The organism is Qipengyuania seohaensis, from assembly GCF_002795865.1.
In the GTDB taxonomy this organism is placed as follows: Bacteria; Pseudomonadota; Alphaproteobacteria; order Sphingomonadales; family Sphingomonadaceae; genus Qipengyuania; species Qipengyuania seohaensis.
This window is the reverse complement of record NZ_CP024920.1, coordinates 226,957-280,513: the sequence shown is the minus strand read 5'-3', so window position 1 is coordinate 280,513 and position 53,557 is coordinate 226,957. Positions and strand designations below refer to the sequence as shown.

The 53,557-nt window shown below is 62.2% G+C and carries 66 protein-coding genes and 1 tRNA gene (2 of these 67 running past the window's edge); 54 read left to right on the top strand and 13 right to left on the bottom strand.

What is annotated here, in order from left to right:
* The 5 genes from CVE41_RS01410 to CVE41_RS01390 form a co-directional block, all read left to right on the top strand.
* Window positions 1-63, top strand: the end of a protein-coding gene (locus CVE41_RS01410; protein ID WP_100259068.1) for a hypothetical protein. The gene continues 540 nt to the left of window position 1, outside the view; the window shows 63 of its 603 coding nt (coding positions 541-603); its start codon lies beyond the left edge, outside the window; its stop codon occupies window positions 61-63.
* A 21-nt stretch (window positions 64-84) separates the two neighbouring features.
* Window positions 85-864: a heme-dependent oxidative N-demethylase family protein gene (locus CVE41_RS01405; RefSeq protein ID WP_100259067.1), complete on the top strand. Its 780-nt coding sequence runs from the start codon at window positions 85-87 to the stop codon at window positions 862-864.
* 147 nt (window positions 865-1,011) lie between these two features.
* Window positions 1,012-1,443, top strand: coding sequence for a hypothetical protein (locus tag CVE41_RS01400; RefSeq protein ID WP_100259066.1), 432 nt, complete (start codon window positions 1,012-1,014; stop codon window positions 1,441-1,443).
* A 74-nt stretch (window positions 1,444-1,517) separates the two neighbouring features.
* Entirely contained in the window at window positions 1,518-3,584 is a 2,067-nt protein-coding gene (locus CVE41_RS01395; protein WP_100259065.1) for an acetyl-CoA carboxylase biotin carboxylase subunit, read from the top strand.
* Window positions 3,585-3,767: 183 nt separating this feature from the next.
* Window positions 3,768-4,028, top strand: a complete 261-nt coding sequence (locus tag CVE41_RS01390) for a hypothetical protein (RefSeq protein WP_100259064.1) — start codon at window positions 3,768-3,770, stop codon at window positions 4,026-4,028.
* 6 nt (window positions 4,029-4,034) lie between these two features.
* Here CVE41_RS01390 and CVE41_RS01385 read toward each other — a convergent pair whose 3' ends face one another.
* The 4 genes from CVE41_RS01385 to CVE41_RS01370 are packed head-to-tail and all read right to left on the bottom strand — an operon-like array spanning window position 4,035 to window position 6,948.
* Window positions 4,035-4,496 carry a GNAT family N-acetyltransferase gene (locus tag CVE41_RS01385; RefSeq protein WP_100259063.1) on the bottom strand — a complete coding sequence of 154 codons (462 nt, stop codon included), beginning with the start codon at window positions 4,494-4,496 and terminating at the stop codon, window positions 4,035-4,037.
* Window position 4,497: 1 nt separating this feature from the next.
* Window positions 4,498-5,268 carry a cyclase family protein gene (locus CVE41_RS01380; RefSeq protein WP_100261311.1) on the bottom strand — a complete coding sequence of 257 codons (771 nt, stop codon included), beginning with the start codon at window positions 5,266-5,268 and terminating at the stop codon, window positions 4,498-4,500.
* 10 nt (window positions 5,269-5,278) lie between these two features.
* Complete coding sequence (aroB, locus tag CVE41_RS01375; protein WP_100259062.1) at window positions 5,279-6,388, bottom strand: 3-dehydroquinate synthase; 1,110 nt, start codon at window positions 6,386-6,388, stop codon at window positions 5,279-5,281.
* On the bottom strand, window positions 6,379-6,948 hold the full coding sequence (locus tag CVE41_RS01370) for a shikimate kinase (protein WP_100259061.1): 570 nt from the start codon (window positions 6,946-6,948) through the stop codon (window positions 6,379-6,381). Before CVE41_RS01370 ends, aroB begins: the two co-directional genes overlap by 10 nt.
* Window positions 6,949-7,024: 76 nt before the next feature.
* Here CVE41_RS01370 and CVE41_RS14920 point away from each other — a divergent pair, with 76 nt between their 5' ends.
* The 5 genes from CVE41_RS14920 to CVE41_RS01350 all read left to right on the top strand — a co-directional run bounded on the left by CVE41_RS14920 (window position 7,025) and on the right by CVE41_RS01350 (window position 12,397).
* On the top strand, window positions 7,025-7,159 hold the full coding sequence (locus tag CVE41_RS14920; protein WP_269800159.1) for a hypothetical protein: 135 nt from the start codon (window positions 7,025-7,027) through the stop codon (window positions 7,157-7,159).
* A complete protein-coding gene (locus tag CVE41_RS01365) occupies window positions 7,156-8,976 on the top strand; it encodes a hypothetical protein (RefSeq protein WP_100259060.1) in 1,821 nt (606 codons plus the stop codon). The genes CVE41_RS14920 and CVE41_RS01365 overlap by 4 nt, the downstream gene beginning before the upstream one ends.
* 7 nt (window positions 8,977-8,983) lie before the next feature.
* Window positions 8,984-9,862 (top strand): tyrosine recombinase, encoded by an 879-nt coding sequence (locus CVE41_RS01360; RefSeq protein WP_100259059.1) that lies wholly within the window; start codon window positions 8,984-8,986, stop codon window positions 9,860-9,862.
* A 10-nt stretch (window positions 9,863-9,872) separates the two neighbouring features.
* Entirely contained in the window at window positions 9,873-10,817 is a 945-nt protein-coding gene (locus CVE41_RS01355; protein ID WP_100259058.1) for an acetyl-CoA carboxylase carboxyltransferase subunit alpha, read from the top strand.
* A 113-nt stretch (window positions 10,818-10,930) separates the two neighbouring features.
* On the top strand, window positions 10,931-12,397 hold the full coding sequence (locus tag CVE41_RS01350; RefSeq protein WP_100259057.1) for a M48 family metalloprotease: 1,467 nt from the start codon (window positions 10,931-10,933) through the stop codon (window positions 12,395-12,397).
* 84 nt (window positions 12,398-12,481) lie between these two features.
* Here the strand turns inward: CVE41_RS01350 and CVE41_RS01345 are convergent, their stop codons facing one another.
* Window positions 12,482-12,673, bottom strand: a complete 192-nt coding sequence (locus CVE41_RS01345) for a Flp family type IVb pilin (RefSeq protein WP_100259056.1) — start codon at window positions 12,671-12,673, stop codon at window positions 12,482-12,484.
* A gap of 124 nt (window positions 12,674-12,797) precedes the next feature.
* Window positions 12,798-12,977 (bottom strand): Flp family type IVb pilin, encoded by a 180-nt coding sequence (locus tag CVE41_RS01340; RefSeq protein ID WP_100259055.1) that lies wholly within the window; start codon window positions 12,975-12,977, stop codon window positions 12,798-12,800.
* 86 nt (window positions 12,978-13,063) lie between these two features.
* On the opposite strand from CVE41_RS01340, the gene CVE41_RS01335 reads away from it, so the two are divergent.
* A complete protein-coding gene (locus tag CVE41_RS01335; protein ID WP_269800158.1) occupies window positions 13,064-13,486 on the top strand; it encodes a (deoxy)nucleoside triphosphate pyrophosphohydrolase in 423 nt (140 codons plus the stop codon).
* A gap of 44 nt (window positions 13,487-13,530) precedes the next feature.
* Window positions 13,531-13,607, top strand: a tRNA-Arg gene (locus CVE41_RS01330).
* Between the two features lie 53 nt (window positions 13,608-13,660).
* On the opposite strand, the gene CVE41_RS01325 is transcribed toward CVE41_RS01330, so the two are convergent.
* On the bottom strand, window positions 13,661-14,059 hold the full coding sequence (locus CVE41_RS01325) for a metallopeptidase family protein (RefSeq protein ID WP_100259054.1): 399 nt from the start codon (window positions 14,057-14,059) through the stop codon (window positions 13,661-13,663).
* 88 nt (window positions 14,060-14,147) lie between these two features.
* Here CVE41_RS01325 and CVE41_RS01320 point away from each other — a divergent pair, with 88 nt between their 5' ends.
* The 4 genes from CVE41_RS01320 to CVE41_RS01305 all read left to right on the top strand — a co-directional run bounded on the left by CVE41_RS01320 (window position 14,148) and on the right by CVE41_RS01305 (window position 18,186).
* Complete coding sequence (locus CVE41_RS01320) at window positions 14,148-14,639, top strand: hemerythrin domain-containing protein (RefSeq protein WP_100259053.1); 492 nt, start codon at window positions 14,148-14,150, stop codon at window positions 14,637-14,639.
* Window position 14,640: 1 nt separating this feature from the next.
* Complete coding sequence (locus tag CVE41_RS01315; RefSeq protein ID WP_100259052.1) at window positions 14,641-16,191, top strand: phospholipase D-like domain-containing protein; 1,551 nt, start codon at window positions 14,641-14,643, stop codon at window positions 16,189-16,191.
* Window positions 16,188-16,799 (top strand): GTP cyclohydrolase I FolE, encoded by a 612-nt coding sequence (folE, locus tag CVE41_RS01310; protein ID WP_100259051.1) that lies wholly within the window; start codon window positions 16,188-16,190, stop codon window positions 16,797-16,799. Before CVE41_RS01315 ends, folE begins: the two co-directional genes overlap by 4 nt.
* 79 nt (window positions 16,800-16,878) lie before the next feature.
* Window positions 16,879-18,186 (top strand): alpha/beta hydrolase family protein, encoded by a 1,308-nt coding sequence (locus CVE41_RS01305; protein WP_100259050.1) that lies wholly within the window; start codon window positions 16,879-16,881, stop codon window positions 18,184-18,186.
* Window positions 18,187-18,274: 88 nt separating this feature from the next.
* On the opposite strand, the gene CVE41_RS01300 is transcribed toward CVE41_RS01305, so the two are convergent.
* On the bottom strand, window positions 18,275-18,535 hold the full coding sequence (locus CVE41_RS01300; protein WP_100259049.1) for a hypothetical protein: 261 nt from the start codon (window positions 18,533-18,535) through the stop codon (window positions 18,275-18,277).
* A 79-nt stretch (window positions 18,536-18,614) separates the two neighbouring features.
* Entirely contained in the window at window positions 18,615-19,094 is a 480-nt protein-coding gene (locus CVE41_RS01295; protein ID WP_100259048.1) for a peroxiredoxin, read from the bottom strand.
* 177 nt (window positions 19,095-19,271) lie between these two features.
* On the opposite strand from CVE41_RS01295, the gene CVE41_RS01290 reads away from it, so the two are divergent.
* The 11 genes from CVE41_RS01290 (at window position 19,272) to CVE41_RS01240 (ending at window position 34,115) form a co-directional block, all read left to right on the top strand.
* A complete protein-coding gene (locus tag CVE41_RS01290) occupies window positions 19,272-19,730 on the top strand; it encodes an S-adenosyl-L-homocysteine hydrolase (RefSeq protein ID WP_100259047.1) in 459 nt (152 codons plus the stop codon).
* Window positions 19,731-19,872: 142 nt separating this feature from the next.
* A complete protein-coding gene (gene ahcY / locus CVE41_RS01285) occupies window positions 19,873-21,282 on the top strand; it encodes an adenosylhomocysteinase (RefSeq protein WP_100259046.1) in 1,410 nt (469 codons plus the stop codon).
* A gap of 89 nt (window positions 21,283-21,371) precedes the next feature.
* A complete protein-coding gene (locus tag CVE41_RS01280; protein ID WP_100261309.1) occupies window positions 21,372-23,714 on the top strand; it encodes a PAS domain-containing sensor histidine kinase in 2,343 nt (780 codons plus the stop codon).
* Window positions 23,711-24,160: a tRNA (adenosine(37)-N6)-threonylcarbamoyltransferase complex ATPase subunit type 1 TsaE gene (tsaE, locus tag CVE41_RS01275; RefSeq protein ID WP_100259045.1), complete on the top strand. Its 450-nt coding sequence runs from the start codon at window positions 23,711-23,713 to the stop codon at window positions 24,158-24,160. The genes CVE41_RS01280 and tsaE overlap by 4 nt, the downstream gene beginning before the upstream one ends.
* Complete coding sequence (locus CVE41_RS01270; protein ID WP_100259044.1) at window positions 24,157-25,146, top strand: aminoglycoside phosphotransferase family protein; 990 nt, start codon at window positions 24,157-24,159, stop codon at window positions 25,144-25,146. Before tsaE ends, CVE41_RS01270 begins: the two co-directional genes overlap by 4 nt.
* Entirely contained in the window at window positions 25,143-25,865 is a 723-nt protein-coding gene (locus CVE41_RS01265; protein ID WP_100259043.1) for a nucleotidyltransferase family protein, read from the top strand. The genes CVE41_RS01270 and CVE41_RS01265 overlap by 4 nt, the downstream gene beginning before the upstream one ends.
* Window positions 25,858-28,890 (top strand): double-strand break repair protein AddB, encoded by a 3,033-nt coding sequence (gene addB / locus CVE41_RS01260; protein ID WP_100259042.1) that lies wholly within the window; start codon window positions 25,858-25,860, stop codon window positions 28,888-28,890. The genes CVE41_RS01265 and addB overlap by 8 nt, the downstream gene beginning before the upstream one ends.
* Entirely contained in the window at window positions 28,887-32,351 is a 3,465-nt protein-coding gene (gene addA / locus CVE41_RS01255; protein WP_100259041.1) for a double-strand break repair helicase AddA, read from the top strand. Before addB ends, addA begins: the two co-directional genes overlap by 4 nt.
* A 51-nt stretch (window positions 32,352-32,402) precedes the next feature.
* A complete protein-coding gene (trxA, locus tag CVE41_RS01250; RefSeq protein ID WP_090478853.1) occupies window positions 32,403-32,723 on the top strand; it encodes a thioredoxin in 321 nt (106 codons plus the stop codon).
* A 67-nt stretch (window positions 32,724-32,790) separates the two neighbouring features.
* Window positions 32,791-33,576, top strand: a complete 786-nt coding sequence (locus CVE41_RS01245; protein ID WP_090478850.1) for a LysR substrate-binding domain-containing protein — start codon at window positions 32,791-32,793, stop codon at window positions 33,574-33,576.
* A complete protein-coding gene (locus CVE41_RS01240) occupies window positions 33,528-34,115 on the top strand; it encodes a GNAT family N-acetyltransferase (protein ID WP_232725740.1) in 588 nt (195 codons plus the stop codon). The genes CVE41_RS01245 and CVE41_RS01240 overlap by 49 nt, the downstream gene beginning before the upstream one ends.
* Here the strand turns inward: CVE41_RS01240 and CVE41_RS01235 are convergent.
* The 4 genes from CVE41_RS01235 to CVE41_RS01215 all read right to left on the bottom strand — a co-directional run bounded on the left by CVE41_RS01235 (window position 34,112) and on the right by CVE41_RS01215 (window position 37,748).
* Entirely contained in the window at window positions 34,112-34,720 is a 609-nt protein-coding gene (locus tag CVE41_RS01235; RefSeq protein WP_100259039.1) for a GNAT family N-acetyltransferase, read from the bottom strand. The genes CVE41_RS01240 and CVE41_RS01235 overlap by 4 nt on opposite strands.
* Window positions 34,721-34,830: 110 nt before the next feature.
* Window positions 34,831-35,325: a hypothetical protein gene (locus tag CVE41_RS14680; RefSeq protein ID WP_198507687.1), complete on the bottom strand. Its 495-nt coding sequence runs from the start codon at window positions 35,323-35,325 to the stop codon at window positions 34,831-34,833.
* 274 nt (window positions 35,326-35,599) lie between these two features.
* Entirely contained in the window at window positions 35,600-35,857 is a 258-nt protein-coding gene (locus tag CVE41_RS01225; RefSeq protein WP_100259038.1) for a hypothetical protein, read from the bottom strand.
* A gap of 631 nt (window positions 35,858-36,488) precedes the next feature.
* Window positions 36,489-37,748: a hypothetical protein gene (locus CVE41_RS01215; protein ID WP_100259036.1), complete on the bottom strand. Its 1,260-nt coding sequence runs from the start codon at window positions 37,746-37,748 to the stop codon at window positions 36,489-36,491.
* Window positions 37,749-38,189: 441 nt separating this feature from the next.
* Here CVE41_RS01215 and CVE41_RS01210 point away from each other — a divergent pair, with 441 nt between their 5' ends.
* From CVE41_RS01210 to rplO, 27 genes are all read left to right on the top strand, one after another.
* Window positions 38,190-38,444 carry a cold-shock protein gene (locus CVE41_RS01210; RefSeq protein WP_100259035.1) on the top strand — a complete coding sequence of 85 codons (255 nt, stop codon included), beginning with the start codon at window positions 38,190-38,192 and terminating at the stop codon, window positions 38,442-38,444.
* A 69-nt stretch (window positions 38,445-38,513) separates the two neighbouring features.
* Window positions 38,514-38,948 carry a hypothetical protein gene (locus CVE41_RS01205; RefSeq protein WP_100259034.1) on the top strand — a complete coding sequence of 145 codons (435 nt, stop codon included), beginning with the start codon at window positions 38,514-38,516 and terminating at the stop codon, window positions 38,946-38,948.
* Window positions 38,949-39,287: 339 nt separating this feature from the next.
* The gene (rpsL, locus tag CVE41_RS01200) at window positions 39,288-39,659 is read left to right on the top strand and encodes a 30S ribosomal protein S12 (RefSeq protein ID WP_006831873.1); all 372 of its coding nucleotides are present in this window, start codon (window positions 39,288-39,290) and stop codon (window positions 39,657-39,659) included.
* Window positions 39,660-39,683: 24 nt separating this feature from the next.
* The gene (gene rpsG / locus CVE41_RS01195) at window positions 39,684-40,154 is read left to right on the top strand and encodes a 30S ribosomal protein S7 (protein WP_100259033.1); all 471 of its coding nucleotides are present in this window, start codon (window positions 39,684-39,686) and stop codon (window positions 40,152-40,154) included.
* A 120-nt stretch (window positions 40,155-40,274) separates the two neighbouring features.
* Complete coding sequence (gene fusA / locus CVE41_RS01190; RefSeq protein WP_100259032.1) at window positions 40,275-42,368, top strand: elongation factor G; 2,094 nt, start codon at window positions 40,275-40,277, stop codon at window positions 42,366-42,368.
* Between the two features lie 92 nt (window positions 42,369-42,460).
* Complete coding sequence (gene tuf, locus CVE41_RS01185) at window positions 42,461-43,636, top strand: elongation factor Tu (protein WP_100259031.1); 1,176 nt, start codon at window positions 42,461-42,463, stop codon at window positions 43,634-43,636.
* 315 nt (window positions 43,637-43,951) lie between these two features.
* Window positions 43,952-44,263 carry a 30S ribosomal protein S10 gene (gene rpsJ / locus CVE41_RS01180; RefSeq protein WP_006831877.1) on the top strand — a complete coding sequence of 104 codons (312 nt, stop codon included), beginning with the start codon at window positions 43,952-43,954 and terminating at the stop codon, window positions 44,261-44,263.
* A 244-nt stretch (window positions 44,264-44,507) separates the two neighbouring features.
* Window positions 44,508-45,344 carry a 50S ribosomal protein L3 gene (gene rplC / locus CVE41_RS01175; RefSeq protein ID WP_100259030.1) on the top strand — a complete coding sequence of 279 codons (837 nt, stop codon included), beginning with the start codon at window positions 44,508-44,510 and terminating at the stop codon, window positions 45,342-45,344.
* 2 nt (window positions 45,345-45,346) lie between these two features.
* Entirely contained in the window at window positions 45,347-45,970 is a 624-nt protein-coding gene (gene rplD / locus CVE41_RS01170) for a 50S ribosomal protein L4 (RefSeq protein ID WP_100259029.1), read from the top strand.
* Complete coding sequence (locus tag CVE41_RS01165) at window positions 45,963-46,271, top strand: 50S ribosomal protein L23 (RefSeq protein WP_090478807.1); 309 nt, start codon at window positions 45,963-45,965, stop codon at window positions 46,269-46,271. Before rplD ends, CVE41_RS01165 begins: the two co-directional genes overlap by 8 nt.
* 14 nt (window positions 46,272-46,285) lie before the next feature.
* Window positions 46,286-47,122, top strand: a complete 837-nt coding sequence (rplB, locus tag CVE41_RS01160; protein ID WP_100259028.1) for a 50S ribosomal protein L2 — start codon at window positions 46,286-46,288, stop codon at window positions 47,120-47,122.
* A gap of 6 nt (window positions 47,123-47,128) precedes the next feature.
* On the top strand, window positions 47,129-47,404 hold the full coding sequence (gene rpsS / locus CVE41_RS01155) for a 30S ribosomal protein S19 (RefSeq protein ID WP_100259027.1): 276 nt from the start codon (window positions 47,129-47,131) through the stop codon (window positions 47,402-47,404).
* Window positions 47,404-47,781, top strand: coding sequence for a 50S ribosomal protein L22 (rplV, locus tag CVE41_RS01150; protein ID WP_006831883.1), 378 nt, complete (start codon window positions 47,404-47,406; stop codon window positions 47,779-47,781). The genes rpsS and rplV overlap by 1 nt, the downstream gene beginning before the upstream one ends.
* A gap of 1 nt (window position 47,782) precedes the next feature.
* Entirely contained in the window at window positions 47,783-48,478 is a 696-nt protein-coding gene (rpsC, locus tag CVE41_RS01145) for a 30S ribosomal protein S3 (protein ID WP_100259026.1), read from the top strand.
* 21 nt (window positions 48,479-48,499) lie between these two features.
* Window positions 48,500-48,934 (top strand): 50S ribosomal protein L16, encoded by a 435-nt coding sequence (gene rplP, locus CVE41_RS01140; protein ID WP_090478793.1) that lies wholly within the window; start codon window positions 48,500-48,502, stop codon window positions 48,932-48,934.
* Window positions 48,934-49,140, top strand: a complete 207-nt coding sequence (rpmC, locus tag CVE41_RS01135) for a 50S ribosomal protein L29 (RefSeq protein WP_090478791.1) — start codon at window positions 48,934-48,936, stop codon at window positions 49,138-49,140. Before rplP ends, rpmC begins: the two co-directional genes overlap by 1 nt.
* A 10-nt stretch (window positions 49,141-49,150) precedes the next feature.
* Complete coding sequence (rpsQ, locus tag CVE41_RS01130) at window positions 49,151-49,441, top strand: 30S ribosomal protein S17 (protein WP_100259025.1); 291 nt, start codon at window positions 49,151-49,153, stop codon at window positions 49,439-49,441.
* Between the two features lie 59 nt (window positions 49,442-49,500).
* Window positions 49,501-49,869, top strand: a complete 369-nt coding sequence (gene rplN, locus CVE41_RS01125) for a 50S ribosomal protein L14 (RefSeq protein ID WP_006831888.1) — start codon at window positions 49,501-49,503, stop codon at window positions 49,867-49,869.
* A 1-nt stretch (window position 49,870) separates the two neighbouring features.
* Window positions 49,871-50,191, top strand: a complete 321-nt coding sequence (rplX, locus tag CVE41_RS01120; RefSeq protein ID WP_100259024.1) for a 50S ribosomal protein L24 — start codon at window positions 49,871-49,873, stop codon at window positions 50,189-50,191.
* Window positions 50,184-50,762: a 50S ribosomal protein L5 gene (gene rplE / locus CVE41_RS01115; protein WP_100259023.1), complete on the top strand. Its 579-nt coding sequence runs from the start codon at window positions 50,184-50,186 to the stop codon at window positions 50,760-50,762. Before rplX ends, rplE begins: the two co-directional genes overlap by 8 nt.
* Before the next feature lie 41 nt (window positions 50,763-50,803).
* Window positions 50,804-51,109 (top strand): 30S ribosomal protein S14, encoded by a 306-nt coding sequence (gene rpsN / locus CVE41_RS01110; RefSeq protein ID WP_100259022.1) that lies wholly within the window; start codon window positions 50,804-50,806, stop codon window positions 51,107-51,109.
* An 11-nt stretch (window positions 51,110-51,120) separates the two neighbouring features.
* Window positions 51,121-51,516, top strand: coding sequence for a 30S ribosomal protein S8 (rpsH, locus tag CVE41_RS01105; RefSeq protein ID WP_006831892.1), 396 nt, complete (start codon window positions 51,121-51,123; stop codon window positions 51,514-51,516).
* Window positions 51,516-52,049: a 50S ribosomal protein L6 gene (gene rplF / locus CVE41_RS01100; protein WP_100259021.1), complete on the top strand. Its 534-nt coding sequence runs from the start codon at window positions 51,516-51,518 to the stop codon at window positions 52,047-52,049. The genes rpsH and rplF overlap by 1 nt, the downstream gene beginning before the upstream one ends.
* Before the next feature lies 1 nt (window position 52,050).
* Window positions 52,051-52,395, top strand: a complete 345-nt coding sequence (rplR, locus tag CVE41_RS01095) for a 50S ribosomal protein L18 (RefSeq protein ID WP_090478770.1) — start codon at window positions 52,051-52,053, stop codon at window positions 52,393-52,395.
* Window positions 52,395-53,192: a 30S ribosomal protein S5 gene (gene rpsE / locus CVE41_RS01090; protein WP_232725832.1), complete on the top strand. Its 798-nt coding sequence runs from the start codon at window positions 52,395-52,397 to the stop codon at window positions 53,190-53,192. The genes rplR and rpsE overlap by 1 nt, the downstream gene beginning before the upstream one ends.
* Before the next feature lie 5 nt (window positions 53,193-53,197).
* Complete coding sequence (rpmD, locus tag CVE41_RS01085) at window positions 53,198-53,398, top strand: 50S ribosomal protein L30 (RefSeq protein ID WP_090480179.1); 201 nt, start codon at window positions 53,198-53,200, stop codon at window positions 53,396-53,398.
* Window positions 53,399-53,492: 94 nt separating this feature from the next.
* On the top strand, window positions 53,493-53,557 hold the 5' end (the start) of the coding sequence (gene rplO / locus CVE41_RS01080) for a 50S ribosomal protein L15 (protein ID WP_100259020.1). Its footprint extends 466 nt past the window's final position; the window shows 65 of its 531 coding nt (coding positions 1-65); the start codon lies at window positions 53,493-53,495; its stop codon lies beyond the right edge, outside the window.

Genomic DNA, 53,557 nt, shown 5'->3' with positions numbered 1-53,557 from the left:
TCGTTCGAGGATTGGACCACATCGGGACTGGAACGACGTAGAGAATGGCTCGCTGCGAATTAGGGCGCACAGGACCGGACGCGAATGACCCTCGGCTTCTCCGTCGACCAACTCCTGCCAAAGGCGCGGGGTGGTGGTGTCCTCAAAATGGGACTCGCCAAGCTGGACGAGAGCGAATGGCTCCAGCCCAATCCCGACCTCTCTGCGCGCGAGGCGGGTTTTGCGGCCTACCCTGAAGGCATCCAGATTTCTCCCGAAGGAGAGGCACCGGGGGCGGAACTCGCCGCCATGCTCGGCGTTTCGGGCGGATTGCCCGAAGTCGCCTGCGCACATCACGAGGATATGTGCCTCCTGACCCTCCGTCAGGGCGACGAGCAGTATCGCCTTGTCGGCGCTGCGGTCGCGTGGCCATCCGACTGGACGCCGGCCGACAAGATGGGCCTTCCCTTGCGTGCGCTCCATGCGCCGATCCAGGGATACGAGGAACAGCTTGCGAGCGGCGTCGACCATTTCATGGCCAAGCTGAAGCCGGGCGCGATCTACGGGCGCTGCAACTGGTTCATCGCAGCCAAGGCCGACAAGCGTTGGGTGGCCGAGGCGCCCGAGCAGGCGTTCGCTCACGTTACATCGCAAAACGCCGGCGAAACACTCTTCGTTCGCTCCGAACGCCAGACCTTGCGACGCCTTCCGGAAACGGGCGCCATCCTCTTCACCATCGGGATCTACGTTGCGCCGCTGGGAGAGCTTTCGGCTGACAATCAGCAGCGCCTCGCGGTGGCCATGCAGGGGCTTCTCGAAGGCGAGGGCGAGCGGCGCGGAGCGCAGCATTATGCCCGTTCGTTGATCGATTTCGTCCAGGCTTGAACGCAACAAAGCCCACGAAACAAGGTCTTACCCCATCTGCTTGACTCCTGCGGGAAATCGGTGGCTAATCCGCGCAGCTGGGGGACAACAGCATCAAAATAACGGATCGCTTCTTAGGGTCGTAATCCTGATTAGGGGGAAGACTGCATGAAGAAGCTTATCTTGACCGCCGCCGCCATTGGGCTTGCCATTCCGGCAGGACCTGCTTTCGCGGACAACCACTCGCCCGAACTTGCCAAGGTCGACTGGTATCGTGTCAGCATGATCAAGTGGAAGCCCGGCAAGGGCGAACGCGCCCACGAGATCATCGAAATGTTCGAAAAGGTCGATGCGGCGCTGGGAAATAACGACGTAGTCGATTTCCACATGCAAACCGGCGAGTACGATAGCATCGTCGCCATGCCGATGCGTGGAGGGATCGCCCAGATGGGATGGGCCGAAAATCCCGAAGGCAAGAAGTGGCAGGCCGAATTCGCACGCCAGGCCGGCGGCGAGGACAAGGCCGAGGCATTGTGGGACGAATTCCAGTCCCTGATCCTGCGCGAAGACCGCCAGATCGGTCATATCGACCGGGATTGAGGCACTTGCCTTGATACGGGGCCTCCGCTGCGGCATGGACTGCGCAAGCTAGTTCGCCTGCATCGGAGGCCCGTTTGTTTTCCAAGATCCTGATTGCCAATCGCGGTGAAATTGCCTGCCGCGTCATCAAGACCGCCAAGCGCATGGGTATCGCCACCGTCGCGGTCTATTCCGATGCCGACGCACGTGCGCCTTTCGTACGCATGGCGGACGAGGCCGTGCACATCGGCCCGGCCCCTGCTGCGGAAAGCTACCTGATCGCCGACAAGATCATCGCCGCCTGCAAGCAGACCGGCGCCGAGGCAGTGCATCCGGGTTACGGCTTCCTGTCCGAGCGCACCAGCTTCGCCGAAGCTCTGGCAGAGAATGGCATCGCCTTCATCGGCCCTCCGGTTGGCGCGATCGCGGCGATGGGCGACAAGATCGAATCCAAGAAACTGGCACGCGAGGCGGGGGTCAATGTGGTCCCCGGCTTCGTCGGCGAAATCCGCGATACGGAGCATGCCGTCGAGATCAGCAGCGACATCGGCTATCCGGTGATGATGAAGGCCAGCGCTGGGGGCGGGGGCAAGGGAATGCGCCTCGCCTGGTCAGAAAAAGATGTGCGCGAAGGTTTCGAGGCGACCAAGCGAGAAGGTCTCAACTCCTTCGGCGACGACCGCGTCTTCATCGAGAAATTCATCGAGAACCCGCGCCATATCGAAATCCAGATCTTGGGCGATAAGCACGGCAACATCATCTATCTCAACGAGCGCGAATGCTCGATCCAGCGGCGCCACCAGAAGGTCGTCGAAGAAGCACCGTCGCCCTTCGTCACACCCAAGATGCGCAAGGCCATGGGCGAGCAGTGCGTCGCGCTGGCGCGAGCAGTTGATTATCACAGCGCAGGCACGGTCGAACTGATCGTTTCCGGCGCCGATCCGACGGGGGAGAGCTTCTACTTCCTTGAAATGAATACCCGCCTGCAGGTCGAGCATCCTGTAACGGAGGCGATCACCGGTGTAGACCTCGTAGAGCAAATGATACGCGTCGCCGCCGGCGAGAAGCTCGAGATTACGCAGGACGATGTAAAGATCGACGGCTGGGCGATCGAGAATCGCGTCTATGCGGAAGATCCCTATCGCGGCTTCCTCCCGTCCACCGGACGCCTCGTTCATTACCAGGCGCCGGTCGAACCGTGGGCGGACGATGGGGCCGAGAACGGGCGCCGCGGCATTGACGGCATCCGCGTCGACGATGGCGTGTTCGAAGGCGGCGAAGTGTCGATGTTCTACGATCCTATGATCGCCAAGCTCGTCACTTGGGGCGAGACCCGCGACGAGGCTGCCGACCTCCAGATCGCGGCGCTCGACGCGTTCCGGATCGAGGGGCTGGGGCACAATATCGATTTCCTCAGCGCCATCATGCAGCACCCGCGCTTTCGTTCGGGCGAATTGACCACCGGCTTCATCGCGGAGGAATATCCCGAGGGCTTCGAAGGCGCTCCCGCATCCGACGAACTCAAGCGCGTTCTGACTGCAGTGGGCGGCGTCATCGCGACAGCCGATGCCGACCGTGCCCGGCGCATCGACCAGCAATTGAACGGCGACGAATACGCGCCGGGGGACTGGACCATCCGGATCGGGGAGCGTGAGGAAGGCTCTTCCACCCACGAAGTGCGTCTCGAAGAGAACGCGCTGACGGTCGACGGGGAGCAGGTCACGATCGAGATGCAGTACACGCCGGGTCAGCGCATGATCGACGTGGCCCTGTTCGACAACGATGCCGACGAAGATGCCGTGCCGCTCGAAACCTATACGTTCCAGCTGGCCTCGTCGCGCACCGGCTATGCCATCACGACGCGCGGCGCGACGCATCACCTGCGTATCCTCCAGACGCGCATCGCGAACCTAGCTGGGCACATGATCGAGAAGGAGCCGCCGGATCTTTCCAAGATGCTCATCTGCCCGATGCCGGGCTTGCTGGTGAAACTGCACGTGGCAGAGGGCGAGGAAGTCCAGCCCGGCCAGCCGCTCGCCACGGTGGAGGCGATGAAGATGGAGAACATCCTGCGCGCCGAAAAACAGGCTGTCGTGGGCAAGATCAATGCCGGCGAAGGCGATAGCCTCGCGGTGGACGAAGTCATCCTCGAACTCGAATAGAAAAGACCGGCGCGCTTTTTACTAAAGCACCGCGCTTCGATTATTACCCTGATCGCGCCGATCCTTGCGAAATGCAGGGGTCGGCGTGAAATCGTGGTTAAGGGTCTTTTACCGAATCGACCTTGTGGAGATAATGTCGGCCTTCGGTTCGCTTCTGACGCAACACACTCAGGAGTATTACGCATGGCACACAGGGGCACTGGATTTTTCGATACCAGGGGGAATTACCACAAGACCCCCGAGGACGCGACGATCAGCGATCTCGCAAGCATTCTCGGCAAGATCGGTGAGGGCGACAGCCTTGCACCGGGCATCGCGCAGATGCTGCTGCAGCGCAGGTCCGAAATCGAACGCCTTTTCAGCGAACACGATACGATGATGGCTGATTACCAGCCCGTGGGGGCAGGCGCGAAAGTCACGCGGCTGGAGCCGCGCGCGAGCTGAACCCGACTAAGCTATCAGGTCCAGATGGTAGCACTGGTTGTGCGGACCGTTGACGTATTGCGCGAAATCGTCGCCCGGCTCGAAGCCGCGCTTCGTGTACAGCTTGATAGCCGGTTGAAATGCCTCCGCAGTACCCGTCTCGAGACTCAGCCGGTCAAAGCCCTCCTGCGCAGCCATGGCGATGAGGGCCTCGAGGATAGCGCTCGCGGCGCCCTTTCCCAGATGGTCGGGATGGGTTCGCATAGACTTCAGTTCCGCCTGGCCGTCAGGCAATCGCTTCAATGCGCCAATTGCGATCAGGCTCTGCTCCTCCCAGGCCCCAATGATGGTAATCCCGGCCTTTTCTAGTCCCGACACATCGAGAGCGAAGTCGGTGCCCGGGGGAGAGGCGCGATGCATTTCCCGCTGGTGGTAGGCGGCAAGGTCACGCACGCCGGGATCGGCGATGTCGGCAATCGCAATGCGCATGCTATTCTTCCACCATCGCCACGGCCCTGATCCAGCCCGCGCTGGCGCGTTCGATCTTCACCGGAAAACAGCTGAACATGAAGCCATGGTCGGGCAGGCTCTCGAGATTGGTCAGCTTTTCGATCTGGTAATAGGGGCGAATGCGGCCTGCCTTGTGGCCTTCCCAGATGATCGCGGGGTCGCGGGTCTCGGCCCAGCGCTTCGCGGTATGGCTGAAGGGAGCATCCCAGCTCCACGCATCGGTGCCGACGACTTCCACACCGCGCTCGGTGAGCCATAGAGTCGCTTCGGCGCCGAGGCCCACGCCCTGGTCGGTGAAGTTCTCCGTGCCGTACACCGCGCCTGACTGGACCAGCACGATGTCCAATGGCTGCAGGTCGTAGCCTATCTTCGCCAGCGTCTCTTCCACCTCCGCTGCGCTCACGACATGGCCATGCGGCATGTGACTGAAATCGAGCTTCACGCCAGGGCGATAGAACCGGTCGAGCGGGGCCTCGTCGATGCTGGGGGCGGGGCTGGCACCTTCGTGTGTCGTCGAATGATAATGCCAGGGCGCATCCATGTGCGTGCCATTGTGCGTCGACAGCTCCAGCAGCTCGACTGCCCAGCCTTCACCGTCCGGCAGGTCATCTTTTGCGAGGCCGGGAAAGAACATGGCGATCTGCTCCCACGTGCTTTCGTGGGTCATGTACTGGATCTTTGGGCGCATCACGTCAGGGTCGGACACGACGTCGTTGGTAATCGGGATGGACAGGTCGATAAAGCGCGTCATGCGCACCACGTTAGTGCGCCTGAAGCTGCTCGTCGAGGAAGAGCGCGATGTCGTCCAGCGCCACATCTTTCGCGAGATATGCTGCACCGATGCTGCGCAGCAAAATGAAGGGCAGGGTGCCCGCATCCATCTTCTTGTCGTGCAGCATATGATCGGCCAGCGCGCGCCCGTCGCAGGTCAGGCCGAGCGCGGAAATTTCGGACGGCAGGCCCGCAGCATCGACGGCGCGGGTCACCCGTTCGGCATCCTCGATAGCGATCTCGCCGCGCCGTGCGGAATAGCGGGAAGCGAGCACCATGCCGAGAGCAACGCCTTCGCCATGCAGCAAGCGGTCGGAAAAGCCTGTTTCCGCTTCGAGCGCATGGCCGAAGGTATGACCAAGGTTGAGGAGCGCGCGCGCACCGGACGTCTCGCGCTCGTCCTCCGCAACGATGCGTGCCTTCGCCGCAACGCTGGTTGCGACGGCGTGTTCGAGCGCCTCGTTCTCGCGTGCCACCACCTTGGCGCCGTTTGCCTCGAGCCAGGCGAAGAAGTCCGCGTCGCCGAGTACGCCGTATTTCAGGACTTCCGCATATCCAGCGCGCATCTCGCGGTCGGGCAGGGTATCGAGCGCCGACAGGTCGGCCAGCACAAGCGACGGCTGGTGGAATGCACCGACCAGATTCTTGCCTGCCGATGTGTTGATGGCGGTCTTGCCGCCCACCGAGCTGTCGACCTGAGCCAGAAGCGTGGTCGGCAACTGCACGAAACCGCAGCCGCGTTTCAGGATCGCGCAGGCAAATCCGGTGAGGTCGCCCACGACACCGCCGCCAAGCGCCAGTACATGGTCGCCGCGCTCGACACCTTCGGCCAGCAGCCAGTCGGTCAGGCGCGCAAGGCTTTCCCAGCTTTTCGAGCTTTCGCCCGGCGCCACGTCGTACCAGCGCGGTTCCTTGCCGGAAGCGCTAAGCGAGGCTTCGACGGCAGCGCCCCAGTGTCGGCGCGCATTGGCATCGGCAACGATGGGAACGCCCCGTTTGCGCAGGAATGGCCCAGCTTGATCTGCAACCGATGCCAGAAGGTCGCGCGCGACGCGTACCTCGTAGCTGCGTCCGGCGAGTTCGACGTCGATCACTGCCATGCCGCAAGTTCCTCGATGATACGCTCTACTGCCACTTCGTGGGGGCCGTCCCCGGTCACGACATGGATTTGTGCCTGCGCATAGGCGGGGCTGCGCTGTTCCTTGAGGTCGCGCAGGATAGCGTGCGGATCGCCGGTCTTCAGCAAGGGCCGCGTATTCTTGCGCGAAGTCCGCTCGACCAGCGTTTCGATGTCGCAATCGAGCCAGATCGCCAGCCCGTTCTCGATGACGAGGGCGCGCGTTTCCGGATCGACGAAGGCGCCTCCGCCGGTGGCAATCACGCCGTGCCCTTCTTCCATGAGCCGCGCGATTACGCGTCTTTCCCCGTCTCGGAAATAGGCTTCGCCATGCGCTTCGAAGATTTCCGCCACGGTGCGGTCGGCGGCGCGCTCTATTTCCTCGTCGGCGTCGATGAAATCGCGATCGAGCGCCGAGGCGAGGCGGCGACCGATACTCGTCTTACCCACGCCCATCAGACCGACCAGCACGAGCGGGCGTGTGATCCGGCGTGCCTGCCGCACGGGATCGGACATATCGTGGGGTGTATGCGCGTTGCTCATTGCCGCTCGGCCTATAGATGGGCTAGGGCGCGGGCAACCCACACGAATATTGATCGAGGATACGAAAAACTTGGCCGTGAAACGCTCGCGTATGATCCTGATCGCTGCGCTCGCCGTTCTGGCGGTGCTCGTCGTGGCCTGGATCGACGGCGGTGAAGAGCCGCTGCGTCCGATTTCGGAACCTGTCGAACTGCCAGGAGCAGCAGGATGAAGCGCGGTTACTGGCTGGCCGGTGCGGCCCTCGTGATTTCCTCGAGTGTTGTGGTTGCGCAGCGCTCGCCGGAGAGCATTCTGCCCGGCGCGGCCAACACGCCTGCGCCGTCTCCCGCTCCGGCTCCTGCCACTCCTGCGGCCACGGATAGTCCGACGGCGTCGGGCGAAGTGGTGCAGCCTTTGCCGAGTGCGCCTGCGCCGGTCGATACATCCGGTGTCAGCCTGCGCGATATTCCCTCTGTCGAAGAGCTGGAATCGATGACCGCTGCAGAACTCGACGAGGCATTGGGTCTGAGGCCGCGTTACGACATTCCGCCGGCCGCTCGCCGGGCTACTCGCGAAATCGGCATCATCGCGCCGGCAGAGGGCGGATTGCCCACCGGCTCGCTCGCGCGGCAGCCTGCCTCGATCGTGCGCGCTGCACTGGGCGCCGTCCAGGGACCGATGGTGTCGCGCTGGGGCCACATCCTGATGCGCCGGGCGCTCGCCAGCCGTCTCGATGCACCGCAGGGCATGGGCACGATCGAGTTCGCTACGCTTCGCGCCCGCGCGCTTAACAGCATGGGCGAATATGCCACTGCGCGCGCGCTGGTGCAGGACATCGATACGGCCAACTACTCGCCCGCGCTGACCCGCGCCGCGATCGACGCCTATGTCGGGACCAGCGATATCGTGGGTGCGTGCCCGGCCGTCCGGCTGGGCAAGGGCGACGAAGACAGCCCACGCTGGGCAATGCTGGAAGGCATCTGCGCCGCTTTCGCCGGTGAACCACAGCGGGCGCAGAACGACTTGCGCCGCCTGCTCTCGCGCACCGAAGGAGACGCGCGGCTCGACGTGCTGCTGGCACAGCGTTTTGCGGGTGCTGCCGGCGACGGACGGCGCGCAGTGACCATCGAGTGGGACGGGTCGGGCGATCTAACCCCGTGGCGCTTTGCCATGGCGAATGCGCTGGGCGAACCGATCCCGGAAGACCTGACCGACGACCTCGATCGCTCGATGCTGATTTCCAGCGCTCTGACACCGGCTCTATCCCCGGGTCAACGCATCCGCGGCGCCGATGTGGCGGCGGCATCGGGAGTGCTTTCCGCGCGTGCTATCGTCGATCTCTATTCGCTGCTCTATGCAGAGCGGGAGCAGGCAGGCGAGGATCCTGCGTTGCCGCTCGCCTCGCGCCTGCGCTCTGCCTATGTCGATCCTTCACCTGCCGAGCGGATCGCGGCCATTCGCGACGTGTGGGGAGGGGCGGACAACCAGTATGGTCGCTACGTCCTGACCGCCTATGCCGCCGCACGCGTAACGCCAAGCGCGGATTTCGCGGACGATTCCGGAGACCTAATCGCCTCGATGCTGACTGCAGGGCTCGACCGGGATGCGATGCGATGGGCCGGTGCTGTCGATGAGGGCAGCCTCGGTTGGGCGCTGCTGGCGCTTGCCAATCCGCAGGGGGGCACCGTCACCGACGGCCAGCTCGACACTTTCTTCGATGACGACGAGTCCGCTCGCAGCCGCAAATCGCGCATGCTGCTGGCAGGACTCGCCGGATTGGGGCGCGTCGGTCAGGACGAGATCGCCGAATATTCCGATCGTCTCGAAATGAATTTCACCGCGCCCACACGATGGACCCGGATGATCGACAAGGCTGCAGAAGTGAACAACGGTGCGCTGGTGGCCTATCTCGCCGGGCTGGGGATGCAGGGAACGAGCTGGGACCAGATGACCGCGCGCCACCTCTACCACATCGTTTCCGCGCTCAATGCCGTGGGCATGGAGGCCGAGGCCAGGATGATCGCCGCGGAGGCGGTCGCGCGGGCCTGACCGGGCCATGAGCGCAATTGACAATTTCCTCGCCATGCTGGCCGCAGAGCGCGGCGCGGCAAGGAACACCATCATCGCCTATGGGCGCGATCTGGCGCAGGCGGAGGAGATAGTCGGCGGCGATCTTGCCTCCGCCAGCAAGCCGCAGTTGTCGAAACTGGGACAAAGCTGGTCCTCGCTTGCCGCCTCGACCATGGCCCGCAAGATTTCGGCGCTGCGCCAGTTCTACGGCTTCCTTATGGACGAGGGCCTGCGCGAGGACGATCCGACCCATGCCCTGCCGCGGCCCGCCACGCGCCGTCCCTTACCCAAGATCCTGAGCCACCAGCAGGTTGAGGCGCTGTTTGCACGCGCCGAGGACGAGGCGGCAAGCGAGCGGCCCGAGGCGGTCCGGATGCTGGTCATGCTCGAGCTGCTCTATGGTTCGGGCCTGCGCGCGACCGAACTCGTCTCTCTGCCCCTGTCCGCCGTTCCCCGCGACGAACCTTTCCTGACCGTGACGGGGAAGGGCGGCCAGGCCCGGCTCGTCCCGATCAGTCGCCGCGCCAAGAAGGCGCTATCGCGCTGGCTCGCGCTGCGACCGGGCGGATCGACCGTCCTGTTTCCGTCGCGCGCCGGGCATATCTCACGCGTGCGCCTGTTCCAGATGCTGAAGGAATTGGCCGTGCGAGCCGACCTGCCGCCGGAAAAGCTCAGTCCCCACGTCCTGCGCCACGCCTTTGCGACCCACTTGCTGGAGGGAGGTGCGGACCTGCGCGCTCTCCAGACCCTGCTCGGCCATGCAGATATCGCGACGACGCAAATCTATACCCATGTCGATGCGGCGCGGTTGGTAAAGCTGGTCAACGAGCGGCATCCTCTTGCCCGCCCGCGCGCGAGCGACTAGCGGGGTGCCGATGGTTTCCTATCTTGAATTCGAAAAGCCCGTTGCCGAACTCGAAACGCGCATTGCGGAACTGCGCAGCGCAGCCGAGGGCGACGAGGTCGATATCACGAACGAGCTCCAGCGCCTTGAACTCAAGAGCGCGGACCTGCTGGCTTCCACCTATTCCGCGCTCACCCCGTGGCAGAAAACGCAAGTAGCACGGCATCCCTCGCGCCCACATTTCCGCGACTATGTCGAATACGCGTTCGAGGAATTCGTGCCGCTGGGCGGCGACCGCGCCTATGGCGAAGACGAAGCCATCATGGGCGGCTTTGCCAAGCTGAACGGCCGCAAGATCGTGCTCATCGGCCACGAAAAGGGCAATGATACCGCCAGCCGCATTCGCCACAATTTCGGCATGGGCAAGCCCGAAGGCTATCGCAAGGCGATCCGCCTGATGGAGCTTGCTGGGCGTTTCAACCTGCCGGTCGTGACGCTGGTGGATACGTCGGGTGCGTTTCCGGGTGTCGAAGCAGAAGAGCGCGGCCAGGCAGAAGCGATCGCGCGTTCCACCGAGGCCTGCCTCGCGCTGCCGGTGCCCATGGTCGCCAGCATTGTGGGCGAGGGCGGTTCGGGCGGCGCAGTGGCGCTGGCCAGTGCGGAACGCGTGCTCATGCTCGAACATGCTGTCTACTCGGTTATTTCGCCCGAAGGGTGCGCCTCCATCCTGTGGCGTACGGCCGAAAAGGCACCTGATGCGGCAGAGGCCATGAAGGTGACGGCGCAGAACCTGAAGGAGCTGGGCGTGATCGACCGCATCGTGGCCGAACCCGTGGGCGGCGCACACCGAGATCCACGTGCAGCGGCGCATAGCCTTGCGGAAGCGATCGGCGAGGAACTCGACAAGCTGTCGATTCACTCTGCTGAAGAGCTCAAGCGGATGCGCGAAGAACGTTTCCTGCAGATCGCAGGCTGATCGACTTCATTTGCGTGGTGCGGGAACAAACAGCCGCATCCCCCTGTTCTCCCTAGCGTAAACAACCGGCCCGGCGGCGGTGGGACCCGCTTGGCCAGACGAAGGGGAACCCAATGTCCGTCATGAAGACACTCGCCGCATCCACCGCCACCATGGCGCTGGCGCTGGCCGGCTGCGCCACCATTCCAGATGCATCCGCGCCGATCTCGCAAACCGAAGCGCAGCAGGGGGCAGAGGCCCATCCGCAGCTTTTGGCCGAATTTGGCGGAGCGATGACCGGCCCGCAGGCCCAGTATGTCGAGATGGTCGGCCAGAACATCGCCGTTCAGTCGGGCCTTGCCAATGCACGCGGCAGTTTCACGGTTTCGCTGCTGAACAGCCCGGTCAATAACGCTTTCGCGATCCCCGGTGGCTACGTCTACACAACGCGCCAGCTCGTCTCATTGATGAACAACGAAGCCGAACTGGCGGGCGTGCTCGGTCACGAAGTCGGCCACGTCGCGGCTCGTCACTCGCAGCGCCGCCAGCAGGCCGCGCAGCGCAACTCGATTCTCGGTGTGCTCGGCGCGATCGCCAGCCAGGCCCTGCTTGGCGGCACCGGGCTGGGCCAGCAGCTGGGCCAGCTGTCGCTTCAGGGCTCGCAGCTACTCACACTGAAATTCTCGCGCAGCCAGGAGCTGGAGGCCGACCGCCTCGGTATCCAGTATCTTAACCAGGCAGGATACGACACGCGTGCGATGGCTACCGTGCTGTCCAGCCTTGCAGCGCAGAATTCGCTCGATGCGCAGTTGATGGGACGCGACAACGCCCGCCTTCCGGAATGGGCATCGACCCACCCCGATCCCGCCAGCCGCGTACAGACCGCTCTGAACTACGCTCAGGAAGTCGGCGGAACCGGCCGCGTCACGAATCGCGACACCTTCCTCACGCGGATCGATGGCATTCTGTATGGCGATGATCCCCAGCAGGGCGTGGTCGAAGGTCGCCAGTTCATCCATCCGGACCTGCGACTGGCGTTCACCGCACCCCAGGGCTTCTACATGGTCAACGGCACACGCGCCGTCACCATCAGCGGCCAGAGCGGCAAGGCTCAGTTCTCGCTTGGGCCGTATAATGGCAATCTCCAGAGCTATGTCACCAGCGTGTTCGGTGCGCTGAGCGACCAGCAGCAGGTTCGCCCCGCCAGCATCCAGACCACGACGGTCAACGGACTGCCTGCTGCGTATGGCACTGCGCGGGTCAATTCGGGCAACCAGAACCTGGATGTCACGGTGTTCGCGTATGAATTCTCGAACGATCGTGCCTACCACTTCCTGGCGCTGACCCCGGCGGGGCAGTCCGGCACATTCAATTCACTGTTCTCTTCGATGCGCCGGATCACCGCGCAGCAGGCGGCGGGGGTCATTCCGCGCCATGTGGATGTCGTAACTGTCGGATCGCGCGATACGGTCGCGACGATGGCGGCGCGCATGGCCTATGACAGCGGACAGGAAGCGCGCTTCCGCGTGCTCAATGGCCTCTCTTCGACAGATCGCCTGCAGGCCGGCCAGAAGGTGAAGATAGTGGTGCGGGGGCGCTAAGCCCTCGATCACTTTTACCGCAGGCAATAAAAAAGGCGGCGAGGTTTCCCTCGCCGCCTTCTTTTTTCGTTACCGAAGGGTCTATTAGACGCCGTTCGGAGCCTTGGCGTTTGCCGTAGCCATTTCACCGTCGACGGTGTTGAAGGTCGTGCTGAGCTCGCCACCGAGGCTCTGCATGGCAGTGATAGCAGCAACAGCGATAAGAGCAGCGATCAGGCCGTACTCGATAGCGGTTGCACCTTCTTCGTTGCGACGCAGCGTTTTGATGAACTTCATGTGTAGTCTCCTGGTTCAGTCTTCGTTACCCGGCTCTCGCCCCTGTTGAAGCTTGAGCAATTCTCGTTCTGACGCCGACAAGTTGACAAATTGCTAATCAACCGGCCGACTTCTTCACTCCCGTTCAGACCCCCGTGACCGCCGAAATCGTCGTGGCCACCCTGTTCCACATGTCGATGGTGGTCTGCCCAAAAGAGCTGACCGCACCGATCATTGAGAGGAAGATCAGAGCGAGAATCAGCCCGTACTCAACAGCGGTGGCACCCTCGGTGTCGCGTCCCAGTTTTTTGAGAAATTCGACCACTTGTGTTGCCCCCAAAGTCAATTCGTAGCTGACATCGTCGAACTACTCGGTCAGGCGTTAAGAAAAGGTTTCGAGAAGGATCGGTTTTGGAAAATATTCCGACATGGCGCTGCGTGGTCGCCCTCGCTTTGAGCGATGGGGAAGGGCGCTGGCTGATGCACCAGCGGCCCGCGCACAAGCATCACGGCGGGTTGTGGGAGTTCCCCGGCGGGAAGGTCGAAGCCGGCGAAACGCCCGTCTGCGCCTTGGTTCGCGAGGTGAAGGAGGAATTAGGTATAGATGTCCGCGTGGACGATCTTTCCCCTTGCTGCTTCGCGCAGGAAGGGCGCGATGCAGGCCCAAGCCCGATTGTCATACTTCTTTACACTTGCACCCGATGGACCGGGAAGGTCGCCGCGCTCGAAGGCGGTGCGGTGGAGTGGGTAAGGGGGCAGGACATCGATAAACTGCCCAAGCCTCCGCTGGATATCGAGCTTGCTGCACATTTGCTCGCGAAAATGCCCGATTAGGTGTTGCCAAGGCCGCGTTGCCTGCCTATGTGCCGCCCTCCAACGCGCCAGTAGCTCAGCTGGATAGAGTACCTGACTACGAATCAGGCGGCCGGAGGTTCGAATCCTTCCTGGCGCGCCAAACAAGCCCATGACCCTCCGTGGTCGTGGGCTTTTTTGGTTTTTGGCCGGGAATCAGTCGGCGCGATCTTCCAGCAGGTGCATGTCTTCGTCGCTGAAGCCGAAGTGGTGTCCCGCTTCGTGGATGACGACGTGGCGGACCAGATCGTCCATGCGCACACCCGTTTCGCGCCATTCCGCAATCAGCGGCTTGCGGAACAGCCAGATGCGAGCGGGCATACGGCCGCTTGCCCAGATCGAGCGGTCGGGAAGCGATTCGCCTTCATACAGACCAGTCAGGTGCCACTTGCTCTCGATCTCGACCGCGGCGAGTTGCTCTGCGGTAGCGAAATCTTCGACGCGCAGGACGATCTCTTCCATCTGCAGGCGAAAATGCTCGGGCAGGGATGCGCGCACGGCTTCCGCCATCTGTTGCATCTGTTCCTGGGACGGTCCGGGGCGTTCGTGGAGCATGCCTTTTATATGAGTCTGCGCCTATCATCGCGCAAGGACGGAACCCGCTGCGCCTTCGCCTGTTCAAACAGGCAAAGGAGAAACACCCATGGCCGAAGCCACCGAAATTTTCGATCGCCTGAAAGAAGACCACGATCGCCATCGCGAGCTGATCGACAAGCTGCTGGAGACGAGCGGCGAGAGCCAGGAGCGCGAAGAGCTCTTCACCGAACTGACCAAGGAATTGAAGAGCCATGCCGCCGCCGAAGAGCAGGCGCTCTATTCCACCATGCTGCGCAAGCCGCCGACCACCGACGAAACGCGTCACTCGGTTGCCGAGCATCATGAAATCGACGAAATGCTCAACGATCTTGCCGCGACCGATATGTCCGAAGGCGGCTGGCTGACCAAGTTCAAGACCTTCGCCCACGATTACCGCCACCACATCGACGAGGAAGAGGAAGATCACTTCCCCGACTTTGCGAACTATCTCGACAAGGAAGACGAGCAGCATATGCGCGAGGTCTTCGATCGGCGTAAGAAGGAAGAGAAGGCGGAAGCCGCGGTGACGCCCGAGAAGAAAGAGGACGCCAAGGAGTAAGATGGCCAAGGGGGCGGAGGGGCAACCCGCAGATCCGAAGCAAGTGACCCGGCTCGACGAAGGCGTCGAGCCGGGTGTCTGGCGTTATGCAAAGGTCGACCGTGCGCGGGTGATCATCGACGCGGCGGATTATTTCGCCGCGATGCAGGAAGCGATGATGAATGCAAAGCATCGCATTTTCCTGATCGGTTGGGATTTCGATACCCGCATCCACCTGGGCGAGGGACGCCGCTGGTGGCAGCGGCCCTTCAGGGACAAGTATCCCGCGCGGCTGGGCAGTTTCTTCTCCTGGCTCATCAATCGCGAGAAATCGCTGGAGATCCGCATCCTCAAGTGGAGCTTCGGGGTATTCAAATTCGTCCTGCGCGGCTCCATGTGGTGGGACCTGGTCCGCTGGGCGCGCCACCGGCGGATCGATTTCAAGTTCGATAGCGCCCACCCGACCGGCTGCAGCCATCACCAGAAGATCGGCATCCTCGACAATTCGCTGGCCGTGTGCGGCGGTATCGACATGACCGTGAAGCGGCTCGACACGCGCGAGCACAAGGAGGACGAGCCGATGCGCCGTACTCCCCGCGGCGAACCCTACGAGCCCTGGCATGATGCCTCGATGATGATGGAAGGCGAGATCGCCGAGGCCTTGAGCGACCTGGGCCGCGATCGCTGGATCAGGGCGGGCGGCACTCCGCTGCTGCCGATCCAGTCACGCGAGGACAGCCTCTGGCCCGAAGGGCTTGAAGCGACGTTCGAGAACGTCGAGATCGGCATCGCCCGGACCCGCGCCGAACATCGCGAGTGGTCGGCCGTGAAAGAGATCGAGCATCTCTTCGTCGACCACATCAAGCGCGCCGAAAAGTTCATCTACGCCGAAAGCCAGTACTTCGCCTCGCGCGCAGTGGGCGAGGCGATCATCGCGCGGATGCAGGAAGAAGACCCGCCGGAAGTCGTCATCGTCCATCCCGAAACCGCCGACGGCTGGCTGGAACAGCAGGCAATGGACCATGCACGCGCCGAGATCGTGCGCTGCATCGAAGAAGTCGATCACAAGCACCGCTTCACCATCTGGAGCCCGTGGTCCGGAGAAACCGCGATCTACGTCCATGCCAAGATGATGATCGTCGACGACAAGATATTCCGGATCGGCTCGGCCAATCTCAACAACCGTTCGATGGGCCTCGACAGCGAGTGCGACGTGTTCGTCGATTCGACCCGGCCGGGCAACGAGCATGCGTCCGATCCCATCCGCGCCATCCGCCATTCGCTTCTCGCCGAACATTGCGGTGTCGAAGAGGACGAGGTGCCCGAGATGCTGTCGCGTTACGGATCGATGGCCGCCATGATCGATCACACGGTAACCGACGGCGGTCGGAACCTGCGCCGGTATCACCCGCCAGATCTCAACGACGCCGAAAAAGCGGTGGCCGAAAGCGGCATCCTCGACCCCGAAGATCCCGAAGATATGTTCGAGCCGTTTGCAAAGGGCGGTCTTTTCCGCAAGGGAAGCCGCCTCGAACGGGTTCGCACCAAGATCAAAGGGAAGTGGGGCAAGTGAGCAGCCTTGTAGGTCCAGACGAAGACGATCCGCGCGGCAAGCCGCCGGTGCCGGAACACGTGCAGGACGCGATCCGCACCCTTATCGAGTGGACCGGAGACGATCCTACCCGCGAAGGTCTTCTCGATACACCCGCGCGCGTCGCGCGCGCGTGGAAGGAATACTGTCTCGGCTATACCGAAGACCCTTCGTATCACCTGAGCCGCGTGTTCGAAGAGGTCGGCGGGTATAACGAGATCGTCTTGCTCAAGGACATCCCGTTCCAGTCGCATTGCGAACACCACATGGCGCCGATCATCGGCAAGGCGGCCATCGCCTACCTGCCGAACGATCGCGTGGTCGGCATCTCGAAGCTCGCGCGTGTCCTGCACGGTTTCGCGCGCCGCCTGCAGGTGCAGGAGCGCCTGACCGCAGAAGTCGCCGATTGCATCTGGGAACATTTGCAGCCCCAGGGCGTGGCTGTGGTGATCGAAGCCTCGCACAGCTGCATGACCGCTCGCGGCGTGCGCACGCCGGGCGTCGGCATGATCACTAGCCGGATGATGGGCACTTTCCTCGAAGACCAGCGCAGCCGCAAGGAAGTGCTGAGCCTGATGGGGTATGGCTGAGCGTCAGAGACGCGGATAAGCATGGAGCTTGACCTCACCTGGTGGTTGCGTCTCATCCGCTAAGGTGTATTATCCATGTATGTCACCAAAACATCTGATCGGATTGAGCCTCTTTGCACTGACAGCATGCGGCACGTCGCCGACAGAGGTCGCGTCTGCCAGCGCTCAGACCACGGCACTTACCTTTTCGTCGAGCCCATGTGAGGTCGGCATTTATGGTGAGCCGAGCGGTCGTTTCGTCGCCATCACGCGGTCTCAAGCCGGCTTTCGCTACTCCTTCGAAGATGGGCGGATCGGATCAATCGAGGACCCGGACGAAGTCGTTCGATGCGGAGAAGGCTCCGTCCTCGTCAACGGCGAACAAGTCTGGTCCACGATACCTATACGGGTGACGAACACCCGCTTCGCCTCCGGTGGGGTAATGCTGGCAGGGCAACTGCTGGAACCTGCCGATGCCGACGGTGACACGCCTCTTATTGCCTATGCGCAGGGTTCCGAACCGACAGGCTGGATAGAGGCCGTCCGCGATCCGTATCAAATGCTCGGGCGGGGCATTTCGGCATTCGTTTTCGACAAACGAGGCACCGGACAGTCCGAGGGACGGTATTCGCAGAATTTTCCGCGTCTGGCCGATGACCTTGTTGCCGCTTCAAAGGAGGCGAAGCGACTGGCGGCGGGCCGGTTCGGCCGGTTTGGTCTCGTCGGTCTGAGCCAGGGTGGATGGGTTGCGCCGCTTGCCGCAGAGCGGTCGCAGGCCGACTTCATAGCTATCGGCTACGGCCTCGTCGCAGATATTCGCGAAGAAGACGCCAGCCAGGTGCAAAAGGAACTTCGCGACGCCGGCTACGGGAAAGAAGTCCTCGCGATCGCGCAGGACATCACCGACGTCACGGCGCGGGTGGCATCCTCGGACTACAGGGACGGTCTGGACGACCTAGCGGCAATCCAGCAGCAATATGCGCCTGAACCATGGTTCCAGCATATTCGCGGCGGGTACACGGGTGTCTTTCTCAACACGCCCGTTGAACAGCTGCGGGAAGAGGGCGTGCCCCGGTTCAACGATCTCGATATCGATTGGTCGCTTGAGCCCATGGGCGTCCTGCGGAATGTGGACGTACCCCAACTCTGGGTTCTCGCACGCGAAGATCGCGAAGCCCCGATCGCCCTCACCCTGGAGCGCCTCCACGCCCTGCGTCGAAACGGGAGCGAGATTGCGGTCCGTATCTTTCCCGAAACCGATCACGGCATGTGGGAATACGAGCAGACTTCCGATGGAACGCGCGAATATTTGCGTGTGACGCCGGGCTATTACGATCTCATGGCAGACTACATCAAAGGGCGGGAAGGCCGCGATTACGGCCGGTCCGTCTCGGTCGAAATGGAGTGAGGTAGAATTTACGGGGACCGGGCGACGACGGCACGTTCCGATTTGCACTCGAAGACCGGCATTCGAGCAGGCTTGAATGCAGCCGCTGCTATCCGCCGAACATTCTCTCGATGAGCCCGCGTTTCTTGCGGACCGGTGCCGTCTCCCCGGCGAGTGTATAGAGGTAATTGCCCAGCTGGACCGCCTGTTCCTTGCTCAGGAAATAGCGGTATTCGCGCACGTCTTCCGCGCTTTCGACGACCTTGCGCGTGCTTTGCATCTTGAGCGCGATGCGCTCGCCCGCCGGTGACGAACTCCACCCCAGGAGGATGCCGAAATTCTCGTCGATGCTGTCTTTCCCCTGCGTCATGCCCCAAAGACTGCGCCCCGCCGTGCCGTGAGGCAAGACGGGGCGCCGCTTTGTCCGCAATCGGGACAGGTTTTGCCGGTTACATCTGGCCGAGCATATGCTCCGCGCTGGAAACCGAGAAATCCCCCGGTGCCTCTACATTGAGCTGCTTCACCACGCCGTCTTCGACCAGCATGGAATAGCGCTGGCCGCGCTTGCCCATGCCGAAGCCAGAGCCATCCATGGTGAGGCCGACCGCTTCTGCAAATTCGGCATTGCCGTCTGCCAGCATGGTTACTTCGCCAGCGTCGTTCGCACCCTTCCAGGCGCCGAGTACGAAAGCGTCGTTGACCGCCGTGCAGGCAATCTCGTCGACGCCCTTGGCTTTGAGGTCATCGGCCTTTTCGACATAGCCCGGCAGGTGGCGTGCAGAGCAGGTGGGCGTGAATGCGCCCGGCACCGAAAACAGCGCCACGGTCTTGCCCTTGAAATACTCGCTCGACTGGACCTGCTGGGGTCCATCGGGCGTTGCCTTCACCAGCGTTACATCGGGGAGGCTGTCGCCTACAGCGATTGTCATTTGTTAAAACTCCTGTGTCTTCCCGTCCACACTCACGATGTAGAGAGACGAGCCGTGCATGCAAGGGAGTCGAGTGGTTAACGTCGGTTTACCGCGCGGGTTTAAATTCCGGTAAATTCTTGCACTCATGGTTTCCATCGCGGGCAACGGGTCGTCCGCGAAGGGAGACCAGGGACTATGAAAAATCTGAAGAACTTTGCGCTCGCGGCTTCGGCGGCAGCGATGCTTTGCGTGCCAACCACTGCCAGCGCCGGGACGAGCGACGAGCAGATCCGCAAGCTGGACATCATGCTGATGGTGACTTCGCTGCGGTGCCGGATGGGAAGCGACGACTTCCAGGCCGACTATCGCAAGTTCTCTGCCAACCACCTGCCGACGCTCAATGGCGCGGCCCGGCGGATGGAGCAGGGCATGGTGAAGCGCCACGGCAGCAAGGGCGCCAAGCGCAAGCTCGACCAGATCAGCGTCGGCATGGCTAACCAGTACGGGCAGGGACACCCGTGGCTTGGTTGTGCCGAGCTGAAGGAGATCACTTCCGACCTGTCGCGGTCGAAAGATCCTGCGGTGCTGGCGCAGGCGGCAGAAGAACTGCTTGGCCCGCGCCCGCTCAGCGGCGGTCGCTACGCAAGACGCTAAGGCCTTTCGGGATACGCGAGGGAGGGCAGCAGAGGGGCGTTGTTGCCCTCCCATAAATGAAGGGCTAGGGGCGGCGCATCCTTGTGCCGCCCTTTTCTTGTGCGCGGTACTTGATCCACACAGATTACGAAGAGGACCGCCAGTGGCCCAGTTTACAGACTACGTCATCAAGGACATTTCGCTCGCCAATTACGGCCGCGAGGAAATCCGCATTGCCGAAACCGAAATGCCCGGCCTGATGGCCACGCGCGAGGAATATGGCGCATCGCAGCCGCTCAAGGGCGCACGCATCACCGGATCGCTGCACATGACGATCCAGACCGCCGTCCTCATCGAAACGCTGACTGCGCTGGGCGCGGAAGTCCGCTGGGCGACTTGCAACATCTATTCGACGCAGGACCATGCAGCAGCCGCAATGGCCGCCAACGACATTCCCGTCTTTGCGGTGAAGGGCGAAAGCCTCGCCGAATACTGGGACTATGTCGGCAAGATCTTCGACTGGTCTTCCGATGAAGATCCCGATTGCACGGCGAACCTGATCCTCGACGATGGCGGCGATGCGACCATGTTCGCCCTTTGGGGTGCGCGCATCGAAGCGGGCGAGGAAATGCCCGAGCCGCAGAATGCCGAAGAAATCGAAATGCAGCGTGCCCTCAAGGCGTTCGTCGCGAAAAAGCCGGGCTATCTCACCAAGAGCGTGAAGGCGATCAAGGGCGTGTCGGAAGAAACGACGACCGGTGTTCACCGCCTTTATCACCTCGCCAAGCAGGGCAAGCTGCCGTTCCCGGCGATCAACGTGAACGACAGCGTGACCAAGTCGAAGTTCGACAACCTTTACGGTTGCCGCGAATCGCTGGTCGACGCGATCCGCCGCGCAACGGACGTGATGCTTTCGGGCAAGGTCGCTTGCGTTGCCGGTTATGGCGACGTCGGCAAGGGCTCTGCCCAGTCGCTCCGCAACGGCGGTGCGCGCGTGCTCGTGACCGAAATCGACCCGATCTGCGCGCTTCAGGCGGCCATGGAAGGTTATGAGGTGGTAACGATGGAAGACGCGGTGAAGCGCGCCGACATCTTCGTGACCACCACCGGGAACGAAGATGTCATCACTGCCGAGCACATGAAGTCGATGAAGCCCATGAGCATCGTGTGCAACATCGGCCACTTCGACAGCGAGATCCAGATCTCCGCGCTCGACAATTACGAGTGGACCGAACTGAAGCCCGGCACAGACCTCGTGAAGTTCCCCGACGGCAAGGAAATCATCGTGCTGGCCAAGGGCCGTCTCGTGAACCTCGCCTGCGCCACCGGCCACCCCAGCTTCGTGATGAGCTGTTCCTTCACCAATCAGGTGCTGGCGCAGATCGAGCTTTGGGAAAACACCGACGGTTACGAAAACGACGTCTACGTCCTGCCCAAGAAGCTGGACGAGAAGGTCGCCGCGCTCCACCTCGACAAGCTGGGCGTGAAGCTGACCCAGCTGAGCAAGGACCAGGCAGACTATATCGGCGTACCTGTCGAAGGACCGTTCAAGCCGGAACATTACCGCTATTAAGCGGCGATTCCCGCTTTTCGGCGGGTTATTCAATCATGTGAGGCGGCGGGGCATTGCATCCCCGCCGCTGCACGCATAGCTGGCGAATGATGGAAGTTTCGCCGACCCTCCTGGCCCTGATCGGACTGTTGCTGGCCGTGTGGACCGGCGCGGCCGTGTGGCTGATGCTGCGCGCGACGACGCGGGCACAGGCCGCCGAGGCCCATCGCAAGGCCGCCCTGCGCCTCGCGCGCATGGTCGAAGAAGGGCCTGCCATCCCTCTGACGGTCCGGACCGACGGACGCATCGAGGCGCCCGACCGGCTGGCGCGATGGCTCGGGCTGGAACGCGTGCCCGAATACCTAAGCGAACTCGCGCGCGAAGACGGCACCGGCCTTGCCGACGAACAGATCGAGGAACTCTCCACATTGGTCCGGCGCACACAGCGCACTGCCAAGCCATTCAAGCTTTCCCTGCGGCCTCCCGGCTCGGGCAAAATGCTGGCCATGCGCGGCGCCTTGGCCGATCCTGCCGTTTCGCCCAGCGGCGCTGCGCTGATCTGGGTGTTCGACTTCACCGAAACCGAAGACGAACTCGCCCGGCTGGAAGAAGAGGCCGCACGCGCCCGCGACGATTTCGGCGCGCTCGTCGGTCTGATCGAAGCTGCGCCCATGCCGATGTGGTTTCGCGGCGCGGACATGCATCTGCGCCTCGTAAACCGCGCCTATGTCGAGGCTGTTGGCGGCGAGAGCGCCGACCAGGTCGTGACCGAGCAGGTCGAACTGGTCGAACGCGTAGGCGGACGCACTGCGGCAGAGGTGGCGCAGCAGGCAGCCGACCGCCGCCAGCCGATCGAGCGGATCGTCTCCGCCACGATCAAGGACGCCCGCCGCACGATCCGCGTCACCGACTTGCCTCTCGTTGGCGAAGGTATCGCCGGATACGCCGTCGACATCGAGGAAATGGAAGAGCAGGCCCGCGAATTCCGCGCTTTCCGCGAAGCGCAGCGCTCGATGCTCGACCAGCTGTCCATCGGCGTTGCCCAGTTCGATGCGCGCCGCCGCATGACCTTCGCGAACCAGCCGTTCCACCGGACCTTCTCGCTCCCACCCGGCGTGGTGAACGAGCGCACCAGTTTCGAACAGATGCTGATGGTCGCGCGCGAGAACGGCCGTATTCCCGAGGTACGCGATTTCCCCGCATGGCGCGGCGAACTTGTCGAGTGGTTCCAGCGGGACGATCCCGAAGAGATGGCCTGGCCGCTTCCGGACGGGACGCACCTTCGCGTCATCGCGCAGCCGCTTCCTGACGGCGGACTTGTCCTGATCGCGGAAGACCGGACCGAGCAGCTGGCCCTTTCCGCCACGCGCGACACCTTGCTGCGCACGCGCACCGCGACCTTCGACAGCCTGTTCGAGGCACTCGCCGTCTTTGCACCCGACGGGCACCTCGAATTGTGGAACCGCGGTTTTCCGAGGGCCTGGGGGCTCGACGGCGAAGTGCTCGACAACCATCCGCAGGCCGAGGAATTGCTCGAGGCGATTGCGGGCCAGCTGGCCGACCCCAAGGCCATTTCACAGATCGGCCAGACTATCCGATCCGCCACGCTCGACCGCAAGAACCGCGAAGGCCGGATCGAGCTCGCGGACGGCCGCACGCTCGACTACGCAGGCGTACCGCTGCCGGATGGCAACGGCCTTCTCACCGTGCTCGACGTAACCGCCTCGCAGCAGGCCGAGGAGGCACTGCGCGAACGCAATCGCGCGCTGGAAGAGGCCGATGCGGTCATGACCCGCTTCCTCGCCAATATGAGCTATGAGTTCCGCACTCCGCTGACCACGATCGGCGGATTTGCCGAAATGCTGGAAACCGGGCTGGCGGGGGACTTGACCCCGCAAGCCGCGGAATACGTGGCGGCAATCACCCAGTCGGTCGGCAAGCTGACCGAGCAGGTGGAAAACGTGCTCGACCTGTCGCAGTCCGAAGCCGGCCTCATGCCGCTGCGCAAACAGCGGGTGGAACTGCTGCCACTGCTGACCCGCATCGTGCGCAAGCGCGAACAGGCGATCCTCGATGGCGGCCTGACCCTCGATCTCAAGGGTAATGCGAACAAGGTGGTCGATGCCGACCAGCAGCAATTGCAGCGCGCGCTCGGCCAATTGCTCGACAATGCGATCAACAACACCCCGCAAGGCGGCAAGATCGTGATCGATGTGGCCAAGCAGCGCGGCCTCAATCGCATTGCGATCACCGATACCGGGCGCGGTATGAGCCAGCACGAACTGGCCCGCGCGCTCGAAGGTATCCGCATGTCCGCCGACGGTAAGGGCATCGAGAGGCGGCATGGCCTTGGCATTCCGCTCGCGCGCCAGCTGGTCGAGGCCCATGGCGGCACGCTCGATATCCAGAGCCGGCGCAATGCCGGGACAAGCGCGGTCATCACGCTGCCGTGATAGTCGACCTGCCCGATCTTGCAGCCATGGATGCATTCGGCGCCAGGATTGCTGCAAAGTTGCAACCGGGCGATGTCGTGGCGTTGTCGGGAGGGCTGGGCGCGGGCAAGACCACGCTCGCCCGGGCGATCATCGCGGCGCTTGGTCACGAAGGCGAGGTGCCTTCGCCGACCTTCACCATCGTCGAAACCTACGACCATCTACGCGTGCCGCTCGTCCATGCGGATTTCTATCGCCTAGATGATCCCTCGGAAGCCGAAGAAATCGGCCTCGACGATTACCGCGAAGGCGCTGCGCTGCTCGCCGAATGGCCCGACCATGCAGGCGGATTTTCGCATGAGACGACCTGCCTCGAAATCACGCTGGAAACGGTGGGAGAAAATGGGGGTGAGGGGCGCAGGGCCGTTGTTAATGCAGGCGAAGCTTGGCAAAGCCGGAAGCCATGAGCGACACGCTGCCCGACGGCATTCACGACTTCCTTGGCGACACTGCCTGGCAGGGCGCCGAAATCGCGCCTCTGGTAGGCGACGCCAGCTTCCGCCGCTATTTCCGCCTGCGCATGGGTGGCCGCAGCGCAATGCTGATGCACGCACCGCCGCCGGAAGAAGACCCCAAGCCGTTTCTCCACGTGGCCAAATGGCTTGCCGACCATGGCATGCGCGCGCCTGCGATCCTGGCCGAACGCGCGGACCGGGGCTGGATCCTGACAGAGGATTTCGGCGACCAGCGCATGAAGGAATGGATCGACGCCAATCCGGATGACGAGCACGCGGTCTATGCGCAGGCCATCGATGCACTGGTGGACCTGCACAAGCTGCCGCCGGGGCCATTCGAGCCCTATGACATTACCGTCTACCAGCGCGAAGCCGGCCTGTTCGTCGAATGGTTCTGTCCGGCTGCCGGCCTGACGGTCGACGAGGACGGGTGGCGCGAAGCGTGGGACAAGGCCCTGTCGCCGATGCTCGCACGCCAGGAACCCGGAGTGAGCGTCCTGCGCGATTATCACGCGGAAAACATCATGCTGCTGGAGCCCGGGAAATCGGGCGGGGAGCAGGGCCTGATCGATTTCCAGGATGCGCTTGTCGGCCACAAGGCTTACGATCTGGTCAGCCTGCTACAGGATGCACGCCGCGACGTGTCGACCGAATTGGAGGCCGCAATGCTCGATAGGTATCGCCAGGCCGCCGCCCCCGACGATTATTTCGAGGACGATTACGCCCGTCTCGGTGCGCAGCGGAACGCCAAGATCGTCGGCATCTTCACGCGCCTGTTCAAACGCGATGCGAAGCCGCGCTATCTCACCATGATCCCGCGCGTATGGGAAGCGATGGAGCGGGATTTGCAGCACGAGGCGCTTGCGCCGGTAGCCGAATGGTTTGCCGCCAATATTCCCGACGATATCCGCGTCAATCATGGCGGGAAGATCGCATGAGCGGCCTCGTGTCCGACACCGCGATGCTGATGGCTGCGGGCCTTGGCAAACGGATGCGCCCGCTGACCGCGACCACGCCGAAACCCATGGTCCGCGTGGCAGGCAAGCCGCTGATCGACCGGGCGCTGGACCGCGTGGAAGATGCGGGGATCGCGAAGGCGGTCGTGAACGTCCACTACCTCGCCGAATCGATCGAGGCGCATATCGGCGCTCGCAAGGCTCCGGCGGTGACCTTCTCCGACGAACGCGCCGAATTGCTGGAAACGGGCGGCGGCATGGTCAAGGCGAACGCGGCCGGCCTGCTGCCCGACCCCTTCTTCGCCTGCAATGCCGACAGCATCTGGCTGGACGGACCGCGCAACGCCTTTCTCGATCTTTCGCAGGCATGGAACCCGGAGAAGATGGACGCACTTCTCCTCGTCGTCACCCATGCGCGGGCACATAATTTCGACGGTACGGGCGATTTCTACATGGACGGCGCGGGCCGCCTGTCGCGCAAGCGCCCGGATCGGATCGCTCCCTTCATCTACACCGGCATACAGCTGGTGTCGCACAGACTCCTGCGCGAAGCGCCCGAGGGAAAGTTTTCGACCAATATCCTGTGGGATCGCGCGATTGCCGAAGACCGGCTCTACGGTGTCGCCTTTACAGGCCAATGGTACGAAGTCGGCACGCCGCACCACATCAGGCCTACCGAAGAGGCACTGACGGGTGGCTGACGAAGGCAGGGTCGCACCGGAGCCGAAGGTTTACTCGATTGCCGCACACCGCGGTTTTGCCGACGCCCTGGTGGCAGGGTTGGTCCCACGATATTCAGACGAAGAGTTGGGCCTTGCCCGGCTGACGCTGCTTTTGCCCAGCAGTCGTGCCCGGCGCACCGTATCCGAAGCCTTCATTCGCCATGCGGGCGAGCTTGGGCGGCCGGGCCTCCTGATGCCGCGCATGGTGGTGGTCGGTGATCTCGATCTCGACGAGGCCCTGGGGCCACTGCTCGATCCGCTGGGCTCTGCCGACATCAGGCCTGCCGTCGACCCGCAGCGCCGGATGTTCGCGCTGGCGAGCCTGATTGCAGAAGAAATGGGCGAGGATGCGCCCAAGGGTGCGACCTTGCTGCGCCTTGCGCGGGAAACCGGCGCCACCATGGATCGCCTGCTGGTGGAGGATGTGGGGCCGGAGCAATTGCTCGACGAGAAGGTCCTCGAAATCCATCCGAGCCTGTCGGAACACTGGCAAAAATCGCTGCGTCTGTTTGCTCGGGTTCAGACCCGCTGGCTCGCGTGGCTGGACGCAAACAACTCGCTCGACGCGGCGGCCCGTCGCAATCGCCTGTTCGATCACGCGGCCGCTGGTTGGAATACCAATCCGCCTGCGACGCCGATCGTCGCCGCGGGCGTGACCAGCGCAGCGCCTGCGCTTGCAAGGCTGCTGCGAGTGGTAAGCGAGTTGCCACAGGGCGCGGTAATCTTGCCCGACTTCGACCTGACTATGGATGGGGACGTCTGGGAGGAGCTGGGCAGGGCAGGCAACCGTCCGTCGCCCGGCGACACGGTCTTTGCGAAGGACGATGCGGTCACGCACCCGCAATATCACCTCAAGTTGCTGCTCAACCGCATGGGCATGCGGCGCGAGGAGGTACAGCCCTGGCATCGCAAGGGTATGACCGCCGCTCCGCCGGAGCGCAGCCATGCCATCGGTGCGCTTTTCCTGCCTCCGGAGGGAAGCAAGGTATGGGCCGCGCTGCCTTCCGAGAAACGCCGCCTGTCCGGGGTCCGCGTCATGCAGGCGGCCAATCCGGAAGAAGAGGCGCAGGCCATCGCATTGCTGGTCCGCGAAGCCGTGGAAGAACCCGAAAAGCGTGTCGCCGTCATGACGCCCGACCGGGCGTTGGCGCGGCGAGTGATCCATCATCTCGCACGCTGGAACATCGTTGCCGACGATTCCGCCGGTCGCCCGCTATCCCAGACGGCAGCGGGGCGCGCCTTCCTGCTGGCAGCGGAGGTTATGGCGGAAAACGCGATGTCGGTGTCGCTCATGGCGCTGCTGGGTCATCCGCTGGCCAAGGGCGAGATGGAGCGCGGTGTCTGGCTGCGCCAGCTGCGACGGGTGGAGCGCGAACTGCGCGGACCGAGGCTTGAGGCTGGCCTCGAACCGGTAACCGAAGTCGTCGCCAAGCTTTCAGAAACGCACAAGAATGTCGGTGAATTCTGGTCGCAGGCAGAGGCGGCTCTGTCTCCTCTGGTGGAGCGTGACCATGACGCTCCTTGCTTACTTGCGGAGCTGATCGACACGCTGGCGGATAGCGCCGAAAGATTGTGCGGCGAGCGTTTGTGGGCGCGCGAGGACGGGCGCAGCCTGTCCGCTTTCGTCGAGGACTTTCGCCTCCATGCGCGCGAGGCAGGCTTCATGGTGGCGCCGCGCGATGTTGCCGCGCTGCTGTCCGATGCCATGGAACAGGTCGCGGTTCGCCCTCCCTATGGCGGCCATGCCCGTGTCCAGGTGCTCGGCCTGCTCGAAGCGCGGATGAACCGCGCCGACCTCGTCATTTGCGCAGGCCTCAATGAAGGCGTGTGGCCAGCGCGAGGGAGCGTGGATGCGCTGCTCGCCCCTCCGGTCCTGCGAACACTCGGCGTGCCGGGCGGCGATTTCCGCATCGGCCTGTCCGCGCATGACCTTGCAGGTGCCCTCGGTGGGCCGGAAGTGGTGCTTAGTCGCGCGGCACGGGACGAGGGCGGCCCTGCCATTCCCAGCCGCTTCCTGCTGCGCGTGCAGGCGCTGCTTGGCGACCAGCTGCCACGCCACGAGGAAACGCAGGCCGTACAATTGGCGCGCGCCATGTCGCGGGCTCCCGATGCCGGGGTCTATCCCCGTCCGAAACCCTTGCCCGATGCAGAGCAGCGCAAAGTCGCGATCTCCGCCACCGCGCTCGACCGGCTGCGCGGCGATCCCTACCAGTTCTATGCCCAGCAGATCCTCGGCCTGAAAGATCTCGACGCGCTCGATGCAGAGCCGTCTGCTGCGTGGCAGGGCACGGTCGCTCACGAAATCCTGGAGCGCTGGCACCAGGCCGATCCCAAGCCGCCCATGGCCGAGGTGATGGAAGCGGTCTTCGATGACCACAATGTCCACCCGTTGATGCGCGGCTTGTGGCAACCGCGCCTCCAGAAGGCGCTGGAATGGGTTGAAAGCGAAATCACAGGCTACACGGATCGCGAAGTGGTCGCGGTAGAAGCCTGGGGCGATATGCACGTCGAGGGTGTGCGAGTGCACGGCAAGATCGACCGCCTTGACCGGCTTTCCGACGGAAGCCTGGCAATCGTCGACTATAAGACCGGATCGCCGCCTTCATCGAAGATGGTCGAACAGGGCTTTGCATTGCAGCTTGGATTGCTCGGAATGATGGCCGGGCGGGGCGGCTTTGAGGGCGTCACGGGCGAGGCAAGCGCCTTCGAATACTGGTCGCTGGGCAAGGCCAAATCGGAGAGCAACGAATTCGGCTTCGGTTACGTCGAAACGCCGCTGAAGGTCGGCAGCAAGCGTAGCGGGATCGAGCCGGAGGATTTCCTGCCCAAGTCGGAAGCTTACCTCACCGATGCGATCAATCGCTGGATCAAGGGGGATGCGCCGTTCACCGCGCGGCTTAACCCGGATTATCCCGCTTACGACACGTACGACCAGCTGATGCGGCTGGAAGAGTGGCTCCCCCACATGGACGCCGAAGAAGACGCCGAGGAAGGCCCGGCATGAGCGGCAAGGTCTATCCTCTTCAGGGCCACCAGATGGACGCGGTGGACCCGCAGGAAAGCGTCTGGCTGTCGGCCAGCGCGGGCACCGGCAAGACGCAGGTGCTTTCCGCGCGCGTGCTGCGCCTGCTGCTGGAGCCGGGTGCCGATCCCTCGCAGATCCTGTGCCTTACTTTCACCAAGGCGGGCGCGGCGGAAATGTCTGTTCGCGTCAACGAGGTACTGGCCCGCTGGGTCCGCATGAGCGACACGCAGCTGGCGGAAGAACTCGGCAATCTGGGCGCAAGAAGCGATCCGGACACCCGCGCACGGGCACGCTCGCTCTTCGCGCGGGTGCTCGATTGCCCGGGTGGCGGCCTCAGGATCGATACGATCCACGCTTTCGCGCAATACCTTCTCGCTGCCTTCCCGGCAGAGGCGGAAATCCTTCCCGGCAGCCAGCCGATGGAGGACCGCGAGCGAGATTTGCTGAGCCGGGACGTACTTGGCCACCTGCTCGAACAAGGCGATCCCCGCTTCCTCGCCGCAATCGGCGAAATGAGCCGACGCAAGGGCGCGGATGCCGTGCGCGGCTGGCTGATGAAATGCGCCGGCTTCCTCGACCTATGGTACCAGCCGCAATGGCAGGGCGACCTCTCCGGTGCCGTAAGGCGCGTTCTGGATGTTCCTTCCGATGCCGGACCCGAATGGGTCGCCGAGGCGTGCAGCGACGAGAGTTTCCCGGTTGCAAGCCTGCAGTCGTGCAGTCGCATCAATGGCGAATGGGGAACGAAAACCGGGCTCGAGAACGCCGATTTCGCGGCGGGTTGGCTGGCGGCCGGGTCCGATCAGCGCCTTGCCATGCTCGACGGCTTCTACGGCACGCTGCTCACCAAGAAGGGCGAACCGAGCCGGCTGTCCAATCTCGAAAAGATCGATCCGTCCTATGGCGAATACATCGGGCGCGTGCAGGAGGGTATCCAGCAGGTGGCCGAACGCCGCGCCTTACTGGATCTTGCCGATTTCCTCGCACCTCAACTGGAGGCTGGACGCGCCTTCGCCCTGCGCTGGGAACAGGCAAAGGCGCGTGAAGGGCTGGTCGATTTCGACGATCTGATCCAGCGTGCAGCACATCTCCTGTCCGATGCGGCGGTGGCGGACTGGATTCGCTACAAGCTCGACCGCAGTTTCGACCACATCCTCGTCGACGAGGCGCAGGATACCAACCGCGCCCAGTGGCAGATCATCGAGGCGCTGACGGACGATTTCTTCTCCGGTGAAGGTGCGCGCTCGGACCGGATCCGCACGATCTTCACCGTGGGCGACTTCAAGCAGGCGATATTCGGCTTCCAGGGCACCAGCCCACGCAATTTCGCCGAAGCGCGCGATCGCTATGCGGAAAAAATGCGGCGCACCGCCGATGCCGCGCAGGATGCGCGCGGCGCCCCCGATCCGCGATATCTGCGCCAATACGGCCTCGGCCAGAGCTTCCGCACCGCCGACAACGTCCTCGATTTCGTGGACGAGGCCATCAAGGCGATCGGCTCTGCCGAACTGGGCCTCGATCGGGAGGCGGAACAACACGACGGGCAGGATCGCCCCGGCCTCGTCACGCTCTGGAACACTGTCCATGCCGACAGCGGGATGGAAGAGGGCGAGGAAGACGAAAGCTGGCTCGGCAAACACGATCGAAAGCTGGCCGACCGTATTGCCCGCCAGGTGAAGCGGTGGATGGAAGAAGGCTTCCCGCTGGTGAAGGATGGCGCGCCTCGCCGCGCCGGTCCCGGCGATGTGATGGTTCTCGTCAGGAAGAGGCGCGACCTCGCTTCGCTGATCGTCGCGCGCCTCTATCGTCACGGTGTGCCGGTCGCCGGGGTGGACCGGTTGCGGCTGGGCAATCCGCTGGCGGTGAAGGACCTGATGGCGGCAATCCGTTTTGCCGCTCAGCCGCTGGACGATCTCACCCTGGCGAGCCTGCTCGTCTCGCCGCTGGTCGGCTGGTCGCAGGACGATCTTCTGAAGCATGGCTACCGCGAAAGAGGCGTTCGGCTGTGGGAGCATTTGCGCCAGAGCGACGACCCGACGGTCGTCCAGTCACTCGACGCATTGCGCGAAATCCTGCGCCGCGCAGATTTCGACACGCCGCAGCAATTGCTGCACTGGATTCTTGTCGGACCTATGGATGGTCGGCGCAAGCTCGTGTCCCGCCTCGGGCGCGAGGCAAACGACCCTATCGACGAGCTGCTCAACGCCGCCAACGCCTATGCCGCAAGCCACGTCGCGAGCCTTCAGGGCTTCATCCGCTGGTTCGATGCTGGCGAAGGCGAGATCAAGCGCGAGGCAGGCGAGGGTGGCGACCAGGTGCGCGTGATAACCGTGCACGGGTCCAAGGGCTTGCAGGCACCCATTGTAATCCTTGCCGATGCTGCAATCGGCCCCGACGGGTCTGGCGATCTCGAGCTGGAAGATGCGCCGCTGGGTGGCGAGCGGAAATTTGCCGTTCCCGTCCCGGGCCTAAGGAAGGACGAGAAGGTTGGCCCCCTGCGCGAGGCAGAGGACGTCGCCTCGTCCGCCGCCCTGGAGGAGCATTGGCGGCTGCTTTATGTCGCGATGACCCGCGCGGAAGAGGCGCTGTTCATCGGCGGATCGCTTGGTCCGCGCGATGCGAAGAACGGTCCGCATGAGGACAGCTGGTACGCCCGGCTAAAGCCGCTTTTCCCGGACGACGCGCTTGCGGATGACTTGTGGGGCGCGCGTTACGAATGGGGCGGCCTAAGCGATGCAAAGCTACCCGAACCGGTGTCGCGTTCCGTTTCCGAAGTGGAATTGCCACGCTGGGCATCGACTCCCGTAGGGCCGGAGCCGCGACCGCCGCGTCCGCTTGCCCCGTCCGGGCTTGGCGAAGTCGAAGGCAGCGATCCGCCGCTACCTCCGGAAATTGCCGCCGGAGCCGCACGGCGCGGTGTGCTGATCCACGCCTTGCTGGAACGTCTTCCCGAAGTGCCGCAGGGCGAGAGGGAGGCGAGAGCGCTGGACTGGCTGGCCCGACAGGCGCCCGATCTTGTCGAGACGGAGCGGCGCGAAATGTACGAACGCGCGCGCGCGGTTTTGGAGACGCCGGAGTTTGCCTCGATCTTCGGCCCTGATGCGCTTGCGGAAATACCGCTGGCTGCAACGGTGCAGGGACAGGTTGTCATGGGTACGGCGGACAGGCTGCTGGTGACAGCGGAGAAGGTCACCGTCGTCGATTTCAAGACCGCGCGCCGACCGCCTGCTTCGCTCGGTGCGATACCGGAGACGACGATGCGCCAGATGGCCGCCTATGTTGCGGCGCTCGAAGCGATCTATCCGGGCAGGGCGGTAGAGGCCGCCGTGCTCTATACCCAGACGCCGCAATTGATCGCCTTGCCCGCAGCCTCCATCGCGCCCTACAAGACCGCGTTTCCGGATCGGCAGGAAAGCTTTGCCTTGCCGCCCGTTGAGTAATTGACCAAGCCGCCCCACATCGGCGGCAAACACGAATTCAGGAGATATCCCATGGCCACCATCAACGTAACCGACGAAGGCTTCCAGAAAGACGTCCTCGACAGCGACAAGCCCGTTCTCGTGGACTTCTGGGCCGAATGGTGCGGGCCGTGCAAGATGATCGCTCCGGCGCTGGAAGAACTTTCCGAAGAAATGGCCGACCAGGTCACCATCGCCAAGATGGACATCATGGAAAACACCGGCGTGCCCGGCCAGATGGGCGTCCAGTCGATCCCATACCTGGTCCTGTTCAAGGATGGCCAGCCGGCGGCACAGATGCGGGGCGCGGCTCCCAAGGGCCAGCTCAAGCAGTGGCTCGAAGGCGCGCTCTGACGCACGTCGGGACATAGTCTTGCCGCAATCTTGTTTTGCGGCGCAACATTGCTAAACGCGTGGAACCATGAAGCGCACGCACCTGCCTCTCAACGCTTTGCGCGTCTATGACGCCGCTGCCCGTCACCTGAGCTTTACCCGCGCTGCGGACGAGCTTGCGGTGACGCCTGCGGCCGTGGGCCAGCAGATCCGCGCGCTGGAAGACCACCTCGGGACCGTCCTGTTCCGGCGCACCAGCAAGGGGCTGGAGCTGACGCAGGAAGGTTCGGCGGGGCTCGACGCGTTGCGCGAAGGCTTCCTCAAGTTCGAGGAAAGCGTTTCCGCCATGCAGGCTGGCCAGGCGAGCGACAATTACACGGTCGCCTGCCCGCGCGAATTCTACGCCCAGTGGCTCGCTCCGCGCCTCGCGAAGTTTGCCGAGGCGAACCCCGACATCAAGTTCACTTTCGTAGCCGACGAGAACGCCGATTTCACCGAGGCCAATCTCGACTGCGCCATCCGGCTGGTCGACGGGCCGGGAGACCTGCAGGGCGTCGAGCTGGCTGCCGCGCGCCGCGTGACGGTTGCGGCGCCCGGTGCGCCCGACAAGTGGATCGACTGGGGCCTGCCGCTGCAGGACGGCACCGTGGCGCACGTCACGGTCAGCAATGCCGGGCAGGCGCTCTCGGGCGCCATGGCGGGGCTGGGCAAGGCGATCCTGCCGGAACTGCTCGCCAAGGAAGCGATCGAGGCGGGCCAGCTCGAAGTCCTCGACGGGCCCGAGCCAGGCACGCGTGCCTATTGGCTGGTCGCCCCGACGCCACAATGGCGCACGAAGAAGGTCAAGGCGCTGGTCGCCTTCCTGACGGCCTGATCGCCGCGCTGGCTGAGTCCATGCGCAGCGTAGAGACCCTTCGTACCGACCGCTTCACCCTGCGCCCGCTAAGGCGTGAGGACACGGCTGCGCTATTCCCGACCTTCGCGGACGAGGCGCAGTGCCTTTACCTGACCCGTCCAGCCTTCACTTCCGAGGACGAACTGTGGGGCTGGCTGGCGGAGCCGGACTGGAACGGGCGAACATGGATCGCCGAGGATGCGGATGGGCGCGTTGCGGGGCGGTTCGTCTCCGTGCCCGCCCATGAGTACGGGGTCGAGGAGATCGGCTACGTCACCTGCATGGACCGGCAGGGCGGGGGTGTGGCGCGCGAATGCACTGCGGCGTTGGTCGATCACCTGTTCGCGAGCGGCCTGCGCAAGCTCACCGCCGAGGTGGACATGGACAACACCCCCTCCATCCGCCTGCTCGAACGGCTCGGCTTCACGCGCGAGGCGCTGTTTCGGGAGCATGAGACGACCCACGCAGGGCTTCGCGATGTGGCGGTGTACGGCCTGCTGGCGAGCGAGCGGGCCTAGCTCTCGAACGCTGCGAAGACGTGCGCGATGCCGGGCGGGTCGGCCTGCTGCCGCAACCGTGTCAGTGCCTCGTCGATCTCGACCACAAATCCGCGCGAGGCGTCGACCGTCCCGCTCCCCACACCGCCCAGCATCCGCGTGAACTGCGTCGCGCTGCGGTTTTCGCTCAGCGTTTCGACATGGAAGCGCGTGATCCCTTCCTCGCGCGCGTCGAGCAGGATCGTCGCCGTCAGCAGCTTGCCGAGGCCGAGGCCGTGGAAATCGTCGATGATCGCGACGGAGAACTCCGCGCATTCCGGATCCTCCTCGTCGCGGAAGGCGTGGACGGCACCGATGGCGGAGCGCGGCGGGTCTTCCGACAGGTCGAGCGCGCCCCAGGCGAGGTGCATTACCCCGTCCGCGTCGAGCAGGCGGTCGATCACCCAGTCGGGCGGGGTGCGCATTCCGGAAAAGAACCGCAGATAGCGCGAGTGCGGCGACATCCGCTCTATGCCTGCGCGCATAAGCGCCTCGTCCGCGCGGTCCACGCGGCGGATGCAGACGCGGCGGCCGTCCTCGATCGCGGTGGTGATCGAACCCGGCCCGCAGCCACCGCGCCAAGGCACGTATCCGGGGGAGGGGGGATCGTCGGCGATGGGTCGGCTCCTTCGTCTGTGCGGGCGGCATAGCACAGGGTCGGCAGGCGGCTAAGCCCTTCCATGCGGGGCCGCGCGGCCTAGACCAGCCCCTCTTGTGCCAGCACCTCGTCGCGAATGCGCTCGTAGGTGATGTGCCCGGGGACGATGTTGCGCACGTCCTCGCGATAGCGGCCGCGATAGGCGAGGACGAAGCAGAGCAGCGAATTGGCGCGCGGGTTGTAGTACCCTTCGGTCAGGGCGCGCTCGATCGCGCAATCCTCCAGCCGCCAGACGCCATATCCTACCGCCTCGTCCCACGCGGCGGCAAACCCTTCCGCCCCGGGCCGCGCACGCAGCTTGTAGAGCGCCTCCATGCTCTTCCCGATCGACCGCGCCGCCTGCACGACAATCCCCGTCGCCGCCAGCGTGGCGACGAAGCGGCGCTGCAGGTCCGGCGTGATGGAATTACGCCGCGGCTGCTTGTGAATATAGGGCGCGAAGTCGAGGAGAGGATCGTCCGGATCAAGCTCCGGCCCGGGATTGGCAACGGCAGAAGTCGCCTGTCGAGGCGTAACACGAGTGGTTTCGTTCATAGGCCGAGCCAAGATGCAGAAAGCCATCAAGTAGGAAACAGCTATCGGATAAGCGCCAAATCCGAGCCGAAGGCGAAGGCAAGGCCGACCGGCCGCCCGAGCCTATGCGAGGAAGCCAAGCCGCACGGACGTGCGGCGCCCGGCGCCTGAGGGCGCAAACAAAAAACTTCCGGCGCCTGAGGGCGAAAACAAAAAACCCACAAAAAAAACGGCGCCCGTCTTTCGACGGACACCGCTTTTTGTCGCCTGCGGAGTGAACCGCGGGCTGTGTGGCTTACATGCCTTCGTCGACAGCGTCTTCAGCTGCGTCGCCGGCTTCGCCCATGGCGTCTGCCTGTGCGTCGAGAGCTTCTTCAGCTGCTTCGTCGCCCTGTGCTTCTGCGAGGTCGGCCTGCTCTTCAAGGAGGTCTTCCTGCGATTCAGCCTGCTGTTCAGCCAGGTCTTCCTGAGCTTCCTGCTCGCTTTCGGCGCAAGCTGCGAGCGAGAGAGCGGCTGCCGAAACGGCGACGATTGCCAGTTTGTTGAACTTCATGTGGTATTCCCCTTTAAGTGGATTCCGAGCGCGGCAACCCGCGCTTCGACCATACTACGCATCAATGACAAATTTGTGCCACATTTTTTTTCATGTGGTGTGAAATCAGTGGGATGGGGTGGGGGTGCAACCCTTCAACTCTGGCGAAACACGGCGTGCTCCCAGCACGCCGCAAGGGCGACCGCCCGCCCGAGCTTATGCGAGGAAGCCAAGCCGCACGGATGTGCGGCGCCCGGCGTTTGAGGGACGAAAATAAAAAATGCGAAGTAAGGAAATTCTATTTGGCCAGCGAAGTGTGGCGTAAACGGTGTCCTCAGGAAAACAAAACGCGCTGATTGTCCAGCTTCCTAGCTTGACCGAAAGCGCCTGCTCGCCATGCCTAACAACGATATAGACATTTTGAGGGGTCATAGAAATCGCAGTATTCTGTTCGCAGAGAACTCAAGGCAACTATTCTGCTTGTTCGATAATTTTCCCGTGCATGGAACGCATATAGGATTCTTGACCTTTCGAGTACCCAAGCGAAAAATCATCGTAGAATTGCTGGTTTTTCTGTCTACTTCGCGTGTCGCCATTTGACAGCATCAAATAGGCGCGCATTTGCTTAATGCTCAACTTGATTTTTGTCATTTCAATCACCGAAATAGTTTTGGAAAAACTGCTGGTTCAAATCGCGTTGAAAATAGTGCTTTCTCTTGATCCATACGAACCCGTCACCCTTAGAGATCACAGCTACGTCAATCGCTCCGCCGACGGTTTCAGGATCGCCCGAGACCCTTCTTTTTAAAGAAGTAAGGTTCACGAATGATTCTGCAACGTGCGCAATTTCATCTTTGGGCGCAAACCGCAAAACCTCCTCAATTGGGGTTCGATATCTTTTGTAAGAGAAGCTTGCGAGCTGTGAGTCAAGGTCATTCAAGGATTCTGGTAGAGAGCGCTCTATCATTGCGAGCGTAACAAGTTTCTCATCTTCTGACAGCTGAGTGTGCTCATCTAATATCTCTTGAGAATGTGCCATCACAAAACCAGCCAACATCCCACGAGAGAAATTTGCGTATCCGTCGTCGATTCCATTCACGAAGGCATCGACCGCATCCTCTTGAGCGAAAGCTTCGATGTGAACGGTCTCGCCATCTCGTGCGATGTCGACCGGTTCATGCTCCATTATCCGAAGTTTGTTCTCGACCCCTCCATCCACTCGCAAATGGCACAATGTCGGGAAAAGTTCTTCCGCGCCGAAGCCAGCGACCACAATACCAGTGGAGAGGCGACTGTAGTACTGACTGCAGATATGTTGATGGACAAGTTTTTTGAAGCGACCTCGAAATTTTCTCGGGATTGCTTCATGGTTGAAAGGATTCTGGTCTAGATAGGTATCGATTGCGGCGCCATATTTTCTCGAGAAATGCCAATACGAATAGTTTTTGTAATTTTCGAGATATTCGGTTTCCAAGACATTTTGTTCGACTTGTTCAATCGCTTGCGCCATACATTCTGTTTTCGTCCCCTGAAAACTAGCTCTCTTCATCGTTCCTTGGATCGATGAATAGGTGTGGGAGCAGCTGAAAATAACGTTGATGACTTGCTGTTTTTCATCGAACACATTTGGCGACGATATATATGCCTTAAACTCCTCAACATACTCTTTCACCGTCGCGAAAGCCTCGGCCCCCAGCTTTGTCCGGAATGATTTAATGATAGTTTCCCATGGTACGCCGCAATGTTCGACATGGCCGTAAATCATTATGCCGATCGGATGATGCTTGCTGAGCGTGAATATCTTGTTGGCGCCCGTGAATATCTTTTCACGACCAGCCTGTCCCGTTGTCACGGCGGAATCAGCTGCAAGTGCAATCGCTCCCTTATTCATGATTGCCACTTCTGCTGTCATTACTCGATATCTCCTTTATTTACGTCTTAATATTGATTTTTTCAGACTTGAAGTTCAGGGCAGTTTGAAGTTGTGGATTTGGTGTGGAGCGTCCCCATCCCTTGACCCAAACCCCCTCCCACACTTTGCGCCCACCCATCCGCTGAGGGATTCGCCCTGTGCGAAACCAACGCTGGCCAGATAGAGCCGAACGTTGCCGGTCATGGCCCGGGGGCCTTCCGCTAATGCGATGTGGGCCGATCGGTGGAGCGTTTCAGGCCCGGCCAGCCAAACAGCTCCACCGCCTTGTAATCCGGCGAAAACTCCCCATCTTAGATTTAGCTACCAGTCGCAATCGACGGTCCCGAGGGCCAGTTGTCCTCTCTTCTTTCCATTTCGCCTTCTAGCCCGCGCACAAGCGGTCGCTGATGAACGCCTGCGCGAAATCGAAGGACTATTCCCATGACTCATTATGGCACCATCAAGAACTACGACAGCGGCAAGGGCGAGGGCATGATCACTCCCGAAAAGGGCGGCGATGTGCTGCATTTCGCCAAGGCCGATCTCAAGCCGGAATCCTCCGCTCCCCAGCAGGGCCAGCGCTTCGGTTACGAAACGAAGCAGGTTGGCGGCGGGAAGCCGCAGGCCATCAACCTTCGCCAGGAAGAACAGGGCGCAGGCAACCAGGGTGAACAGGCCAGCAAGCAGCAGGGCTGATGCATGATTTTTCGGGCGCGTCGCAAGGATGCGCCCGAATTTCCTGACGGTTGCCGCAGGAGGCGAGCCATGGATCTCAATGAACTGCTACACAAGCACCAGATTGCGGTGATGAAAGCCTCTGCTTCCGGCGATACAGAGGCGCAGGACGGCCATTTCGCCAAGGTCGCCGAATACGCCGCCCGCATACGCGGGCTGCGGGATACGTTGCGCGCCAGCAAGCCGGATGAAACGGTCAACCGGCCGGAAACGATCATCTACGGCAGCTATGCCGGCGATACGGAAGCGCCTGTGTCTATCGAATGGGTCGAACCGGTCGATCCGGTCAAATCCTGGGAAGACGAAGGCGGCGCGGTCCGCCATCCGGCACAACCTAGGCCGCCGCAGATTACCGAGCGTATAGCGCGGTCTTACCATGTGGGGCCTTACGTCTACCAGGACCTCGACCTTGCAGTGGCCGAGCACCTGCGTCAGTTGAGCGCCGAAGAGGGCGGCACGGCTTGACCAATACCCCCTCCCACACTATGTGCGCGGCCATCCGGTGAGGGAATCGCCCCGTGCGAAACCAACGCTGGCCAGATAGAGCTGAACATTGCCGGTCATGACCCGGGGGCCTGTCGCTGATGCGATAAGGCTCTTTTCTATTGCAGCGAACCAGTTTCGCTCGGGGCAGCCGTCAAAGTAACCCGGTGGCCGTGTGGGCCGATGGGTGGAGCGTTTCAGGCTCGTGCGTACAGACCGCCCAGGTGCCCTTTGCGGCGTCGGTGCGGCGCTTGGCACGAACCCGACGAACCATCCCGAAACCCGCTAGTTGCCGCCATCGAAACGGTGAAGAGAGAACTCATGCCGACTATTAACCAGCTGGTCCGCAAGGGCCGCGTTCCGCAGAAGGCCAAGTCCAAGGTCCCTGCAATGGAGCAGAACCCGCAGAAGCGCGGCGTTTGCACCCGTGTCTACACGACCACTCCGAAGAAGCCGAACTCGGCTCTGCGCAAGGTTGCCAAGGTTCGCCTGACCAACCAGCGCGAAGTCATCTCCTACATCCCGGGCGAAGGCCACAACCTGCAGGAGCACAGTGTCGTGCTCATCCGCGGCGGCCGTGTTCGCGACCTTCCCGGCGTTCGTTACCACGTCCTTCGCGGCGTGCTCGATACGCAGGGTGTCAAGGATCGCAAGCAGTCGCGCTCGAAGTATGGCGCGAAGCGTCCGAAGTAATCCACGGGACTTAGGAGATAATCAATGAGTCGTCGTCGTCGTCCCGAGAAGCGGGAAATCCTGCCTGATCCGAAATTCAACGATCAGGTCCTTTCGAAATTCATGAACAACCTGATGTATGACGGCAAGAAGGCCGTTGCAGAAGGTATCGTCTACACCGCGCTCGACGTGGTCGAGGAAAAGGCAAAGGCCAACCCGGTCGAGCTGTTCCACGCCGCCCTCGAAAACATCAAGCCGCAGGTCGAAGTTCGCAGCCGCCGTGTCGGTGGTGCGACCTACCAGGTGCCGGTCGAGGTTCGCCCCGAGCGTGCCCAGGCACTCGCGATCCGCTGGCTGATCGGTGCAGCGCGCGGTCGTCCGGAAACCACCATGGCAGCACGTCTGTCGGGTGAGCTGATGGATGCGGCGAACAACCGCGGCAACGCCGTGAAGAAGCGCGAAGACACGCACCGCATGGCGGACGCGAACCGCGCTTTCTCGCACTACCGCTGGTAAGCCGTTCCGCTTGTGGGGCCGGGGGAGGGGGTTTCCTTCCCCGCGGTCTTCAAGCGGTCACAATGATACCCATATGGGGCTGGAGAATTCGTCTCCTCCCCCAGTCTTAAGGAAAAGCACATGGCTCGCGAATATCCGCTGGAGCGGTACCGCAACATCGGCATCATGGCCCACATCGATGCCGGCAAGACCACCACGACCGAGCGTATCCTTTACTACACCGGCAAGTCCTACAAGATCGGCGAAGTCCACGACGGCGCCGCTACCATGGACTGGATGGAGCAGGAGCAGGAACGCGGCATCACCATCACGTCTGCTGCCACGACCACGTTCTGGCAGAACGAAGACGGCAAGGGTGAGAAGCACCGCATCAACATCATCGACACGCCCGGACACGTCGACTTCACCATCGAAGTCGAACGTTCGCTCCGCGTACTCGACGGCGCTGTTGCAGTTTTCGACGGCGTCGCCGGCGTAGAACCGCAGTCCGAAACTGTCTGGCGCCAGGCCGACAAGTACGGCGTTCCCCGGATGTGCTTCATCAACAAGTTGGACCGCACCGGCGCAGACTTCTACTACTGCGTCCAGTCGATCATCGACCGCCTCGGCGCTACGCCGCTGGTGCTCTATCTCCCGATCGGTTCTGAAGCCGATCTTGCTGGCGTGGTTGACCTCGTTAACAACCGCGGCATCGTCTGGGAAAACGACGGCTTGGGTGCGACGTTCAACTATGTCGACATCCCGGCCGACATGGCCGACAAGGCTGCCGAATATCGCGAGAAGCTGATCGAGACCGCCGTCGAACAGGACGACGATGTCATGGAGCAGTACCTCGAAGGTAACGAGCCCGATGCCGCAACGCTCAAGAAGCTGATCCGCAAGGGTACCATGGCACGTGACTTCGTTCCCGTGCTGTGTGGCTCGGCATTCAAGAACAAGGGCGTCCAGCCCCTGCTCGACGCGGTTGTCGACTACATGCCGTCGCCGCTCGATGTTCCGGCCATCAAGGGCGTCCTGCCCGACAGCGATGAAGAAGCAACGCGTCCGTCTTCCGACGATGCTCCTTTCTCGGCGCTGGCGTTCAAGATCATGAACGACCCGTTCGTCGGCTCGCTGACCTTCACCCGCATCTATTCGGGCCAGCTGTCCAAGGGCAGCGTCCTGAACTCGGTGAAGGACAAGAAGGAAAAGATCGGCCGTATGCTGCTGATGCATTCCAACAACCGTGAAGACATCGATGAGGCATTTGCCGGCGATATCGTCGCAATTGCCGGCCTGAAGGAAACCACCACCGGCGATACGCTGTGTGATGCCTCCAAGCCGATCATTCTCGAGCGTATGGAATTCCCCGAGCCGGTTATCGAACTGTCGGTGGAACCCAAGACCAAGGCCGACCAGGAAAAGATGGGCGTTGCCCTCAACCGCCTGGCTGCCGAAGATCCGAGCTTCCGCGTCACCACGGATCACGAATCCGGTCAGACGATCATCAAGGGCATGGGCGAGCTTCACCTCGACATCCTCGTCGATCGCATGAAGCGCGAGTTCAAGGTCGAAGCCAACGTCGGCGCACCGCAGGTCGCTTACCGCGAATACCTCGGCAAGCCGGTTGACGTGGACTACACCCACAAGAAGCAGTCGGGTGGTTCGGGTCAGTTCGGTCGCGTCAAGGTCAAGGTCACCCCGGGTGAGCGCGGCCAGGGCTTCGTGTTCGAAGACAGCATCAAGGGCGGTAACATTCCGAAGGAATACATCCCGGCCATCGAAAAGGGCTTCCGCGAGCAGGCCGAAAGCGGCCATCTCGTCGGCTTCCCGATCATCGACTTCACCGTCGAACTTTACGACGGTGCGTACCATGACGTCGACTCGAGCGCGATCGCGTTCGAAATCGCCGGCCGTGGTGCCATGCGTGAAGTCGCGGATCGTTCGGGCATCAAGCTGCTCGAGCCGATCATGAAGGTCGAAGTCGTGACCCCCGAGGACTACCTCGGCGACGTCATCGGCGACCTTAACTCGCGTCGTGGCCAGATCCAGGGCACCGACAGCCGCGGTAACGCACAGGCTGTCGAAGCCAACGTGCCGCTCGCGAACATGTTCGGCTACGTGAACGAGCTGCGTTCCTTTACCCAGGGCCGCGCTCAGTACTCGATGCAGTTCAGCCACTACGACGAAGTTCCGGCTAACGTGGCACAGGAAGTCAAGGAGAAGCTTGCGTAAGGCAGCTTCACCGTCTAGGGGCGGCGCCTGATTCCGCGGGCGCCGTTTCTTCCCGCAGAAATCCCAATTTTTAAGACAGAGGTTATTGGAAAATGGCGAAGGAAAAATTCGAGCGCAATAAGCCGCACGTCAACGTTGGCACCATCGGCCACGTCGACCACGGCAAGACCACGCTGACCGCGGCTATCACCAAGGTTCAGGGTTCGGCCGTCGATTTCGCAAACATCGACAAGGCTCCCGAAGAGCGTGAGCGCGGCATCACCATCTCGACCGCACACGTCGAGTACGAAACCGACGCACGTCACTACGCGCACGTCGACTGCCCGGGTCACGCCGACTACGTGAAGAACATGATCACCGGTGCTGCCCAGATGGACGGCGCTATCCTGGTCGTGAACGCAGCTGACGGCCCGATGCCGCAGACCCGCGAGCACATCCTGCTTGCGCGTCAGGTCGGCGTTCCGCAGCTGGTCGTTTACCTGAACAAGGTCGACCAGGTCGACGACGAGGAAATCCTCGAGCTCGTCGAACTCGAAGTTCGCGAACTGCTCAGCTCGTACGACTTTGACGGCGACAACATTCCGATCATCAAGGGTTCGGCTCTCGCCGCTCTCGAAGGTCGTGATCCGGAAATCGGCGAAAACTCCATCAAGGCGCTGATGGAAGCGGTCGACACCTACATCCCGACCCCCGATCGTCCGGTCGACAAGGACTTCCTGATGCCGATCGAAGACGTGTTCTCGATCTCGGGTCGTGGTACGGTTGTCACCGGCCGCGTCGAAACCGGCGTTGTGAACGTTGGCGACGAAGTCGAAATCGTCGGCATCAAGGACACCACCAAGACGACCGTCACCGGCGTCGAAATGTTCCGCAAGCTGCTTGACCGCGGTGAAGCAGGCGACAACATCGGTGCCCTGATCCGCGGCGTCGGCCGTGAAGACGTCGAGCGTGGCCAGGTCCTCGCTAAGCCCGGTTCGGTTAACCCGCACACCGAGTTCAGCGCAGAAGTCTACGTCCTGTCGAAGGACGAAGGTGGCCGTCACACGCCGTTCTTCGCGAACTACCGTCCGCAGTTCTACTTCCGCACCACCGACGTCACCGGCGAAGTGATCCTTCCCGAAGGCACCGAAATGGTGATGCCGGGCGACAACGTGACGATCGACGTCAAGCTTATCGCTCCGATCGCCATGGACCAGGGTCTGCGCTTCGCAATCCGCGAAGGCGGCCGTACGGTCGGCTCGGGCGTTGTTGGCTCGATCAAGAAGTAAGCTTCGGCTTTAATGGCAGGCCCGTCCTTCCTTTCGGGGAGGGGCGGGCCTTCCGCTTTTCTGAGGGTTTGCGATCGGTGCTGAGGCACGGTTGGTCGCACCTCGATCCCGCTTGTTGGATTTGGCGGAAATCGGGGGTTGCCAGATGCGGGTGTCACCCGTATATGCGCGCCCACAGGCAGAGATTCGTCTCTGATTTATCGAATTCATGGAAGGTCGCTCGTTCCGGGAAGCCGGGTCCAATGCGAGGCGGACCTTTCTTTTTGTTTGCGGGTCACCCCCGGCCCGCTTGGCTCTTTCGCATCGGTGTAGGTAATGGAAGCACAGAATATCCGCATTCGCCTCAAGGCGTTCGACCATCGCGTTCTCGACCAGGCAACTGGTGAAATCGCAGACACCGCACGTCGTACGGGTGCCCTCATTCGTGGTCCCATTCCCATGCCGACGCGCATCGAGAAGTTCACCGTGAACCGCGGCCCGCACATCGACAAGAAGTCGCGCGAGCAGTTCGAGGTGCGCACGTACAAGCGTCTGCTCGACATCGTGCAGCCCAACGCCCAGACCGTCGATGCGCTCATGAAGCTCGACCTCGCAGCTGGCGTGAACGTCGAGATCAAGCTGGCCTAAGCCACTGATCCGGTCCCCGGCAGGACCTTAAAGCAGCCGGAAGTTCAAAGGGGCCCTCGATTGCCCCGCCGGACCTTCGGGTCAGGCAAGACATCGGGATACCGCCGGGCATTAGCTCGGGACTGCGTCCCCCGTCTGCTTCCATCATGGAGGCAATCAGCCCGGACGGGGCACGCATCATATCATCGGGCTGGCAAGCACCCTGGGGATGGGCCTCTGGGTGCCTCTGTTGAGGAGTTTGACGATGCGCACAGGCGTGATCGCAAAGAAAGTCGGGATGACCCGCCTCTTCCAGGAGGACGGACGGCACGTACCCGTGACCGTTCTTTCGCTGGAAGATTGCCAGGTTACCGCACATCGCACGCAGGACCGCGACGGCTATTATGGCGTCCAGGTCGGTTCGGGCGAAGCGAAGCAGAAGAACGTAAACAAGCCGCAGCGCGAAGCTTTTGCCAAGGCAGAAGTCGGGCTGAAGATGAAGGTCGCGGAATTCCGCGTCGACAGCGAGGAAGCCCTGCTTCCGGTCGGCGCTCGCATTTCTGCAGAGCACTTCATCGCGGGCCAGAAGGTCGACATCACCGGCCACACGCAGGGTAAGGGCTTTGCCGGCGCCATGAAGCGTTGGGGCTTCGGTGGTCTGCGCGCTTCGCACGGTGTTTCGGTCTCGCACCGTTCGCACGGTTCGACGGGTAACCGCCAGGATCCGGGCCGCGTGTTCAAGGGCAAGAAGATGGCCGGCCACATGGGCGACCGTCAGCGTACCCAGCAGAACCTCGAGATCGTGCGCACCGACGCCGATCGCGGTCTTCTTTTCGTCAAGGGTTCGGTCCCGGGCGCGAAGAATGGCTGGCTCATGGTTCGCGATGCCGTGAAGATTGCTCCGGCCGAGGAACTCCCGTTCCCGGGCGTCATGCGCCGTAACCAGGACGAGTTTGCTTCGGAAGAAGCGGCTGCAGGTCTGGTCGAAAGCGCAGCCGAGCATGAAGTGAACACCGAGGTGGACGCCGAAACTCAGGCGAAGCTTCTCGCACAGCAGGAAGCTGGTGCCGAGGGTGATGCCACCGATAGCAAGGAGTCCTGATCGTGAAGGTCAAGGTCCAGAAAATCGACGGTAAGGCGTCGGGCGATATCGAACTGAACGCAGATGTGTTCGGTCTCGAGCCGCGTGCCGACATCCTTCACCGCGTTGTAACGTGGCAGCTTGAAAACCGCCGCGGCACTGCACGCCCCACGCGTGAGCGTTCGGACGTTGCCCGCACGGGCAAGAAGTTCGGTCGTCAGAAGGGTTCGGGCGGCGCACGTCACGGCGATCGTGGCGCTCCGATCTTCATCGGTGGTGGTAAGGCTCATGGTGCGCGCAAGCGGGACTTCGAGCAGTCGCTGAACAAGAAGATCCGCGCACTCGGCCTCAAGATGGCCCTCTCGAGCAAGGCGAAGGACGGCCTCGTCGTCGTCGACAGCCTCGAGCTCAAGGACGCCAAGACGAAGGCGCTGAAGGGCGTGTTCGACAAGAATGGCTGGAACGGCAAGGTCCTGGTCATCGACGGCGAAAGCGTGAACGACGGTTTCAAGAAGGCCGCCGGAAACCTGCCGGGCGTGAACGTAATGCCCGCCATGGGCGCCAACGTTTACGACATCCTGAAGCACGATACGCTCGTCCTCACCAAGGACGCGGTCGCAAAGCTGGAGGGCCGTTTCAATGGCTAAGAAGCAGGCAGTAGACGCGCGTCACTATGACGTCGTGCTCGCACCGCACATCACCGAAAAGTCGACCCTTGCTTCCGAGCATAATGCGGTCGTCTTCAAAGTGGCCAATGACGCAACGAAGCCGCAGATCAAGGAAGCCATCGAGGCGATCTTTGACGTGAGCGTGACCGGCGTCAACACGATCAATGTCAAGGGCAAGACCAAGCGTTGGCGCGGCAAGCCCTACAAGCGCAATGACGTGAAGAAGGCTGTCGTCACCCTGAAGGACGGCGATAGCATCGACGTCACCAGCGGTATCTGAGGGGCTAGGAAACAATGGCACTCAAGAATTACAAACCGACGAGCCCCGCGCGCCGCGGCCTCATCCTCGTCGACAAGTCGGGCCTGTACAAAGGCAAGCCCGTCAAGTCGCTCACGGAAGGCAAGCGCAAGACCGGTGGCCGGAACAACAAGGGCCATGTCACCTCGCGTGGCATCGGCGGCGGTCACAAGCAGAAGTACCGCTTCATCGACTTCAAGCGTCGCAAGTGGGACGCTGAAGGCACTGTGGAACGGATCGAATACGATCCCAACCGCACCGCTTTCATCGCACTTGTGAAGTACGAAGACGGTGAGCAGGCCTACATCCTGGCTCCGCAGCGTCTCGCTGTCGGCGACAAGGTGATCGCAGCCGAAAAGGCCGACACCAAGCCCGGCAACGCAATGCTGCTCGGCCAGATGCCGGTCGGTACGATCTGCCACAACGTGGAAATGAAGCCGGGCAAGGGCGGCCAGATCGCTCGCGCTGCAGGTTCCTATGTCCAGCTGGTCGGTCGCGACCGCGGCATGGTCATCGTGCGTCTCAACAGCGGCGAGCAGCGTTACCTGCGCGCCGACTGCATGGGCACCGTTGGCGCCGTGTCGAACCCGGACAACCAGAACCAGAACCTGGGCAAGGCCGGTCGTCGTCGCTGGATGGGCATCAAGCCGCTGACCCGCGGTGTCGCCAAGAACCCGGTCGATCACCCGCACGGTGGTGGTGAAGGCCGCACCAGCGGTGGCCGTCATCCCGTCACTCCGTGGGGTAAGCCGACCAAGGGCGCCCGCACCCGCAAGAACAAGCAGACGGACAAGTTCATTATCCGTTCGCGTCACGCGAAGAAGAAGAGGTAATCCGACATGGCTCGTTCCGTCTGGAAAGGTCCGTTCGTCGAACTCAGCCTTCTGAAGAAGGCCGAAGAGGCTCAGGATGCAACCAATGCCAAGCCGATCAAGACCTGGTCGCGCCGCAGCACTATCCTGCCCCAGTTCGTCGGTCTCACGTTCAACGTGTACAACGGCCACAAGTTCATCCCCGTAGCCGTTTCGGAAGAAATGGTCGGCCACAAGCTTGGTGAATTCGCGCCCACGCGCACGTTCCCGGGTCACGCTGCCGACAAGAAGGGTAAGCGCTGATGAGCAAGCAGAAAGCTCCCCGTCGCGTCGCCGACAACGAGGCTCTGGCAGTAGGCACCACCATTCGTGGTTCCGCGCAGAAGCTGAACCTCGTTGCCGAGCTCATCCGCGGCAAGAAGGCCGAAGAGGCCCTCAACATCCTGGCCTTCTCGAAGAAGTCGATGGCCAAGGATGCCACGAAGGTTCTCGCTTCGGCGATCGCCAACGCGGAAAACAACCACAACCTCGATGTCGACTCGCTGGTCGTAGCCGAGGCTTCGGTAGGCAAGTCGATCACGATGAAGCGCTTCCACACCCGTGGTCGCGGCAAGTCGACGCGCATCCTGAAGCCGTTCAGCCGCCTTCGGATCGTCGTTCGCGAGCAGGAAGAGGCGTAAGATGGGCCATAAGAGCAATCCGATCGGTCTGCGCCTGCAGATCAACCGCACCTGGGACAGCCGCTGGTACGCCGAAGGGCGCGACTATGCGAAGCTGCTGAGCGAAGACATCGAGATCCGCAAGTACATCCTCAAGAACGCTGCTCAGGCTGCGATCTCGAAGGTTGTGATCGAGCGTCCGGCCAAGCTGTGCCGCGTTTCGATCTATGCTGCGCGTCCCGGCGTCATCATCGGCAAGAAGGGCGCGGACATCGAGAAGCTGCGTGCGCAGCTGTCGAAGATGACCGAAAGCGAAGTGAAGCTGAACATCGTCGAGATCCGCAAGCCGGAAGTCGACGCGAAGCTCGTCGCGCAGGGCATTGCCGATCAGCTGATCCGCCGTGTCGCATTCCGCCGCGCTATGAAGCGCGCCATGCAGTCGGCCATGCGCCTTGGTGCCGAAGGCATCAAGATCATGTGTGGCGGCCGTCTTGGCGGTGCAGAAATCGCACGTGTCGAACAGTATCGCGAAGGCCGCGTGCCGCTGCACACGCTGCGCGCCAACATCGATTACGCTGAAGCCGAAGCGCTAACCGCTTACGGCATCATCGGGATCAAGGTGTGGGTCTTCAAGGGTGAGATCCTCGGCCATGACCCGACCGCGCAGGACCGTCTCATGATGGAATCGCAGACGTCCGGCGTCCGTCCGGCTCGCTGATTGCAGGATTAGGAAAGAACCATGCTGCAACCGAAGAAAACCAAGTACCGCAAGGCGTTCAAGGGCAAGATCCATGGCAACGCCAAGGGCGGCACCACGCTGAACTTCGGCTCGTACGGCCTCAAGGCCCTCGAGCCCGAGCGTATCACCGCACGCCAGATCGAAGCTGCGCGTCGTGCGATCACGCGTCACATCAAGCGTCAGGGCCGTCTCTGGATCCGCGTCTTCCCCGATGTGCCGGTGTCGAAGAAGCCTGCCGAAGTCCGTCAGGGTAAGGGTAAGGGCTCCGTCGAATACTGGGCCGCTCGCGTAAAGCCGGGCCGTATTCTGTTCGAACTCGACGGCGTTGCCGGCCCGCTGGCCGCCGAAGCGTTCAGCCGCGCAGCGATGAAGCTGCCGGTAAAGACCAAGGTTGTTGCCCGTCTGGGTGACTCCTCGCACCTGGGAGGCGAATGATGAGCAAGATCGAAGATCTGCGCCAGAAGAGCGACGACCAGTTGGCAGAGGAACTGACCAACCTGAAGCGTGAGCAGTTCAACCTGCGCTTCCAGGCTGCGACGAACCAGCTCGAAGCGCCCGCCCGCATCCGCGAAGTCCGCCGTTCGATCGCCAAGATCAAGACGCTGCAGACCGAGCGCGCCAGCGCCGCTGCCAAGGCTTAAGGAGTAGACCATGCCCAAGCGTATTCTGATCGGGACCGTCACCTCCGACAAGACCGACAAAACCGTGACCGTACTGGTCGAGCGTAAGGTGAAGCACCCCCTCTACGGGAAGATCATCCGCCGCTCGAAGAAGTACCACGCCCACGACGAGAAGAACGAGTACCAGCTCGGCGACGTCGTGCGCATCGAAGAGACCAAGCCGATCTCGAAGACCAAGACCTGGTTGGTCAAGGATCGAGTAACGGCAGGCGGAACGCAGGCTGTCGAGGCTGACCTCGAAGTCGAAGCCGCAGGCAACTGAGTTAGACGTTAGGAACTGCCGGACTTGTTCCGGCAAGCCAGTGAGAAGGAAACGGATCAATGATCCAGATGCAATCCAATCTCGACGTCGCGGACAATAGCGGCGCCAAGCGCGTCCAGTGCATCAAGGTACTGGGCGGCTCCAAGCGCCGCACCGCGTCCGTCGGCGACGTGATCGTGGTTTCCGTCAAGGAAGCCCAGCCGCGCACCAAGGTGAAGAAGGGCGATGTCCATCGCGCTGTCATCGTGCGCACGAAGAAGGACGTACGCCGCCCCGATGGCAGCGTGATCCGCTTCGACAGCAACGCCGCGGTTCTCGTCAATAAGAACGAAGAACCGATCGGCACCCGTATCTTCGGGCCGGTGGTACGCGAACTGCGTGGCCGCGGCTTCATGAAGATCATCTCGCTTGCTCCGGAGGTGCTCTAAGATGGCATCCGCTAAGATCAAGAAGGGTGACACCGTCGTAGTCCTGTCCGGCAAGGATAAGGGCAAGACCGGCACCGTGTCGAAAGTAAGCCCCAAGGACGGCAAACTCGTCGTCGAAGGTGTGAACATCGCGGCCCGTCACCGCAAGCCGACCCAGCAGAACCCGCAGGGTGGTATCGACCGCTTCGAAGCTCCGATGCCGATCGGCAAGGTTGCTGTGGCCGATCCCAAGGATGGCAAGCCCACCCGCGTCCGTTTCGAAGAAAAGGACGGCAAGAAGGTGCGCGTCGCCGTCAAATCCGGGGAGACCATCGATGGCTGATTATACGCCTCGCATGAAGCAGCGCTACGACGACCAGATCGTCAAGGCGATGACCGAGAAATTTGGCTACAAGAACCGTCTTGAGGTTCCGAAGCTGGAAAAGATCACGCTCAACATGGGTGTGGGCGAAGCCAGCCAGGACAAGAAGAAGGTCCAGACTGCAGCCGAAGAGATGGCACTGATTGCCGGCCAGAAGCCGGTTATCACCAAGGCCAAGAAATCGATCGCACAGTTCAAGCTGCGTGAAGGCATGCCGATCGGCGCGAAGGTCACCCTTCGTCGTGAGCGCATGTACGAATTCGTTGATCGCCTTGTGACCATCGCAATGCCCCGCATCCGCGACTTCCGTGGCCTCAACGCCAAGTCGTTCGACGGTCGCGGCAACTACGCAATGGGCCTCAAAGAACAGATCATCTTTCCCGAGATCAGCTACGATCAGATCGATAAGGTCCGGGGCATGGATATCATCGTAACAACCACGGCAAAGACCGACGAAGAAGCGCGCGAACTGCTGCGTCTGTTCGGTTTCCCGTTCCCGGCTGAAAAGTCGGAAGAGAAGGAGGCGGCGTGAGCCGCCTTCCGATCGAGAGATAAGGAAGGAACTTAAGTCCAATGGCGAAACTGAGTTCGATCAACAAGAATGAGCGTCGCAAGAAGCTCGTCAAGCAGTATGCGGAGAAGTTCGCAAAGCTGAAGGCGATCGCAGACGACGAGAGCCTCGATGAAGGCGAGCGACTGATCGCGCGCCTCAAGATGGCTGAACTGCCGCGTAATGCGAACCCGACCCGGGTGCGTAACCGCTGCTCCACCACCGGCCGCCCGCGCGGCTATTACCGCAAGTTCGGCCTTAACCGTATCGAACTGCGCGACCTCGGCAACAAGGGCCTGATTCCGGGCCTGACCAAGTCGAGCTGGTGAGGAATCGATAGATGGCTATGACCGATCCCCTGGGTGATATGCTCACCCGTATCCGCAACGGCCAGCAGGCGAAGAAGGACAGCGTCCTTTCGCCGGCTAGCAAGCTGCGTGCAAACGTCCTCGAAGTGCTCCAGCGCGAAGGCTACATCCGTGGCTACAGCGACGATGCTTCGGGCAAGCACCCGCAGCTGCGGATTGAACTGAAGTATTTCGAAGGCGAACCGGCTATCAAGCACGTCGCCCGCGTCTCCAAGCCCGGCCGCCGCGTCTACGCGGGTTCGAAAGAACTCCCCGTCGTCCGTAACGGCCTTGGCATCACCATCGTCTCGACGCCGAAGGGCGTGCTCTCGGACGCCGAGGCACGTGCCGACAATGTCGGTGGCGAAGTGCTGGCGGAGGTATTCTGATGAGCCGCATCGGTAAAAAACCCGTCGCGATCCCGAGTGGGGTCGAGGCCAAGATCGAAGATGGCACGCTCAGTGTGAAGGGTCCCAAGGGCACCCTTTCCATGGGTATGTCCGATCTGGTCGAGTACAAGCTGGAAGACGGCGAAATCTCGGTCACTCCGGCCAATGACACCCGTCAGGCACGCAACCACTGGGGCATGCAGCGCACGCTGGTGTCGAACCTGGTCGAAGGCGTTACCGAAGGTTTCAGCAAGGTCCTCGAGATCAACGGCGTTGGTTATCGTGCACAGGCACAGGGCAAGAAGCTCAAGCTTCAGCTCGGTTACTCGCACGACGTCGACCTCGATGTTCCGGAAGGTATCGAGGTGAAGACCCCGGACCAGACCACCGTAGAAATCAGCGGTAGTGACAAGCAGGCCGTGGGCCAGTTTGCGGCTAACGTCCGCAAGTGGCGCAAGCCCGAGCCTTACAAGGGCAAGGGCATCAAGTACCGCGGCGAGTATATCTTCCGCAAGGAAGGGAAGAAGAAGTAAGATGGCAAAGCTTTCCCTTTTCGAACGCCGCCGCCGCCGTGTGCGTACTGCGCTTCGCAGCCGCGCTGGTGGCAAGCCGCGCCTGTCGGTCCACCGCACCGGTAAGCACATCTACGCGCAGATCATCGACGATGCTGCCGGCAAGACCGTTGCCGCTGCCTCGACGCTGGGCGTGAAGGGCTCGGGTGCCAATGTCGATGCCGCCAAGAAGGTCGGTTCCGACATCGCCGCTGCTGCAAAGAAGGCCGGCGTGACCAACGTCGTGTTCGACCGCGGTGGTTTCCTGTTCCATGGCCGCGTGAAAGCGCTGGCCGACGCCGCTCGTGAAGGCGGGCTGGAGTTCTGATCATGGCTGATGAAAACAAGACCGAAGAAAAGACCGAAGAAAAGGTCGTGACGGCCGAAACCGAAACCGCCGTGACCAACGAAGAGCCGGCAGTCGCCGATACGCCTTCGGAAGCTGCTGCCAACCAGGACCCTGCACAGGGTGCCGAAGGTCAGCCGCGCGGACGTGGCAACCGTGGCGGTGGCCGCGGTGGCAACGATCGTGGCCGTGGTGGCCGTGGTGGTCGTGATAATCGCCGTGGCGGTCGTCGCGAAGAAGAAGACGATGGCATCATCGAGAAGCTCGTCCACATCAACCGCGTCAGCAAGACGGTGAAGGGCGGCAAGCGCTTCGGTTTCGCTGCACTCGTGGTCGTGGGTGACGGTTCGGGCCGTGTCGGCTTCGGCAAGGGCAAGGCCCGCGAAGTGCCGGAAGCGATCCAGAAGGCAACTGCCGCTGCTCGCAAGAAGATGATCCGCGTCCCGCTGAAGGAAGGTCGTACCCTCCATCACGACGGCAACGGTCGCTTCGGTGCCGGCAAGGTTACCGTGCGTACGGCGCCTCCGGGTACCGGTATCATCGCCGGTGGTCCGATGCGTGCCGTCTTCGAAAGCCTGGGCGTTGCAGACGTGGTGACCAAGTCGGTCGGCACTTCGAACCCCTATAACATGATCCGCGCCACGTTCGACGCGCTGACCGACCAGACTTCGCCGAAGTCGGTTGCCCAGCGTCGCGGCAAGAAGGTCGCCGACCTCCTTGGTCGCGGTGGTGCGTCGGAGGCAGAGGCTGAAGCCGACGCCGCCGCTATCGCGGAGTAAAAATGATGGCCGCTAAGAAAAATGATGGGGCTAAAACCATCAAGCTCAAGCAGATCGGCTCGCCGATCCGCCGTCCGGAAGGACAGCGCAAGATCCTCATCGGTCTTGGCCTGAACAAGATGCACAAGGTCGTAGAACGCCAGGACACTCCCGAAGTGCGTGGTGCCGTCGCCAAGGTCCCGCATCTTGTCGAGATCGTCGACTAATCAGTCGACGGAACAATTTGACGGGAGCGGCCTGCTGCGATAGCGGGCCGCTTCCATTTTTCAGCGCGAACAAAAGCGAAAGCGAGTGCAGACCATGACTATCAAACTCAACGACATCCGTGACAACCCCGGCGCCCGCAAGGAGCGCATCCGTGTCGG

What these genes read in the sequence shown, in the direction of transcription:
- CVE41_RS01405 (WP_100259067.1), top strand. Translation starts at nt 85, where the DNA reads ATGACCCTCGGCTTCTCCGTCGACCAACTCCTGCCAAAGGCGCGGGGT.
- CVE41_RS01400 (WP_100259066.1), top strand. Translation starts at nt 1,012, where the DNA reads ATGAAGAAGCTTATCTTGACCGCCGCCGCCATTGGGCTTGCCATTCCG.
- CVE41_RS01390 (WP_100259064.1), top strand. Translation starts at nt 3,768, where the DNA reads ATGGCACACAGGGGCACTGGATTTTTCGATACCAGGGGGAATTACCAC.
- CVE41_RS01385 (WP_100259063.1), bottom strand. Translation starts at nt 4,496, where the DNA reads ATGCGCATTGCGATTGCCGACATCGCCGATCCCGGCGTGCGTGACCTT.
- CVE41_RS01380 (WP_100261311.1), bottom strand. Translation starts at nt 5,268, where the DNA reads ATGACGCGCTTTATCGACCTGTCCATCCCGATTACCAACGACGTCGTG.
- aroB (WP_100259062.1), bottom strand. Translation starts at nt 6,388, where the DNA reads ATGGCAGTGATCGACGTCGAACTCGCCGGACGCAGCTACGAGGTACGC.
- CVE41_RS01370 (WP_100259061.1), bottom strand. Translation starts at nt 6,948, where the DNA reads ATGAGCAACGCGCATACACCCCACGATATGTCCGATCCCGTGCGGCAG.
- CVE41_RS01365 (WP_100259060.1), top strand. Translation starts at nt 7,156, where the DNA reads ATGAAGCGCGGTTACTGGCTGGCCGGTGCGGCCCTCGTGATTTCCTCG.
- CVE41_RS01360 (WP_100259059.1), top strand. Translation starts at nt 8,984, where the DNA reads ATGAGCGCAATTGACAATTTCCTCGCCATGCTGGCCGCAGAGCGCGGC.
- CVE41_RS01355 (WP_100259058.1), top strand. Translation starts at nt 9,873, where the DNA reads ATGGTTTCCTATCTTGAATTCGAAAAGCCCGTTGCCGAACTCGAAACG.
- CVE41_RS01350 (WP_100259057.1), top strand. Translation starts at nt 10,931, where the DNA reads ATGTCCGTCATGAAGACACTCGCCGCATCCACCGCCACCATGGCGCTG.
- CVE41_RS01345 (WP_100259056.1), bottom strand. Translation starts at nt 12,673, where the DNA reads ATGAAGTTCATCAAAACGCTGCGTCGCAACGAAGAAGGTGCAACCGCT.
- CVE41_RS01325 (WP_100259054.1), bottom strand. Translation starts at nt 14,059, where the DNA reads ATGCTCCACGAACGCCCCGGACCGTCCCAGGAACAGATGCAACAGATG.
- CVE41_RS01320 (WP_100259053.1), top strand. Translation starts at nt 14,148, where the DNA reads ATGGCCGAAGCCACCGAAATTTTCGATCGCCTGAAAGAAGACCACGAT.
- CVE41_RS01315 (WP_100259052.1), top strand. Translation starts at nt 14,641, where the DNA reads ATGGCCAAGGGGGCGGAGGGGCAACCCGCAGATCCGAAGCAAGTGACC.
- CVE41_RS01305 (WP_100259050.1), top strand. Translation starts at nt 16,879, where the DNA reads ATGTCACCAAAACATCTGATCGGATTGAGCCTCTTTGCACTGACAGCA.
- CVE41_RS01300 (WP_100259049.1), bottom strand. Translation starts at nt 18,535, where the DNA reads ATGACGCAGGGGAAAGACAGCATCGACGAGAATTTCGGCATCCTCCTG.
- CVE41_RS01295 (WP_100259048.1), bottom strand. Translation starts at nt 19,094, where the DNA reads ATGACAATCGCTGTAGGCGACAGCCTCCCCGATGTAACGCTGGTGAAG.
- CVE41_RS01290 (WP_100259047.1), top strand. Translation starts at nt 19,272, where the DNA reads ATGAAAAATCTGAAGAACTTTGCGCTCGCGGCTTCGGCGGCAGCGATG.
- CVE41_RS01280 (WP_100261309.1), top strand. Translation starts at nt 21,372, where the DNA reads ATGGAAGTTTCGCCGACCCTCCTGGCCCTGATCGGACTGTTGCTGGCC.
- CVE41_RS01270 (WP_100259044.1), top strand. Translation starts at nt 24,157, where the DNA reads ATGAGCGACACGCTGCCCGACGGCATTCACGACTTCCTTGGCGACACT.
- CVE41_RS01265 (WP_100259043.1), top strand. Translation starts at nt 25,143, where the DNA reads ATGAGCGGCCTCGTGTCCGACACCGCGATGCTGATGGCTGCGGGCCTT.
- addA (WP_100259041.1), top strand. Translation starts at nt 28,887, where the DNA reads ATGAGCGGCAAGGTCTATCCTCTTCAGGGCCACCAGATGGACGCGGTG.
- trxA (WP_090478853.1), top strand. Translation starts at nt 32,403, where the DNA reads ATGGCCACCATCAACGTAACCGACGAAGGCTTCCAGAAAGACGTCCTC.
- CVE41_RS01245 (WP_090478850.1), top strand. Translation starts at nt 32,791, where the DNA reads ATGAAGCGCACGCACCTGCCTCTCAACGCTTTGCGCGTCTATGACGCC.
- CVE41_RS01240 (WP_232725740.1), top strand. Translation starts at nt 33,528, where the DNA reads ATGGCGCACGAAGAAGGTCAAGGCGCTGGTCGCCTTCCTGACGGCCTG.
- CVE41_RS14680 (WP_198507687.1), bottom strand. Translation starts at nt 35,325, where the DNA reads ATGAACGAAACCACTCGTGTTACGCCTCGACAGGCGACTTCTGCCGTT.
- CVE41_RS01225 (WP_100259038.1), bottom strand. Translation starts at nt 35,857, where the DNA reads ATGAAGTTCAACAAACTGGCAATCGTCGCCGTTTCGGCAGCCGCTCTC.
- CVE41_RS01215 (WP_100259036.1), bottom strand. Translation starts at nt 37,748, where the DNA reads ATGACAGCAGAAGTGGCAATCATGAATAAGGGAGCGATTGCACTTGCA.
- CVE41_RS01210 (WP_100259035.1), top strand. Translation starts at nt 38,190, where the DNA reads ATGACTCATTATGGCACCATCAAGAACTACGACAGCGGCAAGGGCGAG.
- CVE41_RS01205 (WP_100259034.1), top strand. Translation starts at nt 38,514, where the DNA reads ATGGATCTCAATGAACTGCTACACAAGCACCAGATTGCGGTGATGAAA.
- rpsL (WP_006831873.1), top strand. Translation starts at nt 39,288, where the DNA reads ATGCCGACTATTAACCAGCTGGTCCGCAAGGGCCGCGTTCCGCAGAAG.
- rpsG (WP_100259033.1), top strand. Translation starts at nt 39,684, where the DNA reads ATGAGTCGTCGTCGTCGTCCCGAGAAGCGGGAAATCCTGCCTGATCCG.
- fusA (WP_100259032.1), top strand. Translation starts at nt 40,275, where the DNA reads ATGGCTCGCGAATATCCGCTGGAGCGGTACCGCAACATCGGCATCATG.
- tuf (WP_100259031.1), top strand. Translation starts at nt 42,461, where the DNA reads ATGGCGAAGGAAAAATTCGAGCGCAATAAGCCGCACGTCAACGTTGGC.
- rpsJ (WP_006831877.1), top strand. Translation starts at nt 43,952, where the DNA reads ATGGAAGCACAGAATATCCGCATTCGCCTCAAGGCGTTCGACCATCGC.
- rplC (WP_100259030.1), top strand. Translation starts at nt 44,508, where the DNA reads ATGCGCACAGGCGTGATCGCAAAGAAAGTCGGGATGACCCGCCTCTTC.
- CVE41_RS01165 (WP_090478807.1), top strand. Translation starts at nt 45,963, where the DNA reads ATGGCTAAGAAGCAGGCAGTAGACGCGCGTCACTATGACGTCGTGCTC.
- rplB (WP_100259028.1), top strand. Translation starts at nt 46,286, where the DNA reads ATGGCACTCAAGAATTACAAACCGACGAGCCCCGCGCGCCGCGGCCTC.
- rpsS (WP_100259027.1), top strand. Translation starts at nt 47,129, where the DNA reads ATGGCTCGTTCCGTCTGGAAAGGTCCGTTCGTCGAACTCAGCCTTCTG.
- rplV (WP_006831883.1), top strand. Translation starts at nt 47,404, where the DNA reads ATGAGCAAGCAGAAAGCTCCCCGTCGCGTCGCCGACAACGAGGCTCTG.
- rpsC (WP_100259026.1), top strand. Translation starts at nt 47,783, where the DNA reads ATGGGCCATAAGAGCAATCCGATCGGTCTGCGCCTGCAGATCAACCGC.
- rplP (WP_090478793.1), top strand. Translation starts at nt 48,500, where the DNA reads ATGCTGCAACCGAAGAAAACCAAGTACCGCAAGGCGTTCAAGGGCAAG.
- rpmC (WP_090478791.1), top strand. Translation starts at nt 48,934, where the DNA reads ATGAGCAAGATCGAAGATCTGCGCCAGAAGAGCGACGACCAGTTGGCA.
- rpsQ (WP_100259025.1), top strand. Translation starts at nt 49,151, where the DNA reads ATGCCCAAGCGTATTCTGATCGGGACCGTCACCTCCGACAAGACCGAC.
- rplN (WP_006831888.1), top strand. Translation starts at nt 49,501, where the DNA reads ATGATCCAGATGCAATCCAATCTCGACGTCGCGGACAATAGCGGCGCC.
- rplX (WP_100259024.1), top strand. Translation starts at nt 49,871, where the DNA reads ATGGCATCCGCTAAGATCAAGAAGGGTGACACCGTCGTAGTCCTGTCC.
- rplE (WP_100259023.1), top strand. Translation starts at nt 50,184, where the DNA reads ATGGCTGATTATACGCCTCGCATGAAGCAGCGCTACGACGACCAGATC.
- rpsN (WP_100259022.1), top strand. Translation starts at nt 50,804, where the DNA reads ATGGCGAAACTGAGTTCGATCAACAAGAATGAGCGTCGCAAGAAGCTC.
- rpsH (WP_006831892.1), top strand. Translation starts at nt 51,121, where the DNA reads ATGGCTATGACCGATCCCCTGGGTGATATGCTCACCCGTATCCGCAAC.
- rplF (WP_100259021.1), top strand. Translation starts at nt 51,516, where the DNA reads ATGAGCCGCATCGGTAAAAAACCCGTCGCGATCCCGAGTGGGGTCGAG.
- rplR (WP_090478770.1), top strand. Translation starts at nt 52,051, where the DNA reads ATGGCAAAGCTTTCCCTTTTCGAACGCCGCCGCCGCCGTGTGCGTACT.
- rpmD (WP_090480179.1), top strand. Translation starts at nt 53,198, where the DNA reads ATGGCCGCTAAGAAAAATGATGGGGCTAAAACCATCAAGCTCAAGCAG.